The 56,323-nt window shown below is 69.5% G+C and carries 57 protein-coding genes (2 of these 57 cut by a window edge); 16 read left to right on the forward strand and 41 right to left on the reverse strand.

What is annotated here, in order from left to right:
- On the forward strand, nt 1–300 hold the end of the coding sequence (locus SPF06_RS07550; protein WP_323278413.1) for an ABC transporter ATP-binding protein. Its footprint begins 651 nt before the window's first position; only the last 300 of its 951 coding nucleotides appear in the window; the start codon falls outside the window, past its left edge; the stop codon is at nt 298–300.
- 13 nt (nt 301–313) lie between these two features.
- Nucleotides 314–1,156, forward strand: coding sequence for an ABC transporter permease (locus SPF06_RS07555; RefSeq protein ID WP_323278414.1), 843 nt, complete (start codon nt 314–316; stop codon nt 1,154–1,156).
- Here SPF06_RS07555 and SPF06_RS07560 read toward each other — a convergent pair.
- From SPF06_RS07560 to SPF06_RS07635, 16 genes are all read right to left on the reverse strand, one after another.
- Complete coding sequence (locus tag SPF06_RS07560; RefSeq protein ID WP_323278415.1) at nt 1,153–2,517, reverse strand: M16 family metallopeptidase; 1,365 nt, start codon at nt 2,515–2,517, stop codon at nt 1,153–1,155. The genes SPF06_RS07555 and SPF06_RS07560 overlap by 4 nt on opposite strands.
- A 3-nt stretch (nt 2,518–2,520) precedes the next feature.
- A complete protein-coding gene (locus SPF06_RS07565) occupies nt 2,521–4,770 on the reverse strand; it encodes a polyribonucleotide nucleotidyltransferase (RefSeq protein WP_323278416.1) in 2,250 nt (749 codons plus the stop codon).
- Nucleotides 4,771–4,978: 208 nt separating this feature from the next.
- The gene (gene rpsO / locus SPF06_RS07570; RefSeq protein WP_138418962.1) at nt 4,979–5,248 is read right to left on the reverse strand and encodes a 30S ribosomal protein S15; all 270 of its coding nucleotides are present in this window, start codon (nt 5,246–5,248) and stop codon (nt 4,979–4,981) included.
- 141 nt (nt 5,249–5,389) lie between these two features.
- On the reverse strand, nt 5,390–5,563 hold the full coding sequence (locus tag SPF06_RS07575; RefSeq protein ID WP_323278555.1) for a hypothetical protein: 174 nt from the start codon (nt 5,561–5,563) through the stop codon (nt 5,390–5,392).
- Entirely contained in the window at nt 5,560–6,453 is an 894-nt protein-coding gene (kynA, locus tag SPF06_RS07580; protein ID WP_323278417.1) for a tryptophan 2,3-dioxygenase, read from the reverse strand. The genes SPF06_RS07575 and kynA overlap by 4 nt, the downstream gene beginning before the upstream one ends.
- 9 nt (nt 6,454–6,462) lie before the next feature.
- The gene (locus SPF06_RS07585; protein WP_323278418.1) at nt 6,463–7,047 is read right to left on the reverse strand and encodes a hypothetical protein; all 585 of its coding nucleotides are present in this window, start codon (nt 7,045–7,047) and stop codon (nt 6,463–6,465) included.
- Between the two features lie 9 nt (nt 7,048–7,056).
- Complete coding sequence (locus tag SPF06_RS07590; RefSeq protein WP_323278419.1) at nt 7,057–8,091, reverse strand: bifunctional riboflavin kinase/FAD synthetase; 1,035 nt, start codon at nt 8,089–8,091, stop codon at nt 7,057–7,059.
- Between the two features lie 50 nt (nt 8,092–8,141).
- Nucleotides 8,142–8,606, reverse strand: coding sequence for a hypothetical protein (locus SPF06_RS07595; RefSeq protein WP_323278420.1), 465 nt, complete (start codon nt 8,604–8,606; stop codon nt 8,142–8,144).
- On the reverse strand, nt 8,593–8,961 hold the full coding sequence (locus SPF06_RS07600; RefSeq protein ID WP_323278421.1) for a hypothetical protein: 369 nt from the start codon (nt 8,959–8,961) through the stop codon (nt 8,593–8,595). Before SPF06_RS07600 ends, SPF06_RS07595 begins: the two co-directional genes overlap by 14 nt.
- Nucleotides 8,958–9,875, reverse strand: a complete 918-nt coding sequence (gene truB / locus SPF06_RS07605) for a tRNA pseudouridine(55) synthase TruB (protein WP_323278422.1) — start codon at nt 9,873–9,875, stop codon at nt 8,958–8,960. Before truB ends, SPF06_RS07600 begins: the two co-directional genes overlap by 4 nt.
- Before the next feature lie 37 nt (nt 9,876–9,912).
- A complete protein-coding gene (locus tag SPF06_RS07610) occupies nt 9,913–10,386 on the reverse strand; it encodes a nucleoside deaminase (protein WP_323278423.1) in 474 nt (157 codons plus the stop codon).
- A gap of 35 nt (nt 10,387–10,421) precedes the next feature.
- On the reverse strand, nt 10,422–10,901 hold the full coding sequence (rbfA, locus tag SPF06_RS07615) for a 30S ribosome-binding factor RbfA (protein WP_323278424.1): 480 nt from the start codon (nt 10,899–10,901) through the stop codon (nt 10,422–10,424).
- An 87-nt stretch (nt 10,902–10,988) separates the two neighbouring features.
- Nucleotides 10,989–13,853, reverse strand: a complete 2,865-nt coding sequence (gene infB / locus SPF06_RS07620; protein ID WP_323278425.1) for a translation initiation factor IF-2 — start codon at nt 13,851–13,853, stop codon at nt 10,989–10,991.
- A 174-nt stretch (nt 13,854–14,027) separates the two neighbouring features.
- On the reverse strand, nt 14,028–14,345 hold the full coding sequence (locus SPF06_RS07625; RefSeq protein ID WP_323278426.1) for a YlxR family protein: 318 nt from the start codon (nt 14,343–14,345) through the stop codon (nt 14,028–14,030).
- Nucleotides 14,346–14,460: 115 nt separating this feature from the next.
- Entirely contained in the window at nt 14,461–15,429 is a 969-nt protein-coding gene (gene nusA / locus SPF06_RS07630; RefSeq protein ID WP_323278427.1) for a transcription termination factor NusA, read from the reverse strand.
- Complete coding sequence (locus SPF06_RS07635; protein WP_323278428.1) at nt 15,429–16,085, reverse strand: ribosome maturation factor RimP; 657 nt, start codon at nt 16,083–16,085, stop codon at nt 15,429–15,431. Before SPF06_RS07635 ends, nusA begins: the two co-directional genes overlap by 1 nt.
- A gap of 98 nt (nt 16,086–16,183) precedes the next feature.
- Between SPF06_RS07635 and SPF06_RS07640 the strand changes: the two genes are divergently transcribed.
- From SPF06_RS07640 to SPF06_RS07650, 3 genes are read left to right on the forward strand one after another with little or no spacing between them, the layout of a single operon-like run.
- A complete protein-coding gene (locus SPF06_RS07640; protein ID WP_323278429.1) occupies nt 16,184–18,343 on the forward strand; it encodes a DUF4439 domain-containing protein in 2,160 nt (719 codons plus the stop codon).
- A 52-nt stretch (nt 18,344–18,395) separates the two neighbouring features.
- On the forward strand, nt 18,396–19,121 hold the full coding sequence (locus SPF06_RS07645; RefSeq protein ID WP_323278430.1) for a VIT1/CCC1 transporter family protein: 726 nt from the start codon (nt 18,396–18,398) through the stop codon (nt 19,119–19,121).
- Nucleotides 19,122–19,132: 11 nt separating this feature from the next.
- On the forward strand, nt 19,133–20,128 hold the full coding sequence (locus SPF06_RS07650) for an aminoglycoside phosphotransferase family protein (protein WP_323278431.1): 996 nt from the start codon (nt 19,133–19,135) through the stop codon (nt 20,126–20,128).
- Between the two features lie 4 nt (nt 20,129–20,132).
- Here SPF06_RS07650 and SPF06_RS07655 read toward each other — a convergent pair whose 3' ends face one another.
- From SPF06_RS07655 to SPF06_RS07665, 3 genes are read right to left on the reverse strand one after another with little or no spacing between them, the layout of a single operon-like run.
- On the reverse strand, nt 20,133–21,542 hold the full coding sequence (locus SPF06_RS07655; protein ID WP_323278432.1) for a pyridoxal phosphate-dependent decarboxylase family protein: 1,410 nt from the start codon (nt 21,540–21,542) through the stop codon (nt 20,133–20,135).
- 32 nt (nt 21,543–21,574) lie between these two features.
- Complete coding sequence (locus SPF06_RS07660; protein WP_323278433.1) at nt 21,575–22,369, reverse strand: sulfite exporter TauE/SafE family protein; 795 nt, start codon at nt 22,367–22,369, stop codon at nt 21,575–21,577.
- Between the two features lie 21 nt (nt 22,370–22,390).
- Complete coding sequence (locus tag SPF06_RS07665) at nt 22,391–24,196, reverse strand: proline--tRNA ligase (protein ID WP_323278435.1); 1,806 nt, start codon at nt 24,194–24,196, stop codon at nt 22,391–22,393.
- 201 nt (nt 24,197–24,397) lie between these two features.
- Between SPF06_RS07665 and SPF06_RS07670 the strand changes: the two genes are divergently transcribed.
- Genes SPF06_RS07670 through SPF06_RS07680 form a run of 3 tightly spaced genes read left to right on the forward strand, consistent with a single transcriptional unit; the run spans nt 24,398 to nt 26,605 of the window.
- Entirely contained in the window at nt 24,398–25,180 is a 783-nt protein-coding gene (locus SPF06_RS07670; RefSeq protein WP_323278436.1) for an ABC transporter ATP-binding protein, read from the forward strand.
- Nucleotides 25,177–25,932 carry an ABC transporter permease gene (locus tag SPF06_RS07675; protein ID WP_323278437.1) on the forward strand — a complete coding sequence of 252 codons (756 nt, stop codon included), beginning with the start codon at nt 25,177–25,179 and terminating at the stop codon, nt 25,930–25,932. Before SPF06_RS07670 ends, SPF06_RS07675 begins: the two co-directional genes overlap by 4 nt.
- 10 nt (nt 25,933–25,942) lie before the next feature.
- Nucleotides 25,943–26,605 (forward strand): TetR/AcrR family transcriptional regulator, encoded by a 663-nt coding sequence (locus SPF06_RS07680; protein ID WP_323278438.1) that lies wholly within the window; start codon nt 25,943–25,945, stop codon nt 26,603–26,605.
- Here the strand turns inward: SPF06_RS07680 and SPF06_RS07685 are convergent.
- From SPF06_RS07685 to dxr, 5 genes are read right to left on the reverse strand one after another with little or no spacing between them, the layout of a single operon-like run.
- Nucleotides 26,551–27,441 carry a GNAT family N-acetyltransferase gene (locus SPF06_RS07685; protein WP_323278439.1) on the reverse strand — a complete coding sequence of 297 codons (891 nt, stop codon included), beginning with the start codon at nt 27,439–27,441 and terminating at the stop codon, nt 26,551–26,553. The two genes, SPF06_RS07680 and SPF06_RS07685, sit on opposite strands and share 55 nt — an antisense overlap.
- Nucleotides 27,395–28,561 (reverse strand): flavodoxin-dependent (E)-4-hydroxy-3-methylbut-2-enyl-diphosphate synthase, encoded by a 1,167-nt coding sequence (gene ispG, locus SPF06_RS07690; RefSeq protein WP_323278440.1) that lies wholly within the window; start codon nt 28,559–28,561, stop codon nt 27,395–27,397. Before ispG ends, SPF06_RS07685 begins: the two co-directional genes overlap by 47 nt.
- A 24-nt stretch (nt 28,562–28,585) precedes the next feature.
- Complete coding sequence (locus tag SPF06_RS07695; RefSeq protein WP_323278441.1) at nt 28,586–28,876, reverse strand: YciI family protein; 291 nt, start codon at nt 28,874–28,876, stop codon at nt 28,586–28,588.
- Nucleotides 28,877–28,910: 34 nt separating this feature from the next.
- The gene (locus SPF06_RS07700) at nt 28,911–30,242 is read right to left on the reverse strand and encodes a M50 family metallopeptidase (protein ID WP_323278442.1); all 1,332 of its coding nucleotides are present in this window, start codon (nt 30,240–30,242) and stop codon (nt 28,911–28,913) included.
- The gene (gene dxr / locus SPF06_RS07705) at nt 30,242–31,501 is read right to left on the reverse strand and encodes a 1-deoxy-D-xylulose-5-phosphate reductoisomerase (protein WP_323278444.1); all 1,260 of its coding nucleotides are present in this window, start codon (nt 31,499–31,501) and stop codon (nt 30,242–30,244) included. The genes SPF06_RS07700 and dxr overlap by 1 nt, the downstream gene beginning before the upstream one ends.
- A gap of 156 nt (nt 31,502–31,657) precedes the next feature.
- On the opposite strand from dxr, the gene SPF06_RS22100 reads away from it, so the two are divergent.
- From SPF06_RS22100 to SPF06_RS07715, 4 genes are all read left to right on the forward strand, one after another.
- Nucleotides 31,658–32,278 (forward strand): DUF6318 family protein, encoded by a 621-nt coding sequence (locus tag SPF06_RS22100; protein WP_428985727.1) that lies wholly within the window; start codon nt 31,658–31,660, stop codon nt 32,276–32,278.
- A gap of 110 nt (nt 32,279–32,388) precedes the next feature.
- A complete protein-coding gene (locus tag SPF06_RS22105) occupies nt 32,389–32,961 on the forward strand; it encodes a DUF6318 family protein (protein ID WP_428985732.1) in 573 nt (190 codons plus the stop codon).
- 350 nt (nt 32,962–33,311) lie between these two features.
- Entirely contained in the window at nt 33,312–33,875 is a 564-nt protein-coding gene (locus SPF06_RS07710) for a hypothetical protein (protein ID WP_323278445.1), read from the forward strand.
- 66 nt (nt 33,876–33,941) lie between these two features.
- Nucleotides 33,942–35,435 (forward strand): HNH endonuclease signature motif containing protein, encoded by a 1,494-nt coding sequence (locus tag SPF06_RS07715; protein ID WP_323278446.1) that lies wholly within the window; start codon nt 33,942–33,944, stop codon nt 35,433–35,435.
- Nucleotides 35,436–35,473: 38 nt separating this feature from the next.
- Here the strand turns inward: SPF06_RS07715 and SPF06_RS07720 are convergent, their stop codons facing one another.
- The 8 genes from SPF06_RS07720 to SPF06_RS07755 are packed head-to-tail and all read right to left on the reverse strand — an operon-like array spanning nt 35,474 to nt 44,141.
- A complete protein-coding gene (locus SPF06_RS07720; protein ID WP_323278447.1) occupies nt 35,474–36,232 on the reverse strand; it encodes a sulfite exporter TauE/SafE family protein in 759 nt (252 codons plus the stop codon).
- 9 nt (nt 36,233–36,241) lie between these two features.
- Entirely contained in the window at nt 36,242–37,141 is a 900-nt protein-coding gene (locus tag SPF06_RS07725; protein ID WP_323278549.1) for an HpcH/HpaI aldolase/citrate lyase family protein, read from the reverse strand.
- Nucleotides 37,142–37,163: 22 nt separating this feature from the next.
- Nucleotides 37,164–37,676 carry a MaoC family dehydratase gene (locus tag SPF06_RS07730; protein WP_323278448.1) on the reverse strand — a complete coding sequence of 171 codons (513 nt, stop codon included), beginning with the start codon at nt 37,674–37,676 and terminating at the stop codon, nt 37,164–37,166.
- On the reverse strand, nt 37,660–38,355 hold the full coding sequence (locus SPF06_RS07735; RefSeq protein WP_323278449.1) for a CoA transferase subunit B: 696 nt from the start codon (nt 38,353–38,355) through the stop codon (nt 37,660–37,662). The genes SPF06_RS07730 and SPF06_RS07735 overlap by 17 nt, the downstream gene beginning before the upstream one ends.
- Nucleotides 38,355–39,131 (reverse strand): CoA transferase subunit A, encoded by a 777-nt coding sequence (locus SPF06_RS07740; protein ID WP_323278450.1) that lies wholly within the window; start codon nt 39,129–39,131, stop codon nt 38,355–38,357. Before SPF06_RS07740 ends, SPF06_RS07735 begins: the two co-directional genes overlap by 1 nt.
- A 56-nt stretch (nt 39,132–39,187) precedes the next feature.
- On the reverse strand, nt 39,188–40,363 hold the full coding sequence (locus SPF06_RS07745; RefSeq protein WP_323278451.1) for an acyl-CoA dehydrogenase family protein: 1,176 nt from the start codon (nt 40,361–40,363) through the stop codon (nt 39,188–39,190).
- Between the two features lie 9 nt (nt 40,364–40,372).
- Nucleotides 40,373–42,529 carry an acetyl/propionyl/methylcrotonyl-CoA carboxylase subunit alpha gene (locus tag SPF06_RS07750; protein WP_323278452.1) on the reverse strand — a complete coding sequence of 719 codons (2,157 nt, stop codon included), beginning with the start codon at nt 42,527–42,529 and terminating at the stop codon, nt 40,373–40,375.
- A 4-nt stretch (nt 42,530–42,533) separates the two neighbouring features.
- Nucleotides 42,534–44,141, reverse strand: coding sequence for a carboxyl transferase domain-containing protein (locus tag SPF06_RS07755; protein WP_323278453.1), 1,608 nt, complete (start codon nt 44,139–44,141; stop codon nt 42,534–42,536).
- Between the two features lie 98 nt (nt 44,142–44,239).
- Between SPF06_RS07755 and SPF06_RS07760 the strand changes: the two genes are divergently transcribed.
- Nucleotides 44,240–44,875, forward strand: a complete 636-nt coding sequence (locus SPF06_RS07760) for a TetR/AcrR family transcriptional regulator (protein ID WP_323278454.1) — start codon at nt 44,240–44,242, stop codon at nt 44,873–44,875.
- Nucleotides 44,876–44,914: 39 nt separating this feature from the next.
- Here the strand turns inward: SPF06_RS07760 and SPF06_RS07765 are convergent, their stop codons facing one another.
- From SPF06_RS07765 to pdhA, 3 genes are read right to left on the reverse strand one after another with little or no spacing between them, the layout of a single operon-like run.
- Nucleotides 44,915–46,252, reverse strand: coding sequence for a dihydrolipoamide acetyltransferase family protein (locus SPF06_RS07765; protein ID WP_323278455.1), 1,338 nt, complete (start codon nt 46,250–46,252; stop codon nt 44,915–44,917).
- Nucleotides 46,249–47,286: an alpha-ketoacid dehydrogenase subunit beta gene (locus SPF06_RS07770; protein ID WP_323278456.1), complete on the reverse strand. Its 1,038-nt coding sequence runs from the start codon at nt 47,284–47,286 to the stop codon at nt 46,249–46,251. Before SPF06_RS07770 ends, SPF06_RS07765 begins: the two co-directional genes overlap by 4 nt.
- The gene (pdhA, locus tag SPF06_RS07775) at nt 47,286–48,452 is read right to left on the reverse strand and encodes a pyruvate dehydrogenase (acetyl-transferring) E1 component subunit alpha (protein WP_428985728.1); all 1,167 of its coding nucleotides are present in this window, start codon (nt 48,450–48,452) and stop codon (nt 47,286–47,288) included. The genes SPF06_RS07770 and pdhA overlap by 1 nt, the downstream gene beginning before the upstream one ends.
- Nucleotides 48,453–48,593: 141 nt before the next feature.
- On the opposite strand from pdhA, the gene SPF06_RS07780 reads away from it, so the two are divergent.
- Nucleotides 48,594–49,067 carry an Lrp/AsnC family transcriptional regulator gene (locus tag SPF06_RS07780; protein WP_323278457.1) on the forward strand — a complete coding sequence of 158 codons (474 nt, stop codon included), beginning with the start codon at nt 48,594–48,596 and terminating at the stop codon, nt 49,065–49,067.
- Nucleotides 49,068–49,083: 16 nt separating this feature from the next.
- A complete protein-coding gene (locus SPF06_RS07785; RefSeq protein ID WP_323278458.1) occupies nt 49,084–50,751 on the forward strand; it encodes a sensor histidine kinase in 1,668 nt (555 codons plus the stop codon).
- Here the strand turns inward: SPF06_RS07785 and SPF06_RS07790 are convergent.
- From SPF06_RS07790 to rpsB, 6 genes are all read right to left on the reverse strand, one after another.
- On the reverse strand, nt 50,732–51,313 hold the full coding sequence (locus tag SPF06_RS07790) for a DivIVA domain-containing protein (protein ID WP_323278459.1): 582 nt from the start codon (nt 51,311–51,313) through the stop codon (nt 50,732–50,734). The two genes, SPF06_RS07785 and SPF06_RS07790, sit on opposite strands and share 20 nt — an antisense overlap.
- A gap of 113 nt (nt 51,314–51,426) precedes the next feature.
- The gene (locus SPF06_RS07795) at nt 51,427–52,425 is read right to left on the reverse strand and encodes a phosphatidate cytidylyltransferase (RefSeq protein ID WP_323278460.1); all 999 of its coding nucleotides are present in this window, start codon (nt 52,423–52,425) and stop codon (nt 51,427–51,429) included.
- A complete protein-coding gene (gene frr / locus SPF06_RS07800) occupies nt 52,425–52,982 on the reverse strand; it encodes a ribosome recycling factor (RefSeq protein ID WP_323278461.1) in 558 nt (185 codons plus the stop codon). Before frr ends, SPF06_RS07795 begins: the two co-directional genes overlap by 1 nt.
- Before the next feature lie 87 nt (nt 52,983–53,069).
- Nucleotides 53,070–53,837, reverse strand: a complete 768-nt coding sequence (gene pyrH / locus SPF06_RS07805; RefSeq protein ID WP_323278462.1) for a UMP kinase — start codon at nt 53,835–53,837, stop codon at nt 53,070–53,072.
- A gap of 113 nt (nt 53,838–53,950) precedes the next feature.
- Nucleotides 53,951–54,787: a translation elongation factor Ts gene (gene tsf, locus SPF06_RS07810; protein WP_323278463.1), complete on the reverse strand. Its 837-nt coding sequence runs from the start codon at nt 54,785–54,787 to the stop codon at nt 53,951–53,953.
- 126 nt (nt 54,788–54,913) lie between these two features.
- Entirely contained in the window at nt 54,914–55,759 is an 846-nt protein-coding gene (gene rpsB, locus SPF06_RS07815; RefSeq protein ID WP_323278464.1) for a 30S ribosomal protein S2, read from the reverse strand.
- A 456-nt stretch (nt 55,760–56,215) separates the two neighbouring features.
- Here rpsB and SPF06_RS07820 point away from each other — a divergent pair, with 456 nt between their 5' ends.
- On the forward strand, nt 56,216–56,323 hold the 5' portion of the coding sequence (locus tag SPF06_RS07820; RefSeq protein ID WP_323278465.1) for a M23 family metallopeptidase. Its footprint extends 459 nt past the window's final position; the window shows 108 of its 567 coding nt (coding positions 1–108); it begins with the start codon at nt 56,216–56,218; its stop codon lies off the right edge, out of view.

Genomic DNA, 56,323 nt, shown 5'->3' on the forward strand with positions numbered 1-56,323 from the left:
CCGCTCGACGAGCTCCGCGACGCCGCGCGGCCGCGGATCGAGGTCCGCACCCCGGATGCCGCCGAGGCGGCGAGCGTGCTCGAGCGGCTCGGACTCGCGCCTGAACGCTCGGCGCCCGGGACGGTCGTCGCTGCCGCCCCCCTCTCCTCGTCGTCCGACGACGGCGTGCCCGCCCCCGAGGACGTCGTCGCCGCGCTCGTCGCGGCGGGCGTGCGGGTACGCGGCTTCTCGGCCGCGACGGCGAGCCTCGAGGAGCGGTTCGTCGAGCTCACCGGGGAGGGATTCGATGTCGCAGAGTGAGACTCCGCAGGGCGTGACCTTGACGCTCGCGAGGCCGCCACTGGGCGCGAGGCTTTTCGCGTCCGAGCTCTCCGTGCTGTTCCGCCGGTGGCGCACGTGGGCGATGCTCGCGGCCCTCGCGGCCGTCCCCGTGCTCATCGGGCTCGCCGTGAAGTTCTCGCCCAAGGGGCCGCCGAGCGGCCGCGGGCCCGCCTTCCTCGACCAGGTCACCCACAACGGGCTCTTCGTCGGCGTCGTCGCCCTCATTGTGAGCACCCCCCTGTTCCTCCCGCTCACCGTAGGCGTCGTCGCGGGTGACACGATCGCGGGCGAGGCCGGCCTCGGAACCCTGCGCTACCTGCTCGCCGCGCCCACGGGCCGCGTCCGGCTGCTCGTCGTGAAGTATCTCGGGTCTGTCGTGTTCTGCGCCGCGGCCGCATTGTCCGTCGTCATCGGGGGCACCGTCACGGGCGCGATCCTGTTCCCGCTCGGTCAGGCGACACTCCTCTCGGGGGACACGGTCAGCCCCGCCGAGGCCTTCGCCCGGCTCTTGCTCATGGCCGGGTACGTCACGGTCTCGCTCCTCGGCCTCTCGGCCATCGGGCTCTTCGCATCGACCATGACGAGCGTCCCGGTGGGGGCCATGGCCGCGACGGTCGTGCTCGCCGTCGTCTCCCAGGTGCTCGACGCCCTCGACCAGCTCGACTGGCTCCACCCATGGCTCTTCACCGACAAGTGGCTCGCCCTCGCGGATCTTCTGAGGCAGCCCATCGCGTGGACCTCGTTCGGGGAGAACGCGGTCCTGCAGCTCGGCTACGTCGCGCTCTTCGGCGCGCTCGCGTACGGCCGGTTCACCACTAAGGATGTCCTGAGCTAGAGCTCCATCGCGAACGTCTCGGTCTCCTCGAACGGCCCCACGACGGTGACCGTGCGCGGCGCTGCGGCGAGCTGTGCCGCAAGCTCGCGGATCTGTTCGGCGGTCACGGCGCGGATCTGCGAGAGGGTCTCGTCGACGTCCTGGAACTCGCCCGAGACGAGCTCGGCACGGCCTAGGCGGGACATGCGCGAACCTGTGTCCTCGAGCGCGAGGACGATTCCGCCCGAGAGCTGGCCCACGGCCTTGCGGAGTTCCTCGTCGGTCACACCATGCTCGGCGAGCTTCGCGAGCTCGGAGTCCATGAGTGCAAGGACCTGGGGGACCTTCGCAGGCGCGCAGCCGCCGTACATGCCGAAATAGCCCGCATCGGCGTACGCAGACGCGAACGAGTAGGTCGAATAGACCAGGCCCCGCTTCTCGCGGATCTCCTGGAACAGACGCGAGGACATGCCGCCGCCCAGCACGGCGTTGAGGACGCTCATGACGTAGCGGCGCGGGTCCGTCGCCGTGAGCGCCGGGCAGCCGACAATGACGTTGGCCTGCTCGACCTGCCGCTTCACGACCGTCAATCCGGGGCGACCCGCGATCGCGGCCGCCGCCGTCGAACGCCGCGGAACGGGCGCCGCGCCGTCGTCGAGCTGCCAGCCCGCCGCGGCGAGCGCGTCGAGCACAAGCCGGCACACGACGTCGTGCTCAAGCCCGCCCGCCGCGGTGACGACGAGCTCCGAGGGCCGGTAGTAGCGCCGGTAGTGCTCCCACACGGAGTCGCGGGCGACGGCGCGGATCGCCTCGGGCGTGCCGCCGATGGGCCGCCCCAGGGGATGCTCGCCGAGAACCGCCGCGACGAAGTGCTCGTGGGCGACGTCGGTCGGATCGTCGCCGTCCATCGCAATCTCCTCGAGGATGACGTCGCGCTCCTGCTCGAGCTCGTCCGGATCGAGGACCGCGGACGTGACCATATCCGCGATGACGTCGATCGCCATGGGCAGATCGGTGTCGAGCACGCGTGCGTAGTAGCACGTGCTCTCCTTGGCCGTGGCCGCGTTGGACTCGCCGCCGACCTCGTCGAACGCCGAGGCGATCTCGAGGGCCGTGCGCCGCCGGGTGCCCTTGAAGAGCAGGTGCTCGAGGAAGTGGGTCGAGCCGTGCTGGCCGGAGGCCTCGTCACGCGACCCGACCCCGACCCAGAAGCCGATCGACGCCGACCTCTGGCCCGGCATCGCCTCCGTGAGGACGCGGACGCCCCCGGGCAGGATGGAGCGGCGCACGAGGGCGCCCCCATCCTGCCCGAAGATCGTGGTCGACGACGGTTCGCCGTCCACGAGCTGGCCGGAGGTCAGCGGCAAGGCAACGCTTGCCATGGGCTACGCGTCGGCGGCCTCGACCGCCGCCTCCGCCGGAGCCGCAGCGGACTCTGCGCCCTCTTCGATCACCGGGGCGAGCGAGAGCTTGCCGCGGTCGTCGATCTTCGTGATCTCGACCTGGACCTTCTGGCCCACCGAGACGACGTCCTCGACGTTGTCCACGCGCTTGCCGCCCGCGAGCTTGCGCAGCTCGGAGATGTGCAGGAGGCCGTCCTTGCCCGGCGTGAGCGAGACGAACGCGCCGAACGTCGTCGTCTTCACAACCGTGCCGAGGTAGCGCTCGCCGACCTCGGGCAGCTGCGGGTTCGCGATCGCGTTGATCGCGGCGCGCGCGGCCTCGGCCGAGGAGCCGTCGGTCGCACCGATGAGCACGGTGCCGTCGTCCTCGATCGAGATGTCCGCGCCCGTGTCCTCCTGGATCTGGTTGATCATCTTGCCCTTGGGGCCGATGACCTCGCCGATCTTGTCCACGGGGATCTTGATCGCGATGATGCGCGGCGCGAACTCGGAAAGCTCGTCCGGGCCCTCGATCGCGGCGTTGATGACCGAGAGGATGTGCAGGCGCGCCTCGCGGGCCTGCTTGAGCGCGGCGGCGAGGACCGAGGCCGGGATGCCGTCGAGCTTCGTGTCGAGCTGGATGGCCGTGACGAACTCACTCGTGCCGGCGACCTTGAAGTCCATGTCGCCGAACGCGTCCTCGGCACCGAGGATGTCGGTGAGGGCCGCGTAGCGGGTCTGGCCGTCGACCTCGTCGGAGACGAGGCCCATTGCGATGCCCGCGACGGGCGCCTTGAGCGGAACGCCCGCGTTGAGCAGCGAGAGGGTCGAGGCACACACAGAGCCCATGGACGTCGAGCCGTTGGAGCCGAGGGCCTCGGACACCTGGCGGATCGCGTACGGGAACTCCTCGCGGGACGGGAGCACGGGCACGAGCGCGCGCTCGGCGAGGGCGCCGTGGCCGATTTCGCGGCGCTTCGGCGAGCCAACGCGGCCCGTCTCACCCGTCGAGTACGGCGGGAAGTTGTAGTTGTGCATGTACCGCTTGTGCGTCTCGGGCGAGAGCGAGTCGATCTGCTGCTCCATCTTGAGCATGTTGAGCGTCGTCACGCCGAGGATCTGCGTCTCGCCGCGCTCGAAGATCGCCGAGCCGTGGACGCGCGGGAGCACCTCGACCTCGGCGGTGAGCTGGCGGATGTCCGTGAGGCCACGGCCGTCGATGCGGACCTGATCGCGGAGGATGCGCTGGCGCACGACCTTCTTCGTGACCGAGCGGAACGCCGCGGAGAGTTCCTTCTCGCGGCCCTCGAACTGGCCCGCGAGCCCGCCGAGAACCTCGTCCTTGAGCGCGTCCGAGGCGGCCTCGCGCTCCTGCTTGTCCGCGATGCTGAAGACCTGGGCGAGGCGCTCCGCGGCAGCGGCCTCGACGGCGTCGTAGGCGTCCTGCTCGTAGTCGAGGAACACCGGGAACTCGCTCGTCGGCTTTGCGGCGCGGTCGGCGAGATCCTGCTGGGCCTCGCACAGCGCGCGGATGAACGGCTTCGCGGCCTCGAGGCCCTCGGCCACGATCTCCTCGGTGGGGGCGGTCGCGCCCTCGTTCTTGATGAGGTTCCACGAGTTGTCGGTGGCCTCGGCCTCGACCATCATGATGGCGACATCGTCGCCCGCGATACGGCCGGCCACGACCATGTCGAACGTCGCGTTCTCAAGCTGCGAGTGCTTCGGGAACGCGACCCACTGCGAGCCTTCGGCGTCGTGGACGAGCGCAACGCGCACGCCGCCGATCGGGCCCGAGAACGGGAGACCCGCGAGCTGCGTGGACATCGACGCGGCGTTGATCGCGACGACGTCGTAGAGCTCGTCCGGGTTGATCGAGAGGACGGTCACGACGACCTGGACCTCGTTGCGGAGGCCCTTGACGAACGCGGGGCGCAGCGGACGGTCCATGAGGCGGCACGCGAGGATCGCGTCCGTGGACGGGCGGCCTTCGCGGCGGAAGAACGAGCCGGGGATGCGGCCCGCGGCGTACATGCGCTCCTCGACATCGACCGTGAGCGGGAAGAAGTCGAAGCCCTCGCGCGGGGCCTTGCCGGCCGTCGTCGCGGAGAGCAGCGCGGTCTCGTCGTCGATGTACGCCATCGCGGCGCCGGCGGCCTGCTTGGCCAGGCGGCCCGTCTCGAAGCGCACGACGCGCTGGCCGAAGCGGCCGTTGTCGATGACGGCCTCGGCAAACTGGATCTCGGGACCCTCCATGGGAGAGCCACCTCCATTTCGTTGTCTGGCGGAGGCGGCGGGAACCCGGTCTTCGATCGAGGCCCTTGGCGCGGTGCGAAGCCGCCCGCAAAGGCCACTACCGAGGACCGCTGATTGCCGGCGGCTCCGAAGGGGCTGGATAACTAGTCGGACACGGATGTGCTGAGCGGCCCGCCGCTTCCTTCAGAAGAGGCGGGCCGCTTCAAGACTACCGGCGCAGGCCGAGACGCTCGATGAGCGAACGGTAGCGTTCGATGTCGGTGTCGTGCAGGTAGGCGAGCATCCGCTTGCGACGACCGACGAGCGCGAGGAGGCCGCGCTGCGTGTGGAAGTCGTGCTTGTGCTGCTTCATGTGCTCAGTCAAGTCCTTGATGCGCTTCGTGAGAACGGCGATCTGGACCTCGGGGGACCCGGTGTCGCCTTCCTTCGTCGCATATTCCTTGATGATCGCCTGCTTGACGGCGGGATCCAAAGCCATTGAGCTCGGTACCTCTCGTGTCGTGCCGTGCGGCCCGCAGGACGCTGCGTCCTCGGGGAACACCGGCTCCTTCGCCTGTGGAGCGGAGACCGGCGCGGCCCAGGCCGCCACGGACTGCAGCGAGGGCCACCGAAGATTCTATCAAACTGCGCGCGTCAGGTCCGCGCGCTCTAATTCCTCGCGGACCGCCGCGATCCCGCGCAGTGTCTGGCCAGCAGCCGAGCCGAGGCAGGCGGCCTCGATCCGGTCGCCCAGGGCCATCGGCTCGTCGAGCCAGGCCTCGTCCCAGCCGTGGATGAGCCTGCCGCCGCTCATGGTGCCACCGCGGCGTCAGTGCGCCCAATTTCCGTGCGCCCAATTTCCGTGCGCACGGCGAAGAGCTCGGGGAAGAACGTGAGCTCGAGGGCCTTGCGGAGGAAGCCGACGCCGCTCGATCCGCCCGTGCCCGTCTTCATGCCGATCGTGCGCTGGACCGTCCTAAGGTGCCGGAAGCGCCAGAGCTGGAAGTTGTCTTCGAGGTCCACGAGCTCCTCGCACGTCTCATAAGCGGACCAGTGCTGCTCGGCGTGGTCGTAGATGTCCTTGAAGAGCGGCACGAGCGCGTCGCAGAACGAATGCGCCACGCGCACATCCCGCTCGAGCACCGCGGCCGGAACCGCGTAGCCCTGCCGCTTGAGATACCGCAGGAACTCGTCGTACAGGCTCGGAGCGTCGAGGAGATCCGCGAGCTGCGCGCGCATCTCGGGCTCGGAGTCGAAGATCGGCAGCATGTCCGCGTTCTTGTTGCCGAGGATGAACTCGACGGAGCGGTACTGACCCGACTGGAAGCCGGACGCGTGGCCGAGGAAGCCGCGGAACTGGGCGTATTCGTGCGGCGTGAGGGTCGCGAGGACGCTCCACTGCTCGGTGAGCGTCTTCTGGATGTGCTTGACGCGCGCGATGGCCTTGAGCGCCGCGCCGAGGTTGTCCTCGCGCAGCCACGCGCACGCACTCCGAAGCTCGTGGAGCACGAGCTTGAGCCACAGCTCGGTGGTCTGGTGCTGGATGATGAACAGGAGCTCGTCGTGATGCTCGGGCACGCTCACCGGGTGCTGGGCGCTCAGGAGGCGGTCGAGCTGGAGGTAGCCGCTGTAGGTCATGCGGCCCGCGAGGTCGCGGACGATGCCGTCCTCGAGCGCGCGAGTGTTCTCTGTGAGATCGGTCACCGACTCAGGCTAACGGGATCGGCGGTCCCGTGGCCGCCCGGAGACCCCGATGGGCTGCAGCGGCGGCTCGCGCAGCTCGGCCCACCCGAGGAGCACGAACGCGAGCCCCCACACCCCCACCGCGAATTCGCCCGCGGCGCTGCCCGCCGCGTACACGGGGAGGATCACGAAAGGCAGGACGCCGACGCCGAGCGGGACGAAGCGCTCCCACCCGTGCCACGTGCGGCTCCTGAGCGCCGCGATCCCCGCGAGGACGAATCCGATCGGAATCGCCACGGTCGCGGACGCGAAGAAGAGCGCAAGGTCGGCGAACGGCTCGAAGATGTTCCCGATCGCGAGGAGCGCGAGCCCCACGATCGCGAGCGCGAGGCCCGTCCGCGCGAGGACGCCTCCCCCGAAAGCGTGATCGGACCACAGCCCGACGCAGCCGAACGCGATGAGAAGCTGCGCGACGCCGATCGCCGGTCCGACGGCCGCGAAGTAGGCCGTCCGGTTGGATGCGAAGAGCTCCCCCGCCTGCAGGAGGAACATGACGGCCCCGCCGACGATCATCGCGACGGCGGCCCAGCGGAACCAGGCTCGTGACTCGCTCATGGCGGGATTCTAGGCCCCGGGCTTGGCCCCCACCAGAATCCGACGAGCCTGATCCACGTCGACTTTCATCTGTTCGATGAGCGCCTCCGGCCCCCGGTACGCGACCATGCCGCGGAGCCGCTCGACGAACTCGACGACGACGTTCTGGCCGTAGAGGTCGAAATCGTCGGGGGCCTCGTCGGGCCGGTCGAGGACGTGTGCCTCGACCTGGCGGGCAACGCCCGCGAAGGTCGGATTCGAGCCCACGGAGATGGCCGCCGGCCAGCGCGTTCCGGCGGCGTCGACGAGCCAGCCCGCATAGATGCCGTCGGCGGGGATGTGGCCGATCGAATCGTGCGCGAGGTTGGCCGTCGGGAAGCCGAGCGCGCGCCCGCGCGACGCCCCATGCACCACTTCGCCGTGCATCGCGTGGGGGCGTCCGAGGATTTCGGCGGCCGTGTGGACATCTCCGCGGTCGAGGGCCTCACGGACCCAGGTCGACGAGCAGCGCCGCTGCGCGCCGTCGTCCTCATCCTCGGCGGCCTCGGGAGCGCTTGCTGTGTGCTCCGCGTGTTGGGCAGAATCTGCCTCGGTGAACTCCTCGACGACCACGACGTCGAAGCCGTACTTGCGGCCGAGCTCTTCCATCGTGCCGAGGTCGCCGGAGTTGCCGCGGCCGAAGCGGACGTCATGGCCGACGACGACAGCGCTCGCCCGGAGCCCGTCGACGAACACGTTCTTGACGAATTCCTCGGCGCTCTGCTGGGCGAACTCAAGCGTGTAGTGGAGCACGAGCACGGCGTCGAGGCCGTAGGCGAGCAGCACGGAGATGCGGTCCTCGATGCCCATGATGAGATCGGGGGCGGTGTCCGGGCGGTGCACTTGGGCCGGATGGGGGTCGAACGTCACGGCGACGGTCTTGCTCCCCGACTCGCGGGCCGTGCGCGAGAGCTGCGCGAGAACCTGCTGGTGGCCGCGGTGCACCCCGTCGAAGTTGCCGACCGTCACGGCCGCCGGGCCGAAATCCCCGGGGACCTCGTCAAGCCCCCGCCATATGTGCACCATCGTCCTCGCCCTGTCGCCGAATCTCTCGCGTCCCCTACAGTACCGGGCCCTTACCGGCCGGCCGCGTGCTCGACCTTGCGGGGCCGGTTCGTGTAGAGCCACGCGAGCCCGATGAACGGCAGGACCAGCGGCACAAAGCCGTACCCCCGGCCGTAGACGCTCCACACGGTGTCCTGCGCGAAATCCTGCGGGGCGAGGATGCTGAGCGTCCCGACGACGAGCACGCCCACGAGTTCGACGAGGACTGCGCCGAGCGTGACGTACCAGCTGGGCACGCCGCGCCTCGCCATGGCGACCGTCGCCACGATGTAGACGACGGCGGCGACTGCGCTCAGGATGTAGGCGAAGGGAGCCTCGCTGAACTTGGTGAGGATCTGGTAGCCGGCGCGGGCGGACGCGGAGACCGCGAAGATCCCGTAGACGGCCACGATGATGCGGCCGATCCCTCGGCCCCGCGAGCTCGGCGAGTACTCGATGTCAGGCGCGGTGTTGTCGGCCACCTCAGAACGCTCCATTCCAGATCTGCTCCATGCGAAAAAGCATCACGAACACGGTAACCGGAACTGCCGCAAGCACCACGTTGCTCCAGCGGGTCTTGTCCAGCACGGCCCACCAGAATCCGGCGATCGGCAGGACGAAGGCCGTCGCCACGTAGCCCCAGAACTCCCACGGCTCGCCGCGCACGGGCTGGCCGCCGCCCTGGCGGATCGCTGCGCCGACGGCGAAGACCACGAGGAAGAGCTCGACGGCGGCCACGGAGATGATGGCGGCGTCGCCCGGGTACCGCTTCGTCACGGTCGCCACGAGGCAGATGAGGAGGGACACAGCGCACACGACGACGCCGATCCAGAAGAACGCGTCGGTGATCACTCGCCTGTGACTTCCTGTCGGTTCCCGCTCTGGTCATCCCCGCTCGCGGCGAACACGAGCTCGGGCTTGGCGGCCGGCCCCACGTCCTTGAGGAGTGCCACGAGGTTGCCGCTCGGGGAGAAGGCAGCAGTCACCGCGTCGCGCCCGCTGGCGGCGATGCGGCGCCCGAACGAGAGTTCGACGGCCTCGGCCTCCGTAAGCTCGCGCGAGGGCAAGAGGGCGCGCGCCGCGTCGGCCAGCGGCAGGATCGAGAAGTCGTCGGCGAGTTGGTCGAGAGTGCGAGCATCGGCGATGTCGTAGGGGCCCACCTGCGTGCGGCGAAGGGCGGTGAGGTGGCCGCCTACCCCGAGGTCGGCCCCGAGGTCACGCGCGAGCGCCCGGATGTAGGTGCCTGACGAACAGCGGACCGTCACGTCGACGTCCTGGACTCGTCCGCCGCGCTCACGCCGGATCTCATGGACCTCGAATGAGTAGACCGTCACGGGCCTCGACTCGAGCTCGACGCTCTCCCCCGCACGCACGCGCGCGTAGGATCGCTGCCCGCCCACCTTGATCGCGCTCACGCTGCTCGGGACCTGCAGGATCTCGCCCGTGAGTCGCTCGGCCGCCGCCCGGATCTGGTCCTCAGTGACTGCGGCCGCGATCATCTCGGCGAGCACCTCGCCCTCGGCGTCGTCCGTCACGGTGCTCTGGCCAAGCCGGATGGTGGCCGTGTAGGTCTTCGAGGTTCCCACGATGTACGAGAGCAGCCGGGTCGCGCGGTTGATGCCGACGACGAGCACACCGGTGGCCATGGGGTCGAGCGTTCCCGCATGGCCCACCTTGCGGGTTCCGGCCAAGCGGCGGACGCGGCCGACGACGTCGTGGCTCGTCCATCCCTGCGGTTTGTCGACGATCACGAGTCCAGAAAGCACGCCTCCCAGTATATGGAGCGAACCGGTACCCGCCGCGCTAGTACTCGATGCGGGCCTCGAACGCGGCCCAGGCGTCGAAGGGCGCCATCTTCTCGGCGAACTCCGATCGGGCAACCGGCATGAGGCTGCGGTCGCCACGGTCGAAATACTCGTAGAAAGCCGCGTCGTCGAAGCCAGCGGCCGCCGCGTCGTGGCGGTCGGCAGCGAAGTACACAGCCGAGACCCGGGCCCACAGCGCCGCGGAAAGACACAGCGGGCACGGTTCGCAGCTCGTATAGAGGACGGCCCCGTGGAGGTCGAAGTCGCCGGTCCCGGCGGCGGCGCGCCGGATGGCGACGACTTCGGCGTGCGCGGTCGGATCGTTGTCCCGCGTGACGCGGTTCGTTCCCTCGAACATCGTCCCGTCCGGCATGACGACGACGGCGCCGAACGGGCCGCCGCCCTCGGCGACGTTCGCCGTGGCCAGTTCGACGGCACGCTCAAGATGGCGGCGCACGGAATCCTCGTCCATGCGGCCCATCGTAGCCCTCCGGGTTCGGGGCTCGGCTACTCGGTCTCGACGTCGACGCCGTCGAACTCGGACTCGTATTCCGAGTCGTCGTCGTGGGGCTCCGACTTCTTGTAGGGATCGGCGTCGCCTGCGTGCCGGGCACCTGCCGCGAGGCGGGCCACCTCCTCGTCGCGGGCGCGTGCCTGCCGCAGGAGGTCTTCGACGTGGGAAGCGTTCACGGGAACCTCGTCGGCAACGAACTCGAGAGTCGGCGTGAGCCGGATCGTGAGGTTGCGGCCCACCTCGCGGCGCAGGACGCCCTTCTTGGCGTCGAGGACCTCGCGGGCGCCTTCCTGGGCCGCGGAATCGCCGAGCACGGTGTAGTACACGGTGGCGTGCTGCAGGTCGTTCGTCACGCGGGCGTCGGTGATCGTGATCGCCTCGGCGCGCTCGTCCTTGACGGCCCTGCGCAGTGCCTCGGCCACGACGACCTTGATCCGCTGCGCCAAGCGCGCAGCGCGTGCCGGATCGGCCATGGGGAAACTCCTTCTAACGGACTGGGCCTTGTAAGCCCGATGGGGAAGGGGCCCCGCGCACGCGGGGCCCCTTCGTGGCGCTCACGGTCAGACGCGCGGCTTCTCGCGCATCTCGAACGTCTCGATGACGTCCTCGAGCTGGATGTCGTTGAACGACCCCAGGCCGATACCGCACTCGAAGCCCTCGCGGACCTCGGTCGCGTCATCCTTGAACCGCTTGAGCGAATCGATCGCGAGGTTCTCGGCCACGACGACGCCGTCCCGGAGGAGGCGTGCCTTCGAGTTGCGGCGGATGATGCCGCTGCGGACGATCGAGCCGGCGATGTTGCCGAACTTGGAGGAGCGGAAGATCTCGCGCACCTCGGCCGTGCCGAGCTGCACCTCCTCGTACTCCGGCTTGAGCATGCCCTTGAGAGCGAGCTCAATGTCCTCGATCGCCGCGTAGATCACGGAGTAGAACCGCATGTCGACGCCCTCGCGGTCCGCGAGCTCGGCCACACGCTCCGCGGGGCGGACGTTGAAGCCGATGATGATCGCGTTGTCGACCGTCGCGAGGTTGACATCGTTCTGGGTGATGGCACCGACGCCGCGGTGGATGACGCGGAGCTGGACCTCCTCGCCGACGTCGATCTTGAGCAGCGAGTCCTCGAGGGCCTCGACCGCACCGGACACGTCGCCCTTGAGGATGAGGTTGAGGGTGTCGATCTTGCCCTCGGCCACAGCCTTGTCGAAGTCCTCGAGGCTGATCCGCTTGCGGCGCTTCGCAAGCTGCGCGTTGCGCTCGGCAGCCTCGCGCTTCTCCGCGATCTGGCGGGCCGTGCGCTCGTCCTCGGTCACGAGGAACGTGTCGCCTGCCCGCGGGACTGAGGAGAGGCCCAGGACCTGGACCGGACGCGACGGGAGCGCGACCTCGACCGGCTCGCCGTCCTCGTCGAACATCGCGCGGACACGGCCGTGGGCCGTTCCCGCCACCATGTTGTCGCCCACGCGGAGCGTGCCCGACTGGACGAGGACCGTGGCCACCGCACCGCGGCCACGGTCGAGGTTGGCCTCGATCGCGACACCGCGCGCGTCCTTGTTCGGGTTCGCGCGGAGGTCAAGCGCCGCGTCGGCCGTGAGCAGGACCGCCGAAAGGAGATCGTCGATGTGCAGGTTCTGGCGCGCGGAGACGTCCACGAACATCGTGTCGCCGCCGTACTCCTCGGGCACGAGGCCGTACTCGGTGAGCTGGCCGCGCACCTTGTCGGGGTTCGCGCCCTCCTTGTCGATCTTGTTGACCGCGACCACGATGGGCACACCGGCGGCCTGCGCATGGTTGAGCGCCTCGACCGTCTGCGGCATGACGCCGTCATCCGCGGCCACAACGAGCACCGCGATGTCGGTGACCTGAGCACCGCGGGCACGCATGGCGGTGAACGCCTCGTGACCCGGGGTGTCGATGAAGGTGAGCTTGCGCGGATCGCCGTCATGTTCGAACGAGATCTGGTACGCACCGATGTGCTGCGTGATCCCGCCGTGCTCGCCTTCGACCACGTTGGTGTGGCGGATGGCGTCGAGGAGGCGCGTCTTGCCGTGGTCGACGTGGCCCATGACGGTCACGACCGCGGGGCGGACCTCGAGGTCCTCGTCGGTCTCGGCTTCCAGTTCGGCGTCGAGGTCGATGTCGAAGGATTCGAGCAGCTCGCGCTCCTCGTCCTCCGGCGAGACGACCTGGATCTTGTAGCCGAGCTCCTCGCCGAGAACGCCGAAGGTCTCCTCGTCGAGCGACTGCGTGGCCGTGGCCATTTCGCCGAGGTGGAAGAGCACCGTGACGAGCGAGGCCGGGTTCGCGTCGATCTTCTCCGCGAAGTCCGTGATGGACGCGCCGCGGCGCAGACGGACGATCGTTTCGCCGTCGCCGCGCGGCACCGACACGCCGCCGAGCGACGGAGCGCTCATCTGCTCCAGCTCTTGGCGCTTCGCGCGCTTCGACTTGCGCTGCTTGCCGCGACCGGCGCCGCCCTTGCCGAAGGCACCCTGGGTGCCGCCGCGACCGCGGCCGCCCTTGCCGAAGCCGCCGCCGGCGGGACCGCCGCCGCCCGGGGCTCCCCCGGGACGGCCGGGCCCGCGGCCGCCGGTGCCGGCGGGACGGGCGCCCGGCTGCGGACGCTCGGTGCGTGCGGGCATCATGCCCGGGTTCGGACGCGGACCGCCCGAGCCGCCCGGACGAGGACCGCCCGAGCCGCCGGGACGCGGACCGCCGGACCCGGCCGGACGAGGACCGCCCGGGCGGGGAGCGCCGGTGCGCGGGGCGCCGGGCCGCGGAATGCCCGAGGTGCCACCGGGCCGCGGACCGCCCGAACCGGCGGGACGCGGGCCGCCTGGCCGGTCGCCGTCGCGCGAACCGGGTCGGGGCATGCCCTGCGAGGTCGCGAACGGGTTGTTGCCAGGGCGCGGAGCGCGCTCCTCACGGCCGGGACGCTGCATGCCCTGCGAGGAGGAGAACGGGTTGTTGCCGGGACGCGGCCCGCTCGGGCGCGGACCGGGGGTCGCCGCCGGGCGCGGACCGGGCGTCGCCGCCGGGCGCGAGGCCGGGCGAGTCGACTCGGCCGCGGGACGCGGGGCCGGGGCCTGGGGCGCGGCTGGACGCGCGGGACCCGGCTTGATCGACGAACCAGCCGAATCTGCTGCGCGGGCCGGCGCCGGCACCGACGCCACGGGGGCGGCGGCAGGTGCCTGGGCGGGCTTGGGCGCGGACGGGCGGACGGCCGACGGCGCGCCGCCAGACGTGCGCGCGGCGACCGGCTTGGCGCCACCGGACGGATAGGCGTCGCGAAGCTTCTTCACGACGGGCGCCTCGATCGTCGAGGACGCAGAACGCACGAATTCGCCGAGCTCCTGAAGCTTGGCGAGTGCGTCCTTAGAGGTGATACCGAGCTCCTTGGCGAGCTCGTGTACGCGGACCTTGGCCACATTTCTCCTGTCTCGGTCCGCGCCGAGCCAGGCGTGGACCGTCTACTGCTTGCTGCAGGCCTCGTCAGCGATCACCGATCGCATAGACACGGTGCGTGCTGAGAGGCCGTCGGCGGCGCGGAACAACTTGTTCATCGCTACGCGCTCATCGAACGGGGACTCATCGGGTTTCCATCAGATTTCTGACCCGCTTTCAGCTTGGACGGTGACCGCGCGGACGGAGGCCCGCGCGGTGGAGCTGACGAAGGCGTCCACGGCCTCGTGGTCCGCGGCACCCCGGAGGGCGCGTTGGAACGCGCGGCGTTTGACGGCTTGCGTCAGACATGCCCGATCGGGATGCAGCCAAGCACCTCGACCAGGCAGTCGGCGGCGCGGATCGACGACGACACGTTGAGCGTCCTCGGGGTCCCGCACCAACCGGAGCAGTTCTGCCCGGGGAGCAGTCCGACGGCACCCGATGCAGGTTCGCAGTGGTTCGGCCTTGCTCCGCACGTTCCGCTGCCCCTGGTCTCTTGCCGTCGGGCGCGCGCCCGGACCTGTCTATTCTATAGCCCGCCTCGGATGAGGCGAAAAACCGCCTGCCCGCCGTGTCCGGCCGGGATGGCCTTTACCCGGCGGTGTCCGACGCGATGTCGATGCGCCAACCCGTGAGCTTGGCGGCGAGGCGGGCATTCTGGCCCTCCTTGCCGATCGCGAGCGAGAGCTGATAGTCCGGCACGAGGACGCGCGCGGACCGGGCCCCCTCGTCGACGATGCTCACGGACTTCACCTTCGCGGGCGACAGCGCGTTGGCGATGAAGGACGCGGGATCGTCGCTGTAGTCGACGATGTCGATCTTCTCGTCGTTGAGCTCGGTCATGACGGCGCGGACGCGCGAACCCATTTCGCCGATGCATGCGCCCTTGGCATTGACGCCGGGGACGTTCGCGCGCACCGCGATCTTCGTGCGGTGCCCGGCTTCACGGGCGATCGCGACGATCTCGACGCTGCGGTCCGCAATCTCGGGCACCTCGAGCTCGAAGAGCTTCTTGACGAGGCCGGGATGGGAGCGGGACAGCGTGATCGAGGGCCCCTTGACCCCGCGATGCACGTCGACGACGTAGGCGCGGATGCGGTTGCCGTGGACGTACTGCTCGCCCGGGACCTGCTCGGGCGGAGGAAGGAGCGCCTCGACCGAGCCAAGGTTCACCTGGACCATGTGCGGATTGCTGCCCTGCTGGATCTGGCCCGCGATGAGCTCGCCTTCGCGCCCCTTGAACTCGCCGAGCACATTGTCATCCTCGACGTCGCGCAGACGCTGGAGGATGACCTGGCGCGCGGTCGTCGCGGCGATGCGGCCGAAGCCCTCGGGGGTGTCGTCGAACTCGCCGATCGGGTTGCCCTCTTCGTCGATCTCGGTTGCCCAGATCGTGACGTGCCCGCTCTTGCGGTCGACCTCCGCGCGGGCCTGATCGATCGCCCCGGGCGACTTGTGGTATGCGAGGAGGAGTGCCTGCTCGATCGTGGGGATGAGCTTCTCGACGGGGATGTCCCGCTCTCGCTCCAGCAGGCGCAGCGCGCTCATGTCGATGTCCACTAGGCCTCCTCGGCGTCGGTGTCGGAGTCGGATGATTCGGTGTCGGATTCGAGGGGCGCGAAGGCGTCTTCGGGAAACTCGTCGAGACGGGCGAACTCGATCTCGACACGTCCACTGCGAATGCGCGAGAACGGGAGCGTGACCGACTCGCCCTGCTTGGGCTTAACCCCCTTGAGTGCCGGGAGGTCAGGGACCAGCGTCACGCCGTCGTCCGTCACCTGCGTCAGGCGGCCAGTGACGTTCTCGCCTTGGATCACGTTGACTTTGACGAGACGCCCGCGCGCGCGGTGCCAATGCCGCGGCTCGGTGAGCGGACGGGCGACGCCGGGAGAGGACACCTCGAGATCGTACGGACGGTTGTCCGCAAACGTGCCCGCCGTCCCGTCGAGGACGGTTGAGAGTTCGCGCGAGATTTCGGCGATCACGTCGAGGCCAACCCCGCCAGTCTCCTCCTGAGGCAGATCGACGACGACGTGCACAGTGCGGTGGGCTCCCGCGGCCTTGATCGTGATCCCCTCGAGGAACAGGCGGTGGGCCTGCACCGCGGGTTCGAGCAGCGCGTGAAGACGCGCCTCCTCCGCAGCAAACGGCGCCCCGACGGCCTCTCGGCCCGGACGCGCGTCCCGGTGGGCAGGCTCGGACTGTGGCTCAGACATGCGAGTCCGCCTCCTTGTACTTTCGAATGTCCTCTTAGCCTATCGGCTCGCGCGGGGGCGTGGTGGGCGCAAGCCGCGGTCATGGGATGATCGAGCCCGTGACTTCCACCACCGCCCCCACCGATCCGTCTCCGGAAGAGGGCCCGTCATCCCCAGATGCGCCCGGCCACGATGGTCCCGTCGACCCCGGTTCTGCGGACAGCGAAGCCGGCGAGGCGCAATCGGCGGCGGACCCGGAAGTCAGCGAAGCGCACGACGACGGCGACGCGGACCCTGCTCCTGGGGCCGGCGCCGCGGAAGACCCGGCATCCCGCGATGAGCCGGACCAGGACGCCCCCGCCGAACCCAGTTCCGCGGGCACCGAAGCCGGCGAGGCTCAAGCGGCCGCCGATCCGGAAGTCAGCGAAGCGCACGACGACGGCGACACGACGGAACCGCATCCTGCTGGCGAGGACCCGGCGTCGTCCGGCGAGCCCGAGGGCAAGAACGGGATCGAAGAAGCGATCGATGCGGACGCCGAGATCGATGACGCGGCACTCCAGCCGGACACGCCACCACAGGCGGACGCACTGGCAGAAGCGGAGATCGACATGCCGAGCGACGACGAGCATGTCGACGCGGAGCCAACTGATGCCCAGGCCGACGCGCAGGGCCTTGTTGACGAGGCCGAACAGCCAGCGCGCGAACCCGCAGAGACGGTTGCCGACACTTCGGCCGAGGACGAAGAAGACACCGAGGACTCAGAAGCCGAAGGACCGGGGGGTGAAGAACCGGGGGGTGAAGAACCGGCCGCCGCACCAACCGATGTTCACGTGGCCGAAGCCACAGAGGCCGATGAGCTGACGGACCAGCCCGCGGGCGACGAATTGGTTACTAAGCCTGACGACGAATCGGTTGCCGAGGCTCTCGCAGAACCCGAGCCCGAACCCGAGCCCGAACCGGAGGCCGAGCCCGAGCTGGCAGCAGAGCCCGAGCCCGACGCTTCCGCCGAGCCAGAGACCGAACCGGCGGCATTCGAAGAGGCTCCGGCCGAGACGGGCGCTGAGGCTGAACCGGCTCCGGCCGCCGCCGATTCGCCGCCAGCAGCAGCCACGCGTGCCGAGACGCTCGCGGCCGCGTCGCCGTCACGCCCGCGCCGGGCGTGGCCGTTCTGGGCTCTCGGGGCCGCGACACTTGCCGTGGGAATCGGGAGCGCGACTTTTGTCTCCCTCCAGACCGTCGCGCCAACCGGTCCGAGCAAGAGCGAGATTGCGCTGAGCCATGCGCAGAGCGAGGCCGCGCAGCTCGCGGGCTTGGCTCGGTCGGCGTCTCAAGGCGCGAACCCTCGCGTCCAGTCGGCGCTCGGGGCGACGGCGCTCGTGCTCGATCGGCAGGTGGGCGTTCTCTCGACGCGGGACACCGGATCGTCGTCGGGCTCGGGACCAACGGTTGGCCGGACCGGCACGACGGACCTACGGACCACGTCTCCCGCGGCCAGCGCCGCGGACGTCGTCTCGCGGCTGAGGGCCAGCGCCGAGTCGCGACTCGCGGACCTGCCGGAGGTGGACGGCCCCACCGCGACGGTCCTCGCGTCGCTCGCCGCGGGGCAGTCCCTGCAGGCAGACGGCCTGGCGGGGGCCGCGGGCCTTGCGTCGCCGCCGCAGGCCCCTTCGCCGGCCCCTTCAGCGGGAGCCTCGCCTTCCGTCAGCTCGCCCCCCGCCGCCCAGGCCTCCGCCTCCGCCTCCGCGTGCGCGACGCCGACGGCGGCCCAGTCACCAGCTCCGTCTTCGCCGCCGTCGCCCGGGACGCCGCTCAGCTTCGGCGGCGCGCTGGCGAGCGTCGAGCGCGCCGAAACGGCCGCTGCCTACGTCCTCGAGGCCGCGCTCGCCCACACGGCGGCGTCGTCGGCCGACGCCGCCGCCCGCGAGCGGGCCCTTGACGCGCACCGCCGCCAGCTCGACGGCGTCGACGTGATCGCGGCGTCGTCCTGCCTCGCCCTGCCGCCACGGGACGCGGGCTTTGCCGTCCCCGCCGACTTCGCGACGAACCCGAATCCGACGCTCGCGGCCGTCGCCCAGTCCGCGGAGGAGTCCTGGGCGGAGCTCGTGGGCGCGGCACCCGGCCAGCGTCGGCGCGACGCGGCGGAAGGGCTCGTCGCGGCGTCGCGCCTAGCGGGGGACGCCGTGGCGTTCCCGGGGCTGCCCGCCGCGGAACAGACGGTGAAGCAGGCCTCCGCGCAAGCGACAGGACAGCCGACGGCGCAGCCCACGAGCCAGTGAGGCTAGGCTTGCTTCGCTGGAAGGGCACCGCACAGAGTGCCACAGTGGAGACATGACCACGGAAAGCACCACAGGCCTGCACCCCGAACCCCAGGGAACCGACCTCGCGGCCAAGCTCAACTGGCTCCGCGCGGGCGTGCTGGGCGCGAATGACGGCATCGTATCGGTCGCGGCCGTCGTCGTCGGCGTCGCTGGCGTCACGACCAACAACGGGCCGATCCTCGCGGCGGGCATGGCGGCCCTCGTGGGCGGCGCGATTTCCATGGCCCTCGGCGAATACGTCTCCGTGAGCAGCCAGCGCGACAGCCAGCGGCACCTCATCGCGAAGGAACGCCAGGAGCTGCAGGAGCAGCCCGCGGAGGAGTTCGCCGAGCTCGTGGGGCTCTACCAGCGCAAGGGACTCTCGCGGAGCCTCGCGACGCAGGTGGCCGAAGAACTGACCGCGAAGGACGCGCTCCGGGCGCACCTCGACATCGAGCTGGGCATCGACCCGGACGAGATCGTGAGCCCGTGGCACGCCGCGATCGCCTCGGCGATCTCGTTCCTGTGCGGCGCCGTCCTCCCGATGGTCGCGATCCTGCTGCTCCCCGAGGCCATCCGCGTTCCCATCACGTTCGCCGTCGTCCTCCTCGCGCTCGCCGTCACTGGCGCGGTCGGCGCGTGGATCGGCGGCGGCTCACGGACGAGGGCTTCGGTCCGTGTCATCCTGGGCGGCGCGCTCGCCCTCGCCACGACATTCGCCCTGGGAAGCCTGCTCGGCACGACAGGAATCGCCTAAGCTGCATTCCTGTGAGTGCGGTCATCGCGCCCGAGGAACTGGTCCGGCGGTTTTCCCGCACGGCCGCCGGTCGGTCGTGGCTCGATTCGCTCCCTGACCGCATCGAACAGCGCCTCCGCACGTGGGGGCTTCGGCTCGACGAAAGCGCTGCTGGCCCGTGGTCGGGCTTCGGCTCGATGGTCGTCGCGGTGATGCGCGGCGCCGAGCCGCTCGTCCTCAAGCTCGCCTACCCGTATCCCGAGTCGTCCTCCGAGCCAGTCGCGTTGCGCCTGTGGGACGGCGACGGCGCCGTGCGCCTCATCGACGAAGACGGCGACGGCGCGCTCCTGCTTGAGAGGCTCGACGCCGGGCGGCGGCTTCAGGACGTTCCGTTCCCCGAGGCGACCGCGGTGTGGGGCGAGGTGGTCCGGCGGCTTTCGATCCCCGAGGACGACCGCCCGGTGTGGGCGGCACTCGACAGGATCGACGCGCGGGCCGAGCGGTGGAGCGACGAACTCCCCGAGCGCTGGGCCCGGCTCGACCGGCCGTTCCCGCGCTGGCTCCTCGAAGCCGCGCTCGACGTGTGCGCGACGCGCGGCGCGGTGGGCCGCCGAGGCGGCATCGACGTCCTCGTCCACACTGATCTCCACGGCATGAACATCCTCGGGACCATCGGAGGTACCTCTGACGGGATGCCCGGCTTCCGGGCCATCGACCCCCAGGCCGCTGTGGGCGAGGCGGAGTTCGCCGTCGCGCCGATGCTGTGGAACCGGCTCCCCGTGCTCCATCTCGGCGACCCCGTGGAAGCCCTGCTCGAGCGCTGCCACGCCCTGGCCACGGCGGCGGGGATCGACTCGGAGGGGGCCCGCGAATGGGCAGTTCTCCGCGAGGTCGAGAACGCGCTCTGGTACGCGGCCAAGCCGGGCCACGAGGGCGATCTCGAGCGCTCCCTGTGGGTCGCGAGCGCGCTGTGCTCGCAGCCCCTCCCTGGTCTCCCCGACGCGTGGGAGCTCAAGCGCCTCGACTGAGCTTTCAGAAGCCCTCGGTTGCCGCGAGCGCGTCCCGAACCGCCTCAACCGCGATGTCCGCGTCCTCGCCGTCAGAGGACCAGTTGGCGACGGAGATCCGCAAGACCCCGCGGTCGTGCCAACGCGATCCGCTCATCCACACGCGCCCGTCCCGGGCGAGGTACTCCGCGACGGCCTGGGTCCGCGCGTCGGATCCGAACGCGAGCGTGACCTGACTGAAGACGACGTCGTTGAGCACCTCGGCCCCTGGGAGCTCGCCGATCCGCCGCGCGAGCTCGGAGGCGTGGGCGGCGAGGCCCGCGACGAGGGCGTCGACGCCCGAGCGGCCCAGCGAGCGGAGCGCGGCCCACACGGGAACGCCTCTCGCACGTCGCGACAGCTCGGGCACCTTCTCGAAGGGATCGCCGGGGCCGTGGTCGCCCTGCGCGTCGTGGACGAGATAGTCGGCGTGCAGGCCAAGCGCATGCCGGAGCGCGACGACGTCCCGGCACACGACGATTCCGCAGTCGTACGGGACGTTGAGGTTCTTGTGCGCGTCGGTCCCCCACGAATCGGCAGCCTCGGCACCGGCCATGAGATGCCTCGTCGCGGCCGAGGCTGCGGCCCACAGGCCGAACGCGCCGTCGACGTGCACCCACGCACCGTGCTGCTCGCCGTATTCACGGGCTGCGGCGATCGACTCGGGGAACGGGTCGAAGGCGCCCGAATGGATGTTGCCCGCCTGAAGGCAGACGACGGCGGGGCCCTCCCCCTCGTCGAGGGCGGCGGCGAGCGCCTCGGGCCGGATGCGCCCCTGGGTGTCGACGTCGACCGTCTCGGGCGCCCCGAGCCCGAGCATGCGCAGCGCCATGTCGATGGTGTCGTGCCGCTCGGCGCCGACGAGCACCCGCACGCGCGGGCCGCCTCCGAGCCCGCGCCCGTTGAGATCCCAGCCGACGCGTTCGAGGACGCGCCAGCGCGCGGCCGCGAGCCCGCAGAAGTTCGCCATGCTCGCGCCGGTCGCGAACCCCACGTCGGCGCCGGGCGGAAGCCCGAGCAGGTCCACGACCCAGCGAGCGGCGGCCTCCTCGGCCGCCACGACGGCGGGAGTCGCGAAGCGGAGCCCCGTGTTCTGATCCCACGCGCTCACGAGCCAGTCGGCGGCCATCGCCGCGGGGAGCGTGCCACCGATGACCCAGCCGTAGAACCGGCCCGAGGCCATCGCCATGAGGCCGGGCTCCGCGGCGGCTGCGAGAAGGTCGATCGTGGACGCCGCGTCGAGGCCCGCCGCGGGCAGTTCGCCGCCGAACGCGTCGGCGAGCTCGTCCGCGGTCGCCGTCGGGCCGACGTGCCGTGAGGGAAGGCTCTCAAGCCACCGCCGCGCGTGCTCCGCAGCTCGGTCGAGGGGTTTCGTGAAGTCCTCGGGGCGCAGCATGGCTGCATCGTACGCCTGCGCGGTGGCCCGGACTATGCGAAATTCTCATTCCATACGTCGAGGCCCAGCTTGACCGCGAGGGCGGCGACGACGGCGAGGAACACCCAGCGGATGAACCTGTTTCCCCGCGCGACGGCCATGCGCGCCCCGACGTAGCCACCGCACATGTTCGCGACGCCGAGCACGAGGCCGACGCCCCACAGGAGCGCGCCCGAGGGAGCGAACAGCAGGAGCGCTCCCACATTCGTGGCCATGTTGACGATCTTCGCCTTCGCGCTCGCCTCGAGGAACGCGTAGCCCATGCCGGATACGAGCGCGATGACGAGGAACGAGCCGGTGCCGGGCCCGATCAGCCCGTCGTAGAAGCCGATCACGCCGCCGAGGCCGCACGCCGCGGCAAAGTGGCGGCGGCCCTTGAGCCGCAGCTCGGTGTACTGGCCGAGCTGCGGCCTGAGGACCGTGAAGAGGGCGACGGCGATGATCGCCGCGAGGATGATCGGCTTGAACACGCGGGCAGGCAGCGCCGAGGCGAGCGCGGCGCCGCCGAACGCCCCGCCGAGGGCGACCACGGCCATGGGGATCGCGGTGCGCAGGTCCGGCCTGACGCGCCGCGCGTAGGTGAGGGCGCTCGTCGTCGTGCCGAAGACCGAGCCCATCTTGTTTGTCGCGAGCGCGTGCACGGGCGTCATGCCGGGCAGCGCTAGCAGCGCGGGAAGCTGGATGAGCCCGCCTCCCCCGACGACGGCGTCGACCCATCCCGCGCCGAACCCTGCGAGGACGACGAGGACGAGCGTCAGGAGGTCAAAGGACTCGAGCCCCGAAGCCACGGCGGCGCTGCGAGGCCGCGACTACGCGGCGCCGCGCACGGCGGCCACGACGCGGTCCACGACGTCCGCGACCGGAACGTCCTCCGCGACGCCCGAACGCCGGTCCTTGACCTCGAGGGTTCCCGTGGCGAGGCCCTTGCCGACGGCGATGATCGTCGGGACGCCGATGAGCTCGGCGTCGCCGAACTTGACGCCGGGAGAGACCTTCGGGCGGTCGTCGAGCATGACGCTGAGCCCGCGGGCCTCGAGTTCGCCGGCGACGCGCTCGGCCTCGGCGAAGATCTCCTCGCCGCGGCCGACGGCGACGACGTGGACGTCCGAGGGCGCGACGCTGCGCGGCCAGATGAGCCCGCGATCGTCGTGGTTCGACTCCGCGAGTGCCGCGACGGCGCGCGTGACGCCGATGCCGTAGGACCCCATGGTGACGGTGACCTGCTTGCCGTTCGCGTCGAGGACCTTGAGCTCGAGGGCCTCGGCGTACTTGCGGCCGAGCTGGAAGATGTGCCCCATCTCGATGCCGCGCGCGATCTCGAGCGCCCCGGAGCCGTCGGGCGATTCGTCTCCCGCGCGCACCTCGGTGCACTCGATGACGCCGTCCCAGCCGAAGTCGCGCCCCGCGACGAGGCCGTAGACGTGCTTGCCGGGCTGGTTGGCGCCTGTGATCCAGGAGGTGCCGGGGACGACGCGCGGATCGACGAGGTAGAGGAGGCCAGACTTCCCGTCGAGGCCGAGGAGGGCATCGTCGGGGTCGAGGCCCGGGCCGAGGTAGCCCTTGACGATGAGCGGCTGGGACTTGAGCTCGTCGTCGTTCGCGGCCTCGATGCCGATCTCGCCGGCGATGGGCAGGAACGCTGCGATGTTCGCCTCGACCCGCTTGAGGTCGATGGCGCGGTCACCGGGCACTCCGATGACGACAAGCTGCTTCTCGCCCGTCGGAAGCGTCACGGACAGCACGACGTTCTTGAGGGTATCGGCGCCCGTCCACGGGCGGTCCGGGTTCGGGAAGATGGTCTGGGAGGCCTCGACGAGGGTGTCGATCGTCGGGGTGTCAGGGGTGTCGAGCACCTGCGCGGCGGGAGCCCCCGTGTAGTCGATCGCGGGGGGCACGACGGTCGTGACGGCCTCGACGTTCGCGGCGTAGCCGCCCGGCGAGCGGACGAACGTGTCCTCGCCGATTTCCGTGGGGTGGAGGAACTCCTCGCTCTTGGAGCCGCCCATGGCGCCGGCCGTCGCCTTGACGGGGACAACCTCGAGGCCGAGCCGGTCGAAGATCCGCAGGTACGCCGCGCGGTGCGCCGCGTAGCTCGCGTCGAGGCCCTCGTCGTCGACGTCGAACGAGTACGAGTCCTTCATGATGAACTCGCGGCCGCGCAGGAGACCGGCCCGGGGGCGCGCCTCGTCGCGGTACTTGTTCTGGATCTGGTACAGGCTCAGCGGGAGGTCCTTGTAGGACGAGTACAGGTCCTTCACGAGGAGCGTGAACATCTCCTCGTGGGTGGGCGCGAGGAGATAGTCGGCTTCCTTGCGGTCCTTGAGGCGGAAGATGCCCTCCCCGTACTCGGTCCACCGATTCGTGGCCTCGTAGGGCTCCTTGGGCAGGAGCGCGGGGAAGTGCACTTCCTGCGCTCCGATCGCCGCCATCTCCTCGCGGATGATCTGCTCGACCTTGCGCAGCACCGAGAGCCCCAGCGGGAGCCACGTGTAGATGCCCGGTGCGGCGCGGCGAATGTAGCCCGCGCGGACGAGGAGCTTGTGGCTCGCCACCTCGGCGTCCGCCGGGTCCTCGCGCAGGGTTCGCAGGAACAGGGTCGAGAGTCGCAGGACCACGCGGGCTTCCGTTCTGGCCGTGAGCCGTTCGGGCTCGGGACGGGAAAAGGTCAGCTACCAATGTATCCCAGCCCGGTGTGTCCGGGCGTCCCGACCCAGGGCGCTTGGCATTGACGGCCAGCCCTCCCGGATCTAGCCTGAATTCATCACGTGATGAATTAATCGCCCTCTCTCCAAGACACGAGAAGCGGGAGCCACCCGATGTCACGATCACCAGCCCACCTCGCGGGCCGGCCTCCGGCCCATTCCCCGGATCCGGGCGGCGAACCCCATGGCGCCGTCGACGCCGAGGGCCTCACCGTCCGGCTTCGGAGGGCGGAGGTGCTCCACGGGCTCAGCTTCACGGTCCCCCAGGGCCGGGTCACCGGGCTCCTGGGGCCTTCCGGGAGCGGCAAGAGCACCCTCATGCGCACCATCATGGGGGTCCAGCGCATCGCGTCCGGATCGCTCAACGTCCTCGGCCGGCCCGCGGGTTCGAGCACCCTTCGGCCCGAGATCGGCTATATGACCCAGAACGCGGCCGTCTACGGCGACCTCACCGTGCTCGACAACGTGCGCTACTTCGCGGCGCTCCACGGCAAGAGCCGGGCCGCCGCGCGCGAGGCGGTCGACGCCGTCGGCCTCACCGAATTCGAGAAGCGCAAGGCCGTCGACCTCTCAGGCGGCCAGTTCAGCCGCGTCTCCCTCGCGTGCGCCCTCGTCGGCGCGCCCAAGGTGCTCGTCCTCGACGAGCCGACCGTCGGGCTCGACCCCGTGCTGCGCGTCGACCTCTGGGAGCGGTTCCGCTCGCTCGCCGACGACGGGATCACGCTCCTCGTCTCAAGCCACGTCATGGAGGAGGCGAGCCGCTGCGACTCGCTCCTGCTCCTGCGCGAAGGCCGCCTCCTCGCGCAGCTCACGCCCGACGAACTGCGCGAGCGCGGCCGCAGCCAAGACCTCGAACAGGCATTCCTCGGAATCATCCGGGAGGTGGAACCGGTATGAACCCCCGCATGCTCATGGCGACAACAGCCAGAGTCCTCAACCAGCTTCGGCATGACGAACGCAGCATCGCGATGATTCTGATCGTCCCGTCCGTGCTGCTCGCCGTCGTCTACTGGCTCTTCGAGAACGAGACCCTCCCGCCGGGAGTCCCGCACACGTTCAACCGCATCGGGCCGATCATGCTCGCGATCTTCCCGTTCGTCATCATGTTCCTCATCACGTCGATCACGATGCTGCGGGAACGCACGTCCGGGACGCTCGAGCGGCTCATGACGACGCCGATCCACAAGGCCGATCTCCTCTTCGGGTACGGGATCGCGTTCGCGCTCATGGCCGCTCTCCAATCGGTCGTTGCGACGGGCGTTGCCTACTGGGTCTTCAACCTCGACATCAAGGGCTACGGCGGACTCGTGGTGCTCGTCGCCGTCGTCAATGCCGTCCTCGGCGTGTCCCTCGGCCTGTTCTGCAGCGCGTTCGCGCGGACGGAGTTCCAGGCCGTGCAGTTCATGCCGGTCGTCGTCATCCCGCAAATCCTGCTGTGCGGGCTGTTCGTCGCGCGCGACCGCATGAACGATGTGTTCCATGCCATCTCCGACTGGATGCCGCTCACCTATTCGGTCAAGGCACTCCAGGAGATCACGGCGAATACCGACCCGACCGCCGAGATGTGGCGCGACCTCTGGATCATGGCCGCCATCCTGTTCGGACTGCTCGTCCTCGCGTCGCTGACGCTGCGCAGGAAGTCATCGTGAGGAGCTCCGCATGATGGCACGCCCACGCGGAACGTCGGACCGCCGCTCGGCGATCGTCGCCTCCGCCACGCGCCTCTTCGCGCGCGACGGGTACGACGGCGTGAGCCTCCGCCAGATCGCCCGCGAGGCAGGCGTTGACGCGGCCCTCGTCCACCACTACTTCACCGGCAAGGAGGAGCTTTTCGCAGCGTCGGTCGAGCTGCCGATCGACCCGGAGACGATCCTCAGCGGGCTCTACGATTTCGCGCCCGGCGACCGCGGGCGGTTCGTGGCCCACGCGATCGTGCGGCTCTGGGAGGGGCCGCAGCAGCACGCGCTTGCGGCGTTCTTCCGCTCGACGATCAGCTCGACGGCGCGCTCTCGGCTCCTCGCCGACCTCGTGCGCCGTCGGATCCTCGCCCGCATCGTCGAGGGCATCCCCGGCGACGACGCCGAACGCGAGCTGCGCGCGTCGCTCGCCGCGACGCAGGTGGTCGGCTTCATGATCGCGCGCTACATCGTGCGCCTCGAACCGCTCGCGTCACTTCCCGCGGACGAGGCCGAGGCGTTCCTCGCACCGGCCATCCAGCGGCACCTCACGGAGCCCCTGCCGATCATCCGGAGCCAGACCGGCAGCGCTCAGAAGAGCACCGTCGCGAAAGTGCCCACGCGTTCGAACCCCACGCGCTCGTAGCAGGCCCGGGCACGGTAGTTGTAGTCGTTGACGTAGAGGCTCACGGTGGGCGCGAGCCTGCGGGCGAACGCGACGACGGCGGCCATCCCGCCGTGGCTCAGTCCCATCCCGCGGTGGCTCGGGTTGACCCACACGCCCTGAACCTGCGTGACGGCGGACGAGACCGCCCCGAGCTCGGCCTTGAACAGCACCTGCCCGTCGTCACCGAAGCGCGCCATGGAGTGGCCCTGCTGGATGAGCTGCCGGACGCGGCGGTAGTAGTTGTCGCTCCCCCCGACCACCGGCGAGTAGCCGACTTCCTCCTCGAACATCGCGACGCAGGCGGGCGCGACCGCATGGAAATCGTCGAGCGTCGTGATGCGGACGAGCGGGTCGGGCCGCAGAGAAGGACCACCCTCGAGGGCCATGAGCGGCTGGACGGCGCGGACCTCCCGCGCGTGGCGACCGGGAAGCCCGTTGTAGAGCGCGAGGGTCGCCCCCGCGGGGCCGAAGATGGACGCGAACCTGCGATCGGTCGCGCGGATGACGTCGGCGAACGCTGGCGCGGCGGCCTCGCCCATGCCCACGGGGACGATGTTGGCACCAAGCCAGCAGGCCGCTGTGAGCCGCCCGTCGCCGTCGAACGCCCCGAGGATTTCGGCCCCGCTCGCGGTGGGGCCCGCGGTGCCGGAAGCCAGGACGTGAGCCGCGATGAAGACGTTCGCGACCGGATCTTCGGCAGCGAACTCGCAGAGCTCGAGGGTGTCCTCGTGCTCGAGCGTCCGAACGTGCGGCTCGGCCCGGTCGCTCCTACGAGACGGTGACCACGGGGCCGCCCGCTGCAGCATCTTCGCCATCGGCCTCCCCCATCTCCTCGGCGATCTTCATCGCCTCTTCGATCAGTGTCTCCACGATCTCGCTCTCGGGAACAGTCTTGATGACTTCTCCCTTCACAAAGATCTGGCCCTTGCCGTTGCCGGAGGCCACCCCGAGATCGGCCTCGCGGGCCTCCCCCGGACCGTTGACGACGCAGCCCATGACCGCGACGCGGAGAGGGAACGTCATGCCCTCGAGGCCGGCCGTGACCTCCTCCGCAAGCTTGTAGACGTCGACCTGGGCGCGCCCGCACGAGGGGCACGAGACGATCTCAAGCCGACGCGGGCGGAGGTTGAGCGCCTGGAGGATCTGGATGCCGACCTTGACCTCTTCGACCGGCGGAGCCGAGAGCGAGACGCGGATCGTGTCGCCGATTCCCTGCGAGAGGAGGGCGCCGAACGCCGTCGCTGACTTGATCGTGCCCTGGAACGCCGGGCCTGCCTCGGTCACGCCGAGGTGGAGCGGCCAGTCGCCGCACTCGGCGAGCATCTCGTACGCGCGCACCATCACGACCGGATCGTTGTGCTTGACCGAGATCTTGAAATCGTGGAAGTCGTGCTCCTCAAAGAGGCTCGCCTCCCACACCGCGCTCTCCACGAGGGCCTCAGGCGTGGCCTTGCCGTGCTTCTTGAGGAGCCTCGCGTCGAGCGAGCCCGCGTTGACTCCGATGCGGATGGACGTCCCGTGGTCCTTCGCGGCCTGCGCGATCTCCTTGACCTGGTCGTCGAACTTGCGGATGTTGCCCGGGTTCACGCGGACGGCGGCGCAGCCCGCCTCGATCGCGGCGAAGACGTACTTCGGCTGGAAGTGGATGTCCGCGATGACGGGAATCTGGGACTTCCTCGCGATGATCGGCAAGGCCTCGGCGTCGTCCGCCGAGGGGCACGCGACGCGGACGATGTCGCACCCGGCCGCCGTGAGCTCGGCGATCTGCTGGAGGGTCGCGTTGATGTCCGTCGTCGGCGTCGTCGTCATGGACTGGACGCTGATCGGCGACTCGGAGCCGACCCCGACGGACCCCACGCGAATCTGGCGGGTCTGCCGCCGAGGGGCGAGGACGGGCGGCGGGGCGGCTGGCATTCCGAGGCTGACCGAGGTCACGAAGGAGCTCCTTTGGGCGGTTTGTCAGAACTGGGAGGCGAGCGGGCCGCTCACGGGATTCCACGCGATGGCCGAGCTGCTCGCGAGGAGGCCCTCAACCGCGAACGGGTCTTGGGCAAGAAGCGCGTGGAGGGCTTCGGCGTCGTCGGCCTTGAAGAGCAGGAGCGCCCCGGTGCCGTCCTCGTACGGACCGCTCGCGAGGAGCTGCCCATTCTCGGCGATGCCTGCGAGCCAGCCCCGATGGTCAGCGCGGACCTCGTCGCGGCGCGCGGCGGTCGAGGAGTCATAGAGGTATTCAACGGCGAAGACGGTCATGCCACCAGACTATCGCCTCGCGGACGGGGGCGGTTCAGCCGAAGAGCTTCACCGGTTTGACGATATCGGCGTAGATGAGCAGGACGCTCATGACGATCAGCACACTCGCCACCGCGTACGTGAGCGGGAGGAGCTTGGCGATGTCGAACGGGCCGGGGTCCGGCTTCTTCAACCACTTCGCGATCCGGCGCCGGACGCCCTCGTACAGGGCGCCCGCAACGTGCCCGCCGTCGAGCGGGAGCAGCGGGACGAGATTGAACACGGCGAGCGCGAGATTGACCCCCGCGAGGATGCTGACGAGCGTCGCGATGCGCGCCGAGAGCGGGACGTCTTCGAGCGCCGCGACCTCCCCAGCGACGCGGCCGACGCCGACGACGCTGATCGGCCCGTTCGGATCCCGCGGCGCGCTGCTGAACGCCGCCTGGGCGACGCCGACCACCCGGGCCGGCAGATTGACGATGACGGCGCTCACTTGGGCGATGTTCTCGCCCACGGCCGGCAGCACCGACGTCGCGGGCTGAGGCGTAGCCGCCTGCTTCGAGCCGATGCCGATGAACCCGGACACGGTCGTCTTGTAGCTGCCGTCGGCGTTTTTCGCCGGCTGCCCATCGGGGCCGAAGACGGCGACCGTGTTGAGCACGGGAGTGATCGTGAGGTCGACGGTGCCGTCGCCCCGCTTGACGGTGAGACCGACAGTCTTCCCGGCCGACGCGCGGATCCACGACGCGAGCTGGTCCCAGCCGGTGACGTCCTTCCCGTCGAACCGGATCACCGTGTCCCCGGGCTTGAGACCGGCCGCCGCGGCGGGCGTCTTGGTGCACGTCGAGGTATCCGTCGGCGTCTGCTCATTCGACGCGACCATGCACGCCGAGACGCTCGCGACCTGGTTCGTGGGCTGCGGGATCCCGAAGCCCATGAGCACGATCGCCGTGAACAAGATCCCCAGGAGGATGTTCATCGCGGGGCCGCCCAGCATGATGATGATCTTCTTCCACACCGGGAGCTGGTAGAACAGCCGCCCGTGGTCCTCGGGGCGGACCTCCTCGTGGGCCTGATCCCTCGCGGCCTCGGCCAGCCCCTGGAAGATGCCCGTGCTGGACTGCCGCACGGAACCGTCCCGCCGGTTGGGCGGATACATCCCCACCATCTGCACGTAGCCGCCGAGCGGGAGCGCTTTGATCCCGTACTCGGTCTCGCCCTTGCGGGTCGACCAGATCGTCGGCCCGAAGCCGATCATGTAGCGGGTCACGCGGACGTTGAACAGCTTGGCCGGAAGCAGGTGCCCGATCTCGTGGAGGGCGATCGAGACGGCGATCCCGATGGCGACGAACAGGACGCCGAGAATGAAGAGGACTGTGGAATTCATCAGCTAGCCAAACGCTCGTGAGCCCGCTTCCGTGCCCAGCCTTCAGCAGCCAGGACTGTTTCCACAGACATTTCCGAGGAGCCTACATGCTCGGAAAGCACGGCCTCGACCGTGTCGACGATGTCGAGGAAGCCGATCCGGCCGTCGTGGAAGGCCTCGACCGCTTCCTCGTTCGCCGCGTTGAACACGGCCGGGAACGTGCTGCCCTGCTTCGCCGCGTCCTTGGCGAGGTCGACGGCCGGGAAGGCCCGCGCGTCGAGCGGTTCGAATGTCCACGCCGTCGCCTGGCTCCAGTCGCACGGCTTCGCGGCGTGCGCGACGCGGTCCGGCCAGCCGAGGCCGAGCGCGATCGGCAGCCGCATGTCGGGCGGCGAGGCCTGGGCGATGACGGACCCGTCCGCGAACTGCACCATCGAGTGCACGACCGACTGCGGATGGACGACGACGTCGATCGCCTCAAGCGCGACGCCGAACAGCAAGTGGGCCTCGATGAGCTCGAGGCCCTTGTTGACGAGGGTTGCCGAGTTGGTCGTGACGACCTTGCCCATGTCCCACGTCGGGTGGTTGAGTGCCTCCGCAGGCGTGACGTGCTTCAACTCTTCGCGGCTGCGGCCGCGGAACGGCCCGCCCGACGCGGTGAGAATGAGCCGTTCGACCTCGTCGGCGCGGCCCGCGCGGAGGCACTGGGCGATCGCCGAATGCTCCGAGTCGACGGGGACGATCTGGCCCGGCGCCGCCGCTCCCGTTACGAGGGACCCCCCGACGATGAGGCTCTCTTTGTTCGCAAGGGCGAGTGTTGCACCCGACGCGAGGGCTGCGAGCGTGGGTCCCAGGCCGATGCTGCCAGTGATGCCATTGAGGACGACGTCGGCCGGGCCGCTTGGGCCGTTCCACGCCGCGATGCGGGTTGAGGCGTCGGGACCCCCAAAGAGCTCAGGCTCGTAGTGCGGGACGCCTTCCGCTGCGGCGGCGGCGTTGACGAGGCTGCGGAGCTCATCGATGCTGCCGTCCGCGATCCCGACGGCCTCCGCCCGGGTGCGCACGGCCTGGAGCGCGAGAGGGCCGAGGTTCCCGCCGCCCGCGCTCAGGGCCGTCACCCGGAATCGGTGGGGCGCGCCGTCGACGACGTCGAGCGCCTGGGTGCCGATGCTCCCCGTCGAGCCGAGGATGATGACGGAGCGTTGCTCGGCACGGGGTTCGGCCCGGTGGTGGACGCGGGCTTCGGAGCGCTGTTCGACGGGCGGCTCGGGGGTCTGCATGCCACCATTCAACCGCAGATGCCGGGTCGGCACGGATGCCTGTGGATAACTCCCACTGACCCGCCCCCGAAGCCTTGTAGACTGCAGGGACATGCCGGATCCGCACCGATCTTAGGCATCGATCCTTTTGCACCAGTGACATTTTTGGGGGACGTCATGGCGCTTCGCCGCTTTGCATTCTTTTCTGCCCTGCTCTTCTTCGGCGTTCTTGCGCTCGGCGGCTGCGCGGGAAGTCCGGGCACGGATGCAGAGCCGACTGGTCCGGCGTCCTCGGATTCCGCGCCCGCGAGTCCGTCAACCGATTCTCAGCCCACTCCCGCCAATTGGGAGGGCCCCGGCCGGAACGTCCCGACGCCCAGCCTGGCGGAGGCTGCAAAGCAAAATAGCGCAGAGGGCTTCAGGGAATTCACACAGTACTGGTTCGATACCGTCACATACTCACGGGAGACCGGCGACACGGCCCCGCTGCAGGAGGCGTCGCAGCCGACATGCAAAATGTGTCAGGCTCAAATCGAGAAGGCGCAGAAGATCCATGCTTCCGGTGGGTGGTCAATTGGACCACGGAGAACTGTCAAAGACTTCAAGACAAATATGGCCTTGGACTCAGACGGAAATGTCCTGGCAAACTTCTGGTTTGAAGAGTCTTCATCGATCAGCTTCTCCGAAGGCGGGGCGGCCGCAGTTCGGCACACGGGCGGACCTTCCGACGGGGTGCAAGTCATCCGAGGGAAGTTCACCGGCGACCACTGGACGACGACCGAAACAGGACGCGCATGACGGCTCAGGCCGATCCACCGTCAATCCGCAGTCGATTGCATTCACACCACAGACTCTTGGGGGATGTCATGGCGTTGCGCCGCCTTTTCCGTGTATTCCTGCCGTCAATTATGCTAGCCCTCGCGTTGCTCTTGCCTGCCTGTAGCGGCGCACCGAAGGCCGAGGGTCCGTCCGCCTCCGCGTCGCCGAGCTCGACGCCAACGCCCGACCCCCGGCCCACGCCCGCAAGTTCGAACGGGCCTGCCCGCAACGTGCCCAGACCCGTCCTGCCTGAGGCCGCGAAGCAGAATACGAAGGAGGGCTTCGCGGCGTTCACGCAGTACTGGTTCGACACGGTGACGTATGGCCTAGAGACCGGGGACAGCGGCCCGCTACGCGAGATTTCCTTACCTGACTGCAAGATGTGTGCATCCTGGATCACTTCCTCGAACAACGTCTCTCGGACCGGCCAGTGGCAAATTGCACCCCGCTGGAATGCTTCCAGCTTCGTATCCGATATGACGCCGGATTCCGAGGGACGAATAGTCGGGAATTTCACACTCGAAGAGTCCGAGTCGAAGACTTACTCGAGCGCCGGCGTTGTCATCGAAGAAAATAGGGGTGGGCGCCTTACTGGTATTCAATCGATCTACGCCGAGCGTTCGAACGAGAGTTGGGTCACCGCTGAAGCAGGCACACCATGAAGCGCCGTCATGTTTCGGCAAATATTGTGGTGACAACGGTGGTCGCCCTACTCAGTTCAGTCAGTGCGTCGTCTGCCGTCGCTGATGATCTCGGGACAAAATGGGGCGGCCGATCCGCCGAGGTTCACGCTTCAAAAGAGGTTTCCTCTGGCGCGACGACTCCAAGGCGGGCCGCCCCAGTCGCACGCGAAGAAGACCAATCCGCTTATTCGTACGCCCCTGTGTGCCGAGACGACATGGGACCGGAATACGATGAACTCTGCCGGAAACTGAATGAGAAATGCTCAGATCGGCCCGGCGGTCGGCTGGGGCACTTGTATCGCGCCGCCCCCGGGTGGCCGCAGGGAGTCGTGCGACTCGATCAGATGTGTCTTTATCCCGGAGACACGCCGAAGCACCCGGACGGCGGCGCGGTGATCGCGGTGACTGACAGGGAGTTGCGGGCGTTGCCGATTGCGCCGTCGGGGTTGGGGTCGCAGCCGGGGCGGCACACGCTCAAGGGCGCGGAGACGAACGTGTACGCGGTCCCCGCCGGGGCTTCTGCGGAGGGGGTGCAGTCCTTCGACACGGCGGTGCTTGGGCGCAAGGTCAGGGTGCGGGTGCGCCCGGTGGAGCACCGCTTCGACTACGGCGACGGCACGGCCCTGGTCTCGGCGGCCCCGGGCGGGCCGATCCCCGAGGCGCGGTGGGGCGAGAAGACCGTCACGTCCCACGCGTACGCCCAGACCGGGGACTTCACGGTCAGCCTCACGACCGTGTTCGCCGGGGAGTTCTCGGTCGAGGGCGGGCCCTGGCAGGCGATCGCAGGCACCGCCGCCGTCCCGAGCCAGCCCCGGGTGCTGAGCGTATGGCGCTCCGAGGTCAAGCTCTACGCCGAGAACTGCCTCCAGAACCCCCACGGCGAAGGCTGCTGACGGGCTTATTTTGTCGGTCCCCCTCCGTAGGCTGACGGTGTCTTCGAAAAATGGGGGAGGAAGACAATGGAGGTTGAGCCGTACACGCCGGACGATGAGTGGATCCCGGCCGTGGACTTCAAGGACTTCTGGGGATCGCCCCTGCTCGGGACCATCTCCCTGCCGCTGCCCTCCTTCCTCAGCGCAGACCGCGCACTTGAGATGGCTGAAGCCGCCGACCGGCTCATCTCGTGGGCGACAGCGATGAGGTTCCGGGCCCTGGGCCGAGTCGAAGAGGCCATCGCCGAAGAGCCCATCGAGCGCCGCGCCGGCCAGCCTGAGCGGCTCGGCGGCGACGAGGCCCACGCCCTCGCCGTGGCCGAGGTCGCCACAGGCTGTGCCGTCTCGGAAAGCGCCGCCGCCCGCGACCTCCACGACGCGGCCGCCCTCCTTGGGGACCAGTGGGCGGTCTTGGACGCGCTCGAGTCCACAGACATTTCCCCCGCCCATGCCCGCGTCATCCTCGATCAGGCTCGCACCGTCCCGGCTGAATACGCCGGGAAGTTCTCCCGCACGGCCCTGACGCGCATCCGCACCCGGCAGGGCCGCCGCACGCCCTCCGAGCTGCGTACTTGCCTCCGTCGCCTGCGCGAGCAACTCCACCCCGAAACCCTCGAGGCCCGCAAGGCCGCCGCCCATGCCGAACGCGGCGTCTGGTTCTCTCCCGAACCTGACGGTATGTGCACTCTAGCCGCCCGCCTACCCGCGGAAACCGGCCTGGCAATCTTCAACGGACTCGACCAAGACGCGCGAACGGCGGCAGCCCACACCGCCGAGGTCGGAACACGCTCCGATCCGTTCACCGCCCTGGAACTGCGAACCCTCCCCCAGCTCCGCGCCGACGCCCTCGCCGCGCGCTTGCTCGGCACTCCCGACGAAGCGGTGAATGGCTCATTCCGCCCCGAAGTGGTCGTCACTATCCCCATCGGCCTCGCCCTCCGCCCCGGGCAGCCCTCCGCCATGGCCGAGAACGGCTCGACGACCGCCGCGGAGCTCGAAGGCTACGGCCCGATCGACGCCCCCACAGCGCTCCGGCTCGCTGCGATCGCCCCGACATGGCACCGCCTCTTCATCGACCCGCTGACCGGGGCCGCCCTCGGCGTCGGCCGCACTGCCTACCGCCCTCCCCAGGCCCTGCGTCACTACCTCGCCCACCGCGACGGCCGCTGCCGTTTCCCCGGATGCACTCGTAGCGCAGCCGCGTGCGAACCCGACCACACCACCGAGTGGCAGGACGGCGGCACCACAGACCCCGACAATCTTGCCCTCCTCTGCCGCAAACACCACGCCCTCAAGTCCATCGGCGCCTGGAATTACTCCCATGCCGAAGAGGGCCACCTCACGTGGCGTTCACCTCTCGGCCGCACCCACTGCAGCGAACCAGCCGACCGTGGACGCCCGCGCTACGCTCTCGGCCCACCCGAGCCGCCAGACATACCCCGCCCTCCGGACGATCCCGAGCCGGACCACCCCGACCCCGAAACGGATTCCGGCACCGGCGATGCACCACTGCCCTTCTAGTGGTGCGCGCACTCGGTCGACGACATGTCCACGGGCTTTTATGCCACGAGGTGGCTGATCCCGTTCACGATCGCGAGGGCAGCGCCTCCGTAGGCGATCGCGATGACAACTCGCCGCACCGTATCTCCGGCGACGCGCCGCGCGAGAAGGTCGCCGACCACAATGCCAATGAGCATGCATCCGAGCACGAGCAGCCACTGCCACAGCTCAAGCGCTGGCCAATGGCCGCCGGTCGCGGCAACTTTGGCTAGCAGTGACGTCGTGCCGGTGGTGATGAAGTACGGCTGAAGGGTGGCCCCAAATCGGCGCTGGTCCCACTTGCTCAGCACCGCATACGCCGTGACGGCGGGCCCACCGACTGCCGCGGCCGCGTTCATGAGTCCGCTCGCGAAGCCGCTCACGGAGATGGCCTTGAAGCCGTCAACCGCGGCCGAGTCAGCGGTGTTCCTCGCGCGGGCGACGAGCTGCGACACCACGAGCCCCAACACGAGAACCAGTCCAATGCCGATCTCGAGAGGAGCCGGCGGAACATGGCTTGCGAGGAAGGCGCCGATGGCGATCCCCGCGAATCCGGGCACGATCAGACCAACGTACTTTCTCCACTCCACGTCCCTCCACACTCGGGAGAGGATCAGCAGGGACGACGATGCGCCGCACGCGTTGACGATCATGACGCCGTCGAGCGGCCCGAGCAGCACGACGAGCATCGGCGAGACCATGAGGCCGAACCCCAGCCCGGCAACGCGCTGCGCCATGGCCCCAACAACGACGGCGAGCAGGACCACGGCAAACAGCACGCCAGAATCCTATATCCGATATGTCGAGGGGTTCTCCCCTGCCCTCCGCAGGACCGCCTCGGCGTGGCGCAGGATGGGGCCGTCGATCATCCGCCCCTCATACTGGAAGACGCCAGTCCCCGCATCCTCCGCGGCGGCGATGAGGTCCCGCGCCGCGGCCACGGCTTGAGGCGTGGGGGCGTAGGCCGCCCGCACGGGCGAGACCTGATTCGGATGGATGCACGCCTTTGCTGCGAAGCCCGAGGCGGCGGCGTCGACCGCTTCGAGAGCGAGACCCTCAAGATCCGGAATCGCCGTGTAGACGGCATCGATCGCGGCCTTGCCTCTGGCGCCCGCCGCCAAGAGGACACTCGAGCGAGCATGCAGCGCCACCGCCCGGTATTGACCAGCGCGAGCCGCCGTCTCACCGTCGCGCGGCAGTTCGTCGTCGTTCATTCGGCTCGATGTCCCTCCCAGGGAGGCGACGAGATCCTCGGCACCCCACATGAGGGCGACGACGTTGGGCTCCGCCGCGATCGCCACGGCATTGACGATCCCGAGCGCCGTCTCACACAGGGCGATGACGTTGAGCCCCGGATCTGAAGCGGCTAGTCTCCGAAGCTGCCCGGGATCCTCGGCCTTGGCCAGCATGACGGTGCGGTATGGCGTCATGCTGATGGCCGCGAGGTCGAGGTCGAAGTCCGAGCTCGGCTCCGGCGCACTCGGTTCCCCCGCCTTGGGACCAGCGTTGATGCGCACGATGGTCCTGGCCGGGTCAAGCGGTGTCTCTGCGAGGTTCCGGCGCGCGACCTCCTTCGCGTCGGGGGCAACGGCGTCCTCAAGGTCGAGGATGACGGCGTCGGCGCGCTCTGCGGCTTTGGCGAATCGCTCGGGCCGGTCGGCTGGGCAGAACAGGAGGGCGGGACCCATATCGAAGGTCCCGGTCGCGGGTTCAGTCACGGTGGTGTGCGTCCTTGGTCCACATGAGGCACGAGCGCTTTGCCCGTGCCACGATGACGCCGTCCTGATTGCGGCCCGTGTGCTCCATCGTCACGATCCCTTGGCCAGGGCGCGATGAGGAAAGGCGCTTCTCGACGACGACCGTCTCGGTGTAGAGCGTATCGCCATGAAAGAGAGGGTGCGGGAAGGAGACGTCCGTGAGGCCGAGCTGGGCGACGATCGTCCCCTGGGTCAGCTGCGCGACAGACTGGCCGACGAGGGTCGCGAGCGTGAACATCGAGTTGACGAGCCGCTGCCCGAAGGGCTGGCCTGCGCTCCAGGCCGCGTCAAGGTGAAGGGCCTGCGTGTTCATCGTGAGGGCCGTGAAGAAGACATTGTCCGCCTCGGTCACCGTGCGGCCGGGGCGGTGGGCGTAGACGACGCCTTCCTCGAGCTCGTCATAGTAGAGCCCCCGCTGCTCGACAATCCGCGGTCCATCCGCCTCGGGCTCAGGGCTCGTTGTCATGGATCTCGACCTCGAGCTCCGCGGCGGTCTTGGCGATCACCTCGTCCTCTGTGACCCCGGGCGCGAGCTCCCGGAGCACGAGCACGGGGCCCACCGGCGGCTCGAAGCCCGCCCCTACGAGGCCCTCGCCATCGCGGACGACGTCGATCACGCCGAGGTCGGTGATGATGCGGTCCACGCAGCCGCGGCCCGTAATGGGAAGCGTGCATTCGGGCAGGATCTTCGGGTTCCCGTTCTTGTCCGTGTGGTCCATCATGACGATGACCCGCTTCGCCCCGAAGACGAGGTCCATCGCGCCGCCCATGCCCTTGACCATCTTGCCGGGGATCATCCAGTTCGCGAGGTCACCGTTCTGGGAGACCTCCATCGCGCCGAGAACCGCGACATCCACGTGGCCGCCTCTGATCATGCCGAATGACGTGGCGGAGTCGAAGAACGCGGCTCCCTTCTTGACCGTCACGGTCTCCTTTCCGGCGTTGATGAGGTCCGGGTCCACATGCTCCTCGTCCGGATACGGGCCTGTCCCGAGGATGCCGTTCTCGGAATGGAGCACGACCTCGACGCCCGCCGGGATGTAGTTCGGGATGAGCGTCGGCATGCCGATCCCGAGGTTCACGTACTGGCCGTTGGAGAGCTCCTGGGCGACACGCGCCGCCAGCTCGTAGCGATTCCAGGGCATTACTGGGCCCCCTTCTTCTCGGCAACCGTCCTCTTCTCGATCCTCTTCTCCCCGAGGGCGCTCTCGGACGGGACATGCACCACGCGCTGCACGAAGATTCCCGGCGTGTGGATGCGCTCGGGATCGAGTTCGCCCGGCTCGACGAGCTCTTCGACCTCGGCGATCGTGATCCGCCCGGCCATGGCGCACAGGGGGTTGAAGTTCATCGCCGTCTCGTGGAACACGAGGTTCCCGTGCCGGTCGCCGCGCAGCGCGTGCACGAGGCCGAAGTCCGGGGTGAGCGACTCCTCGAGCACGTACTCCTTCCCGTTGAAGGCGCGCACCTCCTTGGGCGAGGAGGCCTTCACGACGTTCCCTCCGGCGTCGTACTTCTGCGGGAGGCCGCCCTCGGAGACTTGGGTGCCGACTCCTGCGGCGGTGTAGAAGGCGGGGATACCCGCTCCTCCGGCCCGGAGCTTCTCGGCGAGCGTTCCCTGCGGCGTGAGGACCACCTCGAGCTCGCCCGCCAGGAACTGCCGCGCAAACTCCTTGTTCTCCCCAACGTAGGAGCTCACGGTGCGGCGGATGCGCCCGGCGGCGAGAAGGAGCCCGAGGCCCCAGTCGTCGACGCCGCAGTTGTTGCTGATCGTCTCGAGGTCGGTCGTGCCTTGGCGCAACAGGGCGTCGATGAGCCCGACCGGGATGCCGCACAGGCCGAAGCCGCCGACGGCGAGCGAGGCGCCGTCCGGGATGTCCGCCACCGCTTCCTCGACGCTGGCCACCACTTTGTCGATCACAGAACCTCCCCGTCATTCCACACTGCGTTGCCCGAGCTCATCCTGCGTGACCTACGCTACAACCCGAGTTCCCGCGCGATCAGCATGAGCTGAACCTCAGTAGTTCCCTCGCCCACTTCGAGGATCTTCGAGTCGCGGTAGTGGCGCGCCACGGTGAACTCGTTGATGAAGCCGTAGCCGCCGAAGACCTGCGTCGCGTCGCGTGCGTTGTCCATTGCGGCCTCGCCGGCGACCATCTTGGCGATCGCGGCCTCGGTCTTGAAGGGCTTCCCTGCGAGCATGCGCGCGGCGGCGTCGTAGTAGGCGAGGCGCGCGGTGTGGGCGCGGGCCTGCATTCGGGCGATCTTGAACTGGATCGCCTGGTACTTGCCGATGTACGACCCGAACGCGCTGCGCTCCTTCGCGTATTTGACGGACAGGTCGACGCAGCCCTGAGCCGCGCCCGTGGCGAGCGCGGCGATCGCGATGCGGCCTTCGTCGAGGATAGAAAGGAAATTCGCGTACCCCCGGCCGCGAACGCCGAGCAGGTTCTCCTCCGGCACGCGCGCGTCCTTGAAGGACAGCGGATGCGTGTCGGAGGCGTTCCAGCCAACCTTGTTGTACGGCTTCTCGGCCCGGAAACCGGAGGTGCCCGCGGGGACGATGATCGTGGAGATCTCCTTGCGCGTGGTTCCGTCCGGCCGGTTCTCGGTGCCCGTCACCGCGGTCACTGTCACGAACTTCGTGATGTCCGTGCCCGAATTCGTGATGAATTCCTTCGAGCCGTTGATGACCCACTCGCGCCCATGGGTGGTCTCCTCGAGCCGTGCATTGGTCTTCGTTCCTCCTGCGTCCGATCCCGCTTCGGGTTCCGTGAGGCCGAAGCCCGCGAGCGCCCGACCCGAAGCAAGGTCGGGGAGCCACTTCTGCTTCTGCTCTTCGGTGCCGAAACGGTAGACCGGCATGGCGCCGAGCGAGACGCCGGCCTCGAGCGTGATCGCGACGGACTGGTCCACCCGGCCGAGCTGCTCGAGGGCAAGTGCGAGGGCGAAGTAGTCACCGCCCATCCCGCCGTACTCCTCGGGGAACGGCAGTCCGAAGAGGCCCAGCTCCCCCATGCGGGCCACGATCTCATAGGGGAAGCTGTGCTCCTCGTCGTGCTGCTGCGAGACGGGGGCCACGACCTCGTCGGCAAACTCGCGGACGGTGTCGCTCAGTTCCCGGTATTCGTCGGCGAGCTGGAAATCGACCATCGGGGTTCCTCAATCTTCTGTCGGGTCTGCGGGAGTCACGGTCGCGACGAGGTGATCGGCACGGACGAATGAGCCGAGGCCAACATGGAGCTGGACCGTCCCGGCGAGCGGCGCGACGAGCTCGTGCTCCATCTTCATAGCCTCGACGCTCACGAGCGGCTGGCCGGCCTCGACGGCCTGCCCCGGTTCGACCGCGACCGAGACGACCGTCCCCGGCATGGGCGACCGAACGTCGGGAGATGCCTCGCCGGCGCCGTCGAGGGCCGCGCGGCGGGCCCCGTCGAGCACTCGCTCGAGGCGCTGCGCGCGGTTGAGCACAGGCAGCGCCACCGACCATCCGCCTTCGCCGAGGTACACCGTCCGCTCGGTCGGGCCGGGTGGGCGGGACGAGCTGACAGCCCACGCATAAGTGCGCGGCCCGCCGTCGTGATGAGAGTCGCCGTCGAGGTGGAGGACCAGGCTGCGTCCGACGACGGCGATGCTCCCCTTGCGCTCGGGGCCGTTGCCGAGGCTGACCGCGAAGCCTGGGCCAGACGCGAGATCCGCGACGCGGACGGTCGCGATGCCGCCGTCCGGGGTGCCGAGCGTGACCCGCCGGGGCACCGCGGCGCCGAGGCGCCACGCGTCGCTCCGCCATGGCCCCTCATGGGACGCCGCGGGCCCGGGCTCCCGCACGTGCTCGGCCAGCATCGCGGCGGCGATGAGCTCGGGCTCACCGACCGCGCGAAAGTCGAGATGGTCGAGCCGGCGCTCGATGAGCGTCGTGTCGAGGTGGCCCGCGCGGACGTCCGGGTCCGCGAGCAGGAGCCTCAGGTATTCGATGTTGGTCGAGACGCCCAGGACCGTGTAGGCCGCGAGCGCGGCGTCGAGCGTTGCGAGGGCCGACGCGCGGTCCGGGCCCCACGCGATGGCCTTCGCGAGCAGGGGATCGTACGAGGAGCCGATCTCGAGCCCCTCCGCGAGGGCGCTGTCGACCCGCACGTCCCGCCCCGCGGGTCTCTCCCGCGCGAACCCGCCGCCGGCCGGCTCCGAGAGGAGTTCGATCCGTCCGGTCGCCGGAAGGAACTCGCGCCGGCCCCCAGCGGTCTCGACGAGCGCCTCGGCGTAGATGCGGGCCTCGACCGCGTGGCCGTCGAGCCGCACGTCTTCCTGCCGGAGCGCAAGCCGCTCCCCCGCGGCGATGCGCAGCTGCTGCTCGACGAGATCGACGCCCGTGACCATCTCGGTCACGGGGTGTTCAACCTGGAGGCGTGTGTTCATCTCCATGAAGAAGAACTCGTCCGGGGCGTCATCGCTCACGAGGAACTCGACCGTTCCGGCCCCCGTGTAGCCGACGCTCCGGGCCGCGTCACACGCGGCCTGCCCCATGCGCTCGCGGATCGCGCCGTCGGGCAGGGCGTCGAACAGCGGCGACGGCGCCTCTTCGATGACCTTCTGGTGGCGCCGCTGGAGCGAGCATTCGCGTTCCCCGAGGTGGATCGTGGCTCCAAACTGGTCCGCGAGGACCTGCACCTCGATGTGCCGGGGCGCGCGGATGAGCCGTTCAAGGAACAGCGTGTCGTCGCCAAACGCTGCAGAGGCGATGCGCCGCGCCGTCGCGAGTGCGCCGGCGAGCTGCTCCGGCGACTCGACCGCCTGCATCCCCTTGCCGCCGCCCCCGGCGGAGGGCTTGATGAGCAGCGGGTACCCCACGCCGTCGGCCGCTTCGATGAGCTCCTTGTCGGTGAGCCCCGGCCGGGCAATTCCGGGGACCACGGGCACCCCGTACCCGGCCACGTGGTTCTTGGCCCGGATCTTGTCTCCCATGACCGAGAGGGCCTCGACGCCTGGGCCGACGAAGACGAGGCCACCGGCCTCGAGCGCTCGTGCGAAGGCCTCGTTCTCGCTCAGGAAGCCGTAGCCCGGGTGCACCGCGTCGGCCCCCGTCGCGCGGCACGCGCCGAGGATCGCGTCGAGGTTCAGATAGCTCTCGCTCGCGGCGGCTGGTCCGATGCGCACGGCCTCGGCGGCTTCGCGCACGTGGCGCGCCCCGGCGTCGGCATCGCTGTAGACGGCGACGGAGGGGATGCCGAGCCGGCGGAGCGTGCGGATCACGCGGCACGCGATCTCGCCGCGGTTGGCGACGAGTACCTTGCTGAAGAGCGGGTCCTTCGCGAACAGGGTCATCTCCTCACATCCTGAAGACGCCGAAGGACGTCTCTGGCAGTGGGGCCCGGGCGACGACGTCGAGGGCCATGCCGAGCACCCTGCGGGTGTCGGCCGGGTCGATGATGCCGTCGTCCCAGAGCCGCGCCGTCGAATAGTAGGGACTCCCCTGGGCCTCGTACTGGGCCCTGATCGGCGTTTTGAACTCCTCCTCAGCCTCGGGCGGCCACTGCTCGCCGTGCGCTTCGAGCTGTTCGCGCTTGACCGTCGCGAGGACGCTCGCGGCCTGGCTGCCGCCCATGACCGAGATGCGGCTCGCGGGCCACATCCAGAGGAAGCGCGGCGAGTAGGCTCGCCCGCACATCGAATAGTTGCCCGCGCCGAAGGACCCGCCGATGACGACGGTGAGCTTGGGGACGCGCGTCGTCGCAACGGCGGTGACCATCTTCGCGCCGTGCTTCGCGATTCCGCCGTGCTCATCGTCGCGGCCCACCATGAAGCCCGAGATGTTCTGCAGGAAGACGAGCGGAACGCCGCGCTGGTCGCACAGCTCGATGAAGTGGGCACCTTTCATCGCGGATTCCGAGAAGAGGACGCCGTTGTTCGCGACGATCCCGACCGGATGGCCGTGAATCCGCGCGAAGCCAGTGACGAGGGTCGAGCCGTAGTCCTTCTTGAATTCCTGGAACTCGCTCGCGTCGACGAGCCGGGCGATGACCTCGCGGACGTCGTACTTCGCGTTGACATCCGTGGGCACGGTGCCGTAGAGCTCGGAGGGGTCGACGGCGGGAGGTGGCGCGGGCGCGACGTGCCACGCCGGCGCGAGCGGCGGCGGAAGCGTCTCGATGATGTTCCGCACGATCTCCAGCGCGTGCTCGTCGTTTTCCGCGAGATGGTCCACGACGCCCGAGATCTTCGCGTGGACCTCTCCCCCTCCGAGCTCCTCTGCCGTGACGATCTCCCCGATCGCGGCCTTCACGAGCGGCGGGCCGCCGAGGAAGATCGTGCCCTGGTTGCGTACGATCACGGTCTCGTCGCTCATCGCGGGCACGTAGGCGCCGCCGGCGGTGCACGAGCCGAGGACGGCCGCGATCTGCGGGATCTTCGCCGCGGACATGCGGGCCTGGTTGTAGAAGATCCGGCCGAAGTGCTCGCGATCCGGGAAGACCTCGTCCTGCCGCGGGAGGAACGCGCCGCCCGAGTCGACGAGGTAGACGCACGGGAGGCGGTTCTCGAGAGCGATCTCCTGAGCGCGGAGGTGCTTCTTGACGGTCATGGGGTAATACGTCCCGCCCTTGACCGTGGCGTCGTTCGAGATGACGAGCACGTGGCGCCCGTGGACGAGGCCGATGCCGGCGATGATGCCCGCTCCCGGGCTCTCGTCGCCGTACATGCCGTTCGCGGCGAGGGGCGCGATCTCAAGGAAGGGCGACCCTTCGTCGAGCAGCACGTCGATGCGCTCGCGCGGCAGGAGCTTCCCGCGCCCCACGTGCCGCTCGCGCGAGCGGGGCGGGCCCCCGAGCGCCGTGGCGGCGAGACGCTCGGCGAGCTCGGCGGCTAGCGCGCGCTGGCCGGCGTCGTTCTCCGCGAACTGGGCGCTCGAGGGATCGACGCGGCTGAGCAGGGTCTCCATCGAACCTTCCCGTCCAGTTAATGGTGATTAACTGAATTCAAAGTTAGTCTTGATTAACTGTGATGTCCAGCCCCGGGCATCCAGCTTCAGGAGCCACGATGAGCGATGCATCCACGACACCCCGCAGCGAGGCCAAGGCCGTGCGCCGCCAGGCCCTGCTGGACGCCGCCGCCGGCCTCTTCGCGGCCCAGGGCTTTGCCGGCGTGTCCCTCGATGACCTCGGCTCGGCCGCGGGCGTGAGCGGCCCCGCGATCTACCGGCACTTTCCGGGCAAGCAGGCCGTGCTCGGCGCGCTGCTCGTCGGCGTGAGCGAGGAGCTCCTCGAGGGCGGGCAGCGCGTCGTCGCCGGTGCGGGCCACGACGGCGCAGGACGTGACGGCGCAGGAGATGACGGCGCGGTCCGCGCGCTCGTGGCGTTCCACGTGGACTTCGCGCTCACGAAGCCGGACGTCATCCGCGTTCAGGACCGCGACTTCACGAACCTCTCCGCCCAGGATCAGGCCGCCGTGCGTTCACTCCAGCTCCGCTACATCGACGTGTGGGCAGGCGCGCTCGCCCGCCTGCACGCCGACGCGCCGCCGGCGGAGCTCCGGCTGCGGGCACAGGCCGTCTTCGGGCTCATCAACTCGACGCCCCACTCGGTGGGTGCGCCCGGCCGCCGCACGAGCGAGCGGCGCGCACGGCGGATCCTCGAGTCGATGGCCCTCGCCGCCCTCGTAGCCCCCTCGCCTTAGATGCGCCTCACGCTAGAGCCGCCTCACGCTAGGGACGGCCTACACCATGGCCATGACCACGCCCGGATCCGTGAGGATCGCGCCCACGTCCGCGAGGAAGCGCGAAGCTTGCTCGCCGTCGACGAGGCGATGGTCGAACGAGAGGGAGAGCGTCAGGACATCGCGGAGCGCGATCTCCCCCCGGTGTTCCCACGGCAGGCGACGCACTTGGCCCATCGCGAGGATCGCGGCCTCGCCGGGATTGAGGATCGGCGTGCCCGCATCGATGCCGAACACGCCGATATTCGTGATCGTGATGGTCCCGCCCGTGAGGTCCGCCGGTCCGATGTGGCCCTCGCGGGCCGACCCTGCGAGCTCTGCGACGGCCTCGGCGAGCTCGGCGAGGCTCAGCGCGTCGGCGTCCTTGACGTTGGGCACCACGAGCCCGCGCGGGGTCGCCGCGGCGAAGCCCAGATTCACGTAGTGGTACTGGACGATCTCCTGGGCCGCCTCGTCCCAATGCGAATTGAGCGACGGGCTGCGGCGGAGGGCGATAAGCATGGCCTTCGCGACAATCGTCATCGGCGTGAGCTTGACGCCGGCGAAGGCCTTCGACTCCTTGAGCCGCGAGAGCAGCTCGGTCGTCGCCGTCGCGTCTACCGTGAGGAACTCGCTCGCGTGAGGCGCCGTGAACGCGCTCGCGACCATCGCCGCCGCGGTCTGCTTGCGCACCCCGCGGATCGGGGTGCGGGTTTCTCGCTCGCCCGCGGCCCGGGCCTCGATCTGCGGGGCCTCAATCTGCGGCACGGCCGAGGTGCCGACTTGGCCCAGGATGTCGTCGCGCGTCACGAGGCCCTTGGGTCCCGTGCCGTGGACGACGGCGAGATCCACCCCGAGGTCCTTCGCGAGCTTGCGCACGGGCGGGGTCGAGCGGGGACGATCCACGTCGGCCCGCACGTCGGCCGGGGGTTCAGCTCGCTCCTTGGAGCCGGCCACGCTGGCCCAGCTGCGGGCTTTGCGCGCGGGGCGGTCCGTTCCCTCGGGCATGGCACCGTACCCGACGAGGTTCGGCTCGCGCCTCGGCGCGGCGGTCCGCTCTGGACCGGCCCCGGCCACTTCGAACTCGGCGATGGGCGCCCCCACCGCGACGACCTCGCCCGGCTCCGCGAGCAGGGCGACCACCTTCCCCGTGTACGGGCTCGGGAGCTCGACGACGGCCTTCGCCGTCTCGACCTCGCCGATGACCTGATTGAGCTGGACGGCGTCCCCCACGGCCACGCGCCACGCGACGATCTCGGATTCGGTGAGCCCCTCCCCGAGATCGGGAAGCCGGAACTTCCGGGTCTCCACCGCCGCTTCCGGCGTGTGGGTTTCCGGCGTGTGGGCCTCCGCGCTCATTCGCCCTCCTCCGTGCCGCTCAGCGAGTTGGGCCGGCCGAGCGCGCGATCCACTCCGTCGAGGATCCGGTCCAGATCCGGGAGGTGGTAGAACTCGAGCTTCGAATGCGGATACGGGATGTCGAAGCCGGTGACTCGCACGGGCGCGTGCTCGAGGTAGTAGAAGCAGCGCTCGGCGATGCTGGCCGCGATTTCCGCTCCGAGGCCCGCCGTGCGGGCCGCCTCATGCGCAATCACGAGCCGGCCGGTCTTGCGCACGGACGCCTCGAGGGTCGCGTAGTCGATCGGAGACAGCGACCGCAGGTCGATCACCTCGACAGATACCCCCTCGTCCGACGCGGCGACCGCGGCGTCAAGGCACGTCTTGACGAGCGGGCCGTACCCGACGAGCGTCACATCGCTTCCCACGGCCGCGACCCTTGCGGAGTCCATCGGCAGCCCGCCGGGGCCTTCGAGGCCAACGGAGGCATCGACGTCGCCCTTGTCGTGGTAGCGCCGCTTGGGCTCGAGGAACACGACCGGGTCGTCGCACGCGACGGCCTGCTGGATCATCGCGTACGCGTCCTGGGGATTCGACGGCGCGATGACCCGCAGCCCCGCGGTGTGCACGAAGTACGCCTCGGGCGATTCGGAGTGGTGCTCGGGCGAGCCGATGCCGCCGCCGAACGGGATGCGCACCGTGATCGGGACCTTGACGCGGCCGAGGCTGCGGAAGTGGAGCTTGGCAACCTGCGAGACGATCTGGTCGAACGCGGGATACACGAAGCCGTCGAACTGGATCTCGACCACGGGACGATAGCCGCGGTAGGCCATGCCGATCGCGGTGCCCATGATGCCCGATTCAGCGAGCGGGGTGTCGATCACGCGGTGTGCCCCGAAGTCCTTCTGGAGCGCGTCGGTGACGCGGAAGACGCCGCCGAGCTTGCCGATGTCCTCCCCCATGAGCACGACGCGCGGATCGCGCTCCATCGCGCGGCGCAGCCCCGCGTTGAGGGCCTTCGCGAACGTCATCTGGGGCTCTGGCTGCTCAGTCATCAGTGGCCTCCTTCCGAGCCTGCGCTGGCGACATCATGGGACAGGCCGCCGTGGTAGCGCTCGAACTGGTCGCGCTGCCGGTCCAAGACGGAGTGGGGACCGGCGTAGACGTGCTCGAAGAGGGTCTCCGGGGCCGGGTCTGGCATGTGGATCGTCGCCTCGCGGAGCTCGGCCGCAACCGCATCCGCCTTCGCAGCGACCCGCGCGCGCAGATCGTCGTCGAGGATGCCGCGGCTCACGAGGTAGGCCTCGAACCGAGTGATCGGGTCGCGTTCCTTCCAATCTTCGAGCTCGTTCGGATCGCGATAGCGCGTGGGATCGTCCGCCGTCGTGTGCGGGCCCATGCGGTAGGTGACCGCCTCGATGTAGGAGGGGCCGTTGCCCGAGCGGGCCCGCTCGAGCGCTTCGCGCGTCGCCGCGAGGCATGCCAAGACGTCGTTGCCGTCGACGCGCACGCTGGGGATGCCGAAGCCGGGCGCGCGGCGGGCGATCGGCACGTGTGCCTGGATGCCGACGGGCTCCGAGATGGCCCATTGGTTGTTCTGGCAGAAGAACACGACGGGCGCCTGGTAGCTTGCCGCGAACACCATGGATTCGTTGACATCGCCCTGGCTCGTCGCGCCGTCGCCGAAGTAGGTCACGACGGCGGTCTCGGCTCCGTCGAAGAGGACGCCCATCGCGTAGCCGACGGCGTGCAGGGTCTGCGCGCCGATCACCACCTGGGAGGGTGCCATGTTGAGAGCGAAGGGGTCCCAGCCCGAATGCGCGTTGCCGCGCCATTGGCGCACGAGGTCGGGGAAGGGCGCGCCGCGCACGTAGGCGACACCGATTTCCCGGTAGCTCGGGAAGATGAAGTCGTCGGCGCCGATCGCGTGCGCCGAGCCGATCTGGGCGGCCTCCTGCCCCACGAACGGCGGCCACAGGCCGAGCTGCCCTTGGCGCTGCAGGGCGGTTCCCTCGGCGTCGATGCGGCGGGCCACCACCATGTCCTCGTAGAGCGAGGCGAGGAGCTGAGCGCCGCCCTCCCCGTCGAGGTCCTTGAGGTAGCGGTCGAAATGTTCGCTGGGATGCCGCTCGCCGGTGGGCGAGAGCAGCTGAATCGGCGATCCGTGGTCGCCGGCGGTCATCTGATAGCGCATCTGATATGTGGACACTTCGGTTCGCATCCCTATCTTCTCGCGGGAGGCCTGTAGGCCCCCGGGGGTTAATGTGACCATACTCACAATGAACAGGGGGTACAACCAACAACGCCGAAACTGAGCAGGATGCCCTATTCGGCAAGGTTAGGGCGTGCTAATCTGCGCATCATGCACCCCGTGGACACCACCGACACCCGGATCCTGCGGGCGCTCGCCGACGACCCCCGACGCACCGTCGTCGCCCTTGCCCAGGAGCTCGGGCTCTCGCGCAACACCGTGCAGGCCCGACTCGCCCGGCTGGAGCAGCACGCGTTCCTCGCGTTCGACCGACGCATCAACCCGGCATCCCTCGGCTATCCGCTCCTCGCGTTCATCACGGTCCACGTCCAGCAGCGCAAGCTCACGGAGATCACAGCGGCGATCGCGATGATCCCCGAAGTCCTCGAAGGCCACGGGCTGACGGGAACGGCGGACCTCCTGCTGCGGGTCGTCGCCGTCGATGCCGAGGACCTCTTCCGCATCAATGGCAAAATCCTCGCGTGCGACGGCGTCGAGCGCACCGACACGGCGCTCGCGATGGGCGAGCTTATCCCGTTCCGCATGGATCCGCTGCTCGAGCGCGGCACCCGCCCGGCCCCCTGACCCCCTGGAGGATCCCTTGGACGCCGCACTGAACGTCTTGCTGCTGGGGCAGCGCCGATTCCACGAGCTGAGCATGCGCGGGAGGGTCGTGCTGAGCCAGCTCCCCCTCAACCTCACGATGCTGCTCGTGAGCGCGATCGTCGCGTACGTCGACCCGGCCGAATCGGCGTCCGTCGGCTTCGCAGCCGGCCAGGCGGCCGCCGTCGCCCTCTTCGCGATCTGCGCCCTGGTTCCCTGGGGGCGCCTCCCCTACGGGTCGTTCCTCGCCATCCCGATCCTCGACTTCATCCCGGTCGGCCTCGTGCGCTCCTCCGCCGAGGAGGTGCTCTCGGGCATCGGCCTCCTCGCGGTGTTCCCCATGATGTGGCTTGCCGGCTCCGGGTATCGCCCGCGCATCATGCTCTCGATCGGAACCCTCGCGTGCCTGCTCATGGTGTGGCTCCCCCCATTCCTGGTCGGGGACGCGACGCCCTCCGCGCTGGTGGCCGAGCTCGTCACGCCGTTCATGATCCTGTGCATCGGCGCAGGGACCTCGATCATGACCCTCAGCGGAATGGCCCAGCAGGAGCGCGTCGAGGAGCTGCTCGAGCGGAGCGTGACGCGCGAGCGGCTGCTCGACACCGTCCTCGACTCGGTCGACGTCGGGGTCCTCGTCATCGACGACCTCGGCAAAAGCACGTTCCTCAACCCCAAACAGCGCCAGCTCTACGTGGCCGCCCTCCCCGAAGGGCTTCCCACGGCGGTGGAAGCGGATCTCCTCATGTACCGAGACGAGACCGAGGAGCTGGTGCCGCCCGCCGAGCGCCCGCTCGCCAAGGCACGAGCGGGGCTCCCGGTCTCCCACGAGGTCGTTCGCCTCGGCCGCGGGCCAGAGGCCCGCACCATATCCGTTTCGGGCCGAACGTTCGACGACGCGGCCGGCGAGCGCGCCGGGACCGTGCTCGTCTCGGCGGACGTGACGGATGTCGTCGCGGCCGTGCGCGCGCGGGACATGTTCCTCGCGAGCATGTCCCACGAGTTCCGCACCCCGCTCACGAACCTCGTCGGCTACGCGGAGCTGCTCCAGGACGATCCCTCGCTCAGCGCGGCCGCTCGCTCCGACCTCCTGGTCATGGTGCGCAACGCACGGCATCTCAACAAGATGGTCGACGACATCCTCGCGGCAGCCACGCCCGAGGCCGATCCCGTGCGGATGCCGCTCGACCTCGGGGAGCTCGTCCGGGAGGCGGCCGCCTCGTCTGGGCCCGAAGCCTCAAGCCGCGGGATCGCGCTAGACGTCGCGGCCGACGTCGTCCTCCCCGTGCTGGGCGACCGCACCGGCCTCGTCCGGATCCTCGACAACCTGCTGTCGAACGCCCTCAAGTACTCCGAGTCCGGCTCGACGATCGCGCTCACGGCGTCGCAGGACGGCTCGTGGGCGGTCTGCACGGTACGGGATCAGGGCTTCGGAATCGATCCCCACGATCTCGAGCACGTCTTCACGCGCTTCCAGCGCAGCGCCGCCGCCGTGCGGGCAGGCATCCCGGGGACGGGCCTCGGGCTCGCGCTCGCGAAGGAGGTCGCGGAACAGCACGGCGGCGGGCTCGAATGCGAGAGCGAGCTCGGCGTCGGGAGCGTCTTCACCCTCAGGATTCCCCTGCGCGGACAGACCGCCCGCGAGGAGGCTACGCGATCTTCGCGATGAGCTCGACGCACCGGTCGAGGAACGCATCGACCTGCGTCTCCTCATAGCCGTCGCGGCCGGCCACGGTGCGGAAGACGGCGGTGCGCACCTCGTCGGCGCTCATGACTTCGTCGTGCTCGAGGTAGTTGAGGAGCCTGTGGCACAGCTCGTCGACGTCGCCCGGGTGGTAGCTGGGCGAGGCGCTCTTGGCTGGACGGCGGAACCGATCCCCGTCGGGGCGGAGGAGGCGACCGCGCAGGAGGCTTGCGAGGGCGCCGACCTCGTGAAGCCACGCGTCTTCGCCCTTGCGGTCGATGAGCTCGTCCCGCTCCCGGCGCGCAAGCGCGTCCTCAAGGCGGTCGAGGGCGGCGTCGACCTGGCCGGCGTCATACCCTCCGCGCACCGCGTCGAACGCTACGCTGCGCACATCATGGCTCGTGACGGGCTGGGCCGAGGCGGACGTGTTGCGGAGATAGGCCCTGGCGGCCTCCATGAACTTCTCGACCTGCTTGGGGCTGTACCCCAGGTCGCCGCGGCCCACGCGGCTGAATCCAGCCGCGGCTCCCGATTCAGTGCGCGCCACCGTGCCTCCGTCCTCTCACTCGGCGGGCATCCGCCGCAGGCCACGATCGGCCTTGCCCAACATTATCCCGCTGCCGCGCCCCGACCGGACTTCTTGCCGGATCACGTCCAGGCCTACCCGGTTGTGGGCAGGAGGCTGAACACGACGTAGGCCACGGGCACCCCGAACAGGATCGAATCGAGGCGGTCCATCATGCCACCGTGCCCAGGAAGGATGCTGCTCATGTCCTTGATGCCGAGTTCGCGCTTGACCATCGACTCGGCGAGGTCGCCGGCCGTCGCGGCCCCGACCATGGCGATCGCGAGGACGACGCCGACCCACCAGGGCCGCCCGAGCAGGAGGACCGTGCCGAGAACGCCGATGACCAACGCACCCGCGACCGAGCCCGCGAACCCCTCCCAGGACTTCTTCGGGCTGATCTTGGGAGCCATCGGATGCTTCCCAAGGCTCGCGCCGACGATGTACCCGAACGTGTCGTTCGCGAAGACGAGCAGGAGCGTGAGCACGAGCTGGAGCACACTGTGGGGCACCACGAGGCCGGGCCACAGGCCGAGCGGCGGCGGCGCGACGCCCGAATCGTGCAGGGGAAGCACCGAGAAGCCGATGAAGAACGGGATCCAAAGGAGCACGAACACGCCGCCCACGACGTTCGCGACCGCGCCGACCGCCGATTCGAGGCTCTGCCAGAGCAAGACCGCCGCGCTCGCGGCGAGGAGGGCGAAGAGCTGCGCCTCCTGCCCGCCGAAGAAGGCTGAGAACGGGATCGCGATCGCGCCGATGAGCACGGGGACGATCGGGATCACGATCTTGCGCGTCTGGAGCGCCCGGAAGACCTCCCACACGCCCAGGACGCCGGCTGCCGTCGCGATCACGACGAAGCCCAGGGGCCACACGAAGAGCCCCCCGAGCACCGCGCCGAGGAGCACGAGTCCGACGACGATGGCCGCGGGAAGATTGCGCCCCGCCTTCGACGGAGCGGCGGCGCTCGGGGCGGTCGCCTTGCCGACAGCGTCCGCCTCGCGGCGGGAACGCCGTGAGCTCGGAGCGCCCGGTGCGTCGAGAGGCGAAGGCGATCTCGGGTGAGGGCCTGCCTCGGGCTGGGACTCGGTCATCAGACCTCGAGCAGCTCCGCTTCCTTGCGCTTGACGAGGTCGTCGACGCTGTCCGTGTGCTGCTTGGTCAGGCCATCGAGCTCGCGCTCGCCGCGCGCGCCGTCGTCTTCGCCGACCTCGCCGTCCTTGACCAGGCGGTCGAGGGTCTCCTTGGCCTTGCGGCGCACGCTGCGGATCGAGACCTTGGCGTCCTCGCCCTTCCCCTTGACGATCTTGACATACTCCTTGCGGCGCTCCTGCGTAAGCTCCGGGAGGACGACGCGGATCACGGCGCCGTCGTTCGAGGGGTTCGCGCCGACCTCGGAATCGCTCAGCGCGCGCTCGATGTCCCGCAGGGCCGTCTTGTCGAACGGCGTGATGAGGATCGTGCGGGCGTCCGAGACTTGGAAGGAGGCGAGCTGCTGGAGGGGCGTCGGCGTGCCGTAGTACTCGACCATGACCTTCGCGTAGAGAGCCGGATTGGCCCGCCCCGTCCGGATCGCGGCGAAGTCCTCCTTGGCCACCTCGACGGCCTTCTCCATCTTCTCGGCGGCTTCGAGGAGAGTCTCTTCGATCACGGTTGCTTCGCTCCTGACTGGTGGTCTTCTCGCAGCCGTGCTGATGACTCGGCTGCTGACGGGTGGGCTACGGACATCCTAGCCGGATCAGGGAGTCACTAACGTGCCGAGTTGGCCGTCCAGGATCGCTTTGGTGACGTTGCCGTCGCCCTCCATCCCGAACACGACCATCGTGAGGCCGTTGTCCTTGCACATCGTCATCGCCGTCTGGTCCATGACGCGGATGTCGCGGCGGAGCGCGTCGTCGTACGTGAGGCGTTCGAGCTTGCGGGCCGTGGGGTCCTTCTTCGGGTCGGCCGTGTAGACGCCGTCCACGCCGCTCTTCGCCATGAGGACGACGTCGGCGTGCACCTCGAGCGCGCGCTGCACCGCTACCGTGTCGGTCGAGAAGTAGGGAAGCCCCGCGCCGGCGCCGAAGATCACGACGCGGCCCTTTTCCATGTGCCGGATCGCGCGCCGCGGGATGTACGCCTCCGCGACTTGGCCCATCGTGATCGCGCTCTGGACGCGCGTCTCGACGCCCGCCTGCTCGAGGAAGTCCTGGAGGGCGAGGCAGTTCATGACCGTCCCGAGCATGCCCATGTAGTCCGCACGCGAGCGGTCCATGCCGCTCTGGGACAGTTCGGCCCCTCGGAAGAAGTTGCCGCCGCCGACGACGATGGCGACTTCGACGTCGTCGACCGCTGCCGCGATCTGGCGGGCGACGCCGCGCACGGTCCCCGGGTCGACGCCGAGCTTGCCTCCACCGAAGACCTCGCCCGAGAGCTTGAGCAGCACGCGGCGGCGGCGCGGCGGGAGGGGATCGTCGGTCTCGGGGAAGGCTGAAGTCTGCACGTCGGTCTGTACCGTTTCCATAGTGATCTGTCCCCTCGAACCGGTTGGTGGGCTTGCTCTAGAGTATCTGCGCGCAAAAGGGGCGACCACTCGAAGTGAACTGCTTCAAGTGGCCGCCCCTGGCGGTTCGGCTGCTATGCGCCGACGCGGAAACGCGCGAACGCGGTAGCCTCGGCACCGGCCTCCTGGAGGACCTGGCCGACGCTCTTCTTGGCGTCCTTCGCGAACGCCTGGTCGAGGAGGACCTCGCCCTTGTAGAAGCCCGTCACGCGGCCTTCGACGATCTTCGCGAGCGCAGCCTCGGGCTTGCCCTCGGCCTTGGCCGTCTCCTCGGCGATGCGACGCTCCGACTCGACGAGGTCGGCCGGGACGTCCTCGCGGCGGAGGTAGTTCGGCGCCATCGCGGCAACGTGCACGGCGACGTCGTGCGCGGCGGCGGCAGCGGCCTCGCCCTCGCCGGCGACAGCGAAGAGGACGCCGACCTGCGCCGGGAGGTCCTTGGACGTCTTGTGCAGGTACGCGTCGACCGTCGCACCCTCGATGCGGGCCACGCGGCGGACGGCGACCTTCTCGCCGAGCACGGCGCCTTCCTCGACGACGAACTCGCTCACGGGCTTGCCGTCGATCTCGGCGGCGAGGAGGGCCTCGAGGTCGGCGGCGCCCGAGGCGACGGCCGCACCGAGGACCTTGTCGGCGAGCTCGATGAACTTGGCGGACTTGGCCACGAAGTCGGTCTCGCAGTTGACCTCGACCATGACGCCGACGCCGTTCTCGACCTTGGCGGCCACGAGGCCCTCGGCCGTCGAGCGGCCCTCGCGCTTGGTCGCGCCCTTGAGGCCCTTGATGCGGATGATCTCGACGGCCTTCTCGGCGTCGCCGTTGGCCTCGTCGAGAGCCTTCTTGACGTCCATCATGCCGGCGCCCGTGCGCTCGCGCAGGGCCTTGATGTCAGCAGCGGTGTAGTTCGCCATGTGAACCCCTCTGTCTCGTTCTTAGCACTTCTCACACATCGGCAGGATGGCACCGGGGACCGGTGCCATCCTGCCGTCCGCCACCTCGGCCCGCCGCGGCCGGCCGAGGTGGAATGGTCATAGGGGCTAGTTCTGCTCACCCTCGTTGGAGCCAGTCGCGTCGGCCTCGGCGGCGTCGGCGGCCGGGGCGGCCTCCTCGGCGCCCTGGCCCTCGAGGAGCTCGCGCTCCCACTCGGCCAGCGGCTCGGCGGCCGCGGCGCCCTCCGTGCCGGCGGCACGGTTGTTGCGGGCGATGAGGCCCTCGGCCACGGCGTCGGCGACCACGCGGGTCAGAAGGTTGACGGAGCGGATGGCGTCGTCGTTGCCCGGGATCGGGTAGTTGACCTCGTCCGGATCGCAGTTCGTGTCGAGGATCGCCACGACCGGGATGCCAAGCTTCTTGGCCTCGTCGACCGCGAGGTGCTCCTTCTTGGTGTCGACGACCCAGAGGAGCGCCGGCGTGCGGGAGAGGTTGCGGATGCCGCCGAGGGTCTTCTCGAGCTTGTCCTTCTCGCGCTGGAGGATGAGGAGCTCCTTCTTGGTGCGGCCCGAACCGGCCACGTCCTCGAAGTCGATCTCCTCGAGCTCCTTGAGGCGCTGGATGCGCTTCGCGACAGTGGAGAAGTTGGTCAGCATGCCGCCGAGCCAGCGCTGGTTGACGTACGGCTGGCCCACGCGCATGGCCTGCTCGGCGATGGCTTCCTGAGCCTGCTTCTTGGTGCCGACGAAGAGGACGGTGCCACCCTTCGCGACAGTGCTCTTGACGAACTCGTAGGCGCGGTCGATGTAGGAAAGCGACTGCTGGAGATCGATGATGTAGATGCCGTTGCGCTCCGTGAAGATGAAGCGCTTCATCTTCGGGTTCCAACGGCGGGTCTGGTGACCGAAGTGGACGCCGCTGTCAAGCAGCTGGCGCATGGTAACGACGGGCATGCCGACGCTCCTTCCGGCAGGTCCTTCACGAGGGAGCCTCTGCGGCTGCCCTTGCCCCTGCCCTAGTTGTTGACGGTTCTTCGACGACGGCCGGCTGGCCGCCATCCCTGGCACCCCTCGCAGGCCCGAGCCGCCCGGCTCATGCAGCTGGGCGGACCGTCAGGCGCGCGAGGCCCTGCCGCTCGGGCGGCGAGGCGCTGGATGCGCGGAGTCGGCTTCGCGCACTCATGCTTCCGCCGAAATGGAAGATTGGCATGGCAAGAGGGCGCAGAAAGCCGCGGTTCTCAGTGTACTACAGGGCACCGCAGGGGCCGGCCGAGCCCCCCGTTGCTCCCTCCACCTGCCCTGCTTCTCCCCCGCTCGCCGCTTCTCCTCCACACAGCGAACGACGGCGCGCCCCCCACATGCGCCCTCGAGCGACTTCCGGAGAGGTCGCCACAGGGCAAGAGTCGGAACATGACTCGGCTCATCGCCTTCGCCCTGGCCGCCGCCCTCGCCACGGCTCCCCTGCTCGGAGGAGCCGCACCCTCGGCAGCGGCACCTCATGCGTTGCTGCGCCCGCTC

The sequence above is a fragment of the Sinomonas terricola genome, from assembly GCF_034931225.1.
In the GTDB taxonomy this organism is placed as follows: domain Bacteria; phylum Actinomycetota; class Actinomycetes; order Actinomycetales; family Micrococcaceae; genus Sinomonas; species Sinomonas terricola.

Coding starts and splice junctions, on each gene's coding strand:
- SPF06_RS07560 (WP_323278415.1), bottom strand. CDS start 2,517: ATGGCAAGCGTTGCCTTGCCGCTGACCTCCGGCCAGCTCGTGGACGGC.
- SPF06_RS07565 (WP_323278416.1), bottom strand. CDS start 4,770: ATGGAGGGTCCCGAGATCCAGTTTGCCGAGGCCGTCATCGACAACGGC.
- rpsO (WP_138418962.1), bottom strand. CDS start 5,248: ATGGCTTTGGATCCCGCCGTCAAGCAGGCGATCATCAAGGAATATGCG.
- SPF06_RS07575 (WP_323278555.1), bottom strand. CDS start 5,563: ATGAGCGGCGGCAGGCTCATCCACGGCTGGGACGAGGCCTGGCTCGAC.
- SPF06_RS07585 (WP_323278418.1), bottom strand. CDS start 7,047: ATGAGCGAGTCACGAGCCTGGTTCCGCTGGGCCGCCGTCGCGATGATC.
- SPF06_RS07590 (WP_323278419.1), bottom strand. CDS start 8,091: ATGGTGCACATATGGCGGGGGCTTGACGAGGTCCCCGGGGATTTCGGC.
- SPF06_RS07595 (WP_323278420.1), bottom strand. CDS start 8,606: ATGGAGCGTTCTGAGGTGGCCGACAACACCGCGCCTGACATCGAGTAC.
- SPF06_RS07610 (WP_323278423.1), bottom strand. CDS start 10,386: ATGGACGAGGATTCCGTGCGCCGCCATCTTGAGCGTGCCGTCGAACTG.
- rbfA (WP_323278424.1), bottom strand. CDS start 10,901: ATGGCCGATCCGGCACGCGCTGCGCGCTTGGCGCAGCGGATCAAGGTC.
- SPF06_RS07635 (WP_323278428.1), bottom strand. CDS start 16,085: ATGTCTGAGCCACAGTCCGAGCCTGCCCACCGGGACGCGCGTCCGGGC.
- SPF06_RS07645 (WP_323278430.1), top strand. CDS start 18,396: ATGACCACGGAAAGCACCACAGGCCTGCACCCCGAACCCCAGGGAACC.
- SPF06_RS07655 (WP_323278432.1), bottom strand. CDS start 21,542: ATGCTGCGCCCCGAGGACTTCACGAAACCCCTCGACCGAGCTGCGGAG.
- SPF06_RS07670 (WP_323278436.1), top strand. CDS start 24,398: ATGTCACGATCACCAGCCCACCTCGCGGGCCGGCCTCCGGCCCATTCC.
- SPF06_RS07675 (WP_323278437.1), top strand. CDS start 25,177: ATGAACCCCCGCATGCTCATGGCGACAACAGCCAGAGTCCTCAACCAG.
- SPF06_RS07680 (WP_323278438.1), top strand. CDS start 25,943: ATGATGGCACGCCCACGCGGAACGTCGGACCGCCGCTCGGCGATCGTC.
- SPF06_RS07685 (WP_323278439.1), bottom strand. CDS start 27,441: ATGGCGAAGATGCTGCAGCGGGCGGCCCCGTGGTCACCGTCTCGTAGG.
- SPF06_RS07695 (WP_323278441.1), bottom strand. CDS start 28,876: ATGACCGTCTTCGCCGTTGAATACCTCTATGACTCCTCGACCGCCGCG.
- SPF06_RS07700 (WP_323278442.1), bottom strand. CDS start 30,242: ATGAATTCCACAGTCCTCTTCATTCTCGGCGTCCTGTTCGTCGCCATC.
- dxr (WP_323278444.1), bottom strand. CDS start 31,501: ATGCAGACCCCCGAGCCGCCCGTCGAACAGCGCTCCGAAGCCCGCGTC.
- SPF06_RS22100 (WP_428985727.1), top strand. CDS start 31,658: ATGGCGCTTCGCCGCTTTGCATTCTTTTCTGCCCTGCTCTTCTTCGGC.
- SPF06_RS22105 (WP_428985732.1), top strand. CDS start 32,389: ATGCTAGCCCTCGCGTTGCTCTTGCCTGCCTGTAGCGGCGCACCGAAG.
- SPF06_RS07715 (WP_323278446.1), top strand. CDS start 33,942: ATGGAGGTTGAGCCGTACACGCCGGACGATGAGTGGATCCCGGCCGTG.
- SPF06_RS07725 (WP_323278549.1), bottom strand. CDS start 37,141: ATGGGTCCCGCCCTCCTGTTCTGCCCAGCCGACCGGCCCGAGCGATTC.
- SPF06_RS07730 (WP_323278448.1), bottom strand. CDS start 37,676: ATGACAACGAGCCCTGAGCCCGAGGCGGATGGACCGCGGATTGTCGAG.
- SPF06_RS07735 (WP_323278449.1), bottom strand. CDS start 38,355: ATGCCCTGGAATCGCTACGAGCTGGCGGCGCGTGTCGCCCAGGAGCTC.
- SPF06_RS07745 (WP_323278451.1), bottom strand. CDS start 40,363: ATGGTCGATTTCCAGCTCGCCGACGAATACCGGGAACTGAGCGACACC.
- SPF06_RS07750 (WP_323278452.1), bottom strand. CDS start 42,529: ATGACCCTGTTCGCGAAGGACCCGCTCTTCAGCAAGGTACTCGTCGCC.
- SPF06_RS07755 (WP_323278453.1), bottom strand. CDS start 44,141: ATGGAGACCCTGCTCAGCCGCGTCGATCCCTCGAGCGCCCAGTTCGCG.
- SPF06_RS07760 (WP_323278454.1), top strand. CDS start 44,240: ATGAGCGATGCATCCACGACACCCCGCAGCGAGGCCAAGGCCGTGCGC.
- SPF06_RS07765 (WP_323278455.1), bottom strand. CDS start 46,252: ATGAGCGCGGAGGCCCACACGCCGGAAACCCACACGCCGGAAGCGGCG.
- SPF06_RS07770 (WP_323278456.1), bottom strand. CDS start 47,286: ATGACTGAGCAGCCAGAGCCCCAGATGACGTTCGCGAAGGCCCTCAAC.
- pdhA (WP_428985728.1), bottom strand. CDS start 48,452: ATGCGAACCGAAGTGTCCACATATCAGATGCGCTATCAGATGACCGCC.
- SPF06_RS07780 (WP_323278457.1), top strand. CDS start 48,594: ATGCACCCCGTGGACACCACCGACACCCGGATCCTGCGGGCGCTCGCC.
- SPF06_RS07795 (WP_323278460.1), bottom strand. CDS start 52,425: ATGACCGAGTCCCAGCCCGAGGCAGGCCCTCACCCGAGATCGCCTTCG.
- pyrH (WP_323278462.1), bottom strand. CDS start 53,837: ATGGAAACGGTACAGACCGACGTGCAGACTTCAGCCTTCCCCGAGACC.
- tsf (WP_323278463.1), bottom strand. CDS start 54,787: ATGGCGAACTACACCGCTGCTGACATCAAGGCCCTGCGCGAGCGCACG.
- rpsB (WP_323278464.1), bottom strand. CDS start 55,759: ATGCCCGTCGTTACCATGCGCCAGCTGCTTGACAGCGGCGTCCACTTC.